Below are 57,671 nucleotides of genomic sequence, written 5' to 3'. Positions count from 1 at the left end.
GGACCCCGGCTCGGGCGCGGCCGTCGCCGGCACCCGCCGCGAGTGGCTCAAGCACGGCAACACCTCCACGCCGCCGGACTCGCGCGGCACCCGCAGCCACGAGATCCTCGCCGACGCCGTCGTCACCGTCCACGGCCCGAACGGCACCCGGTACGTCTCCGGCACGGTCAGCCTGCGCCCCCTGGAGCGCGACCTCCTGGGCCACGGCGTCACCCCCGGCACCACCGACCCGGGCGTCTACGACATCGCGTCCCTGATCCGCGAGGCGGCCGACGCACAGGCCCCGACCGACACCGCGCCCGAGGCCCTCCGCGACTGGCGCAGGCTCTCCTTCCGCGACCTCCCGCCCCTGCTGGCCGACGGCATCCGCGCACACCCGGCCCCGGCCGCCGACACCATGCTCCAGCTCTGGCTGGCCACCGACGACAGCCCGACCCAGACGGCCCGCGCCCTGTACACCGCGTCGAGCACGGCCGCGCTGCTACGGCGGCCCGTCGAACTCGCCCTGCGGGACAGCGAGGGCGTGCGGTTCCGGCGGTTCGACGCGAACGGGGAACCGGAGGGGACGCCGGGGGCGGACGAGCGGGGCGACGAGGAGCTGGACGGCGGGGGTCCGAGCAGTGCGGGCCCGAGCAGTGCCGTGGAGCGTGGCTCGGGCCCCAACGACGCGGTCGACGAAGCCGGTTGGAGGGCCGTACGGAATCAGATGCGCACGCTGGAGGAGGCCGCGCGGGCGGAACACGCCGCGCATACGCGGGAGGGACGGCTCCGGGGCAGGATGACCGCTGCCGAACGCGTGTTGAACGAGGCCGAGCCGCCGGTACGACAGGCCGAGCGGGACCGGGACGACGCCCACGCCGCCGCCGACACCGCGGCCGCCGAACTCGCCGCCGCCGCGCGGGCCGTGACGCTCGCCGAACGCAACGACGAGGAACGGCGCGCCCGGGTAACGCAGTTGACCACGGAGGCCCAGGACCAGGACGAGCGCGTGACGGACGCGACCCGGACGGCGGGGGAGTACCGCGACGCCGTCCGTACGGCGGAGGAGGAGCTGGCGGCGGCGGAGGCGGCCGTACGGGAGGCGGAGGGGGCCGCGCGGCAGCGGCCCGCCAACTCCCGCTCGGACGACGCCGGTTCACCCGCCCGGCCTGAGGCACGCTGGAACCGCGCCCGTACCACGCTGGACCAGGCACGGATCGAGGCCGCGGCGGCCGACCGTACCGTCGACACCGCCCGGCACGCGGCCAACGACACCAGGCGCCGGCTCGGCCTGGCCCAGGACGTGGCACGCCACGCCGCCGGCGTCCTGACCGGCGCCCGGGACAGGGCCGCGACGGCGACCACGGCGCACGACGCGGCCCGGGTGGCACTCGGCGCGGCCACCGCGCACCACGACCAGATGGTCGCCGCGCGGAACGAGGCCCAGGCGGCGGTCGACACCCTCGAACGGCAGATCATCAACTCCCTTGCCGTACAGGCCAGGCAGGCGTCCCGGCAGCGCAACGCGGAACGGGACCTCGCCGATGTCGTCACCGTCCTGGAGACACAGCGAGCGGCGGAGGGCGACGGCACGGCCCTCCTGACGACCGGCTCGGTGGCCGCCACCCCGGCCACGTGGCCGCGCCGCATCCCTCGCCCGGCACCGGCACCCCCCGAACCGGCGGCGGACCCACAGGAGCAACCCGAGGGTGAGCCTCAAGTGGCTCCCCAGGAACCGGAGTTCCGGCCGGTCGATGCCGGGAACGGCACGGATGAGGAGCCCGAGGGCGATCAGGACGACCCGGCCGTTCGCCACGATCAGGGCGGTCAACGTGGCCTGCACGGGCAGGAGTTGGGCGGCGAGGGCGGGTCCGGCGAAGGCGCGCCCGGCGACGAGGACGGCGACGGCCAAGACAGCGGCGGCGCGAACGGCCTGCGGGGTGAGGGCTCCGGCGGTGCCCGCTACCGCCCCGTCGTCTCGCGGGCCCAGCGCCCCGAGACGTTCGCCCGTTCACTGGCCCGGCTGCTCGCCGACTCCGACTCCGACGCCGCCCCCGCGTGGACCCGGGACCCGGACCCGCACGGCGCGCTGTTCGCCTGGGTCCAGGCCGATGTGGCGGCGAACGGCGCTCCCGACGACCCGAGGTTCCCGGCGTCGGGCAGCGAGGTGTCGACCGACGCGCTGGCCCATATCGGCGCCCTCACCGAGGAGTTGCGTGCCCAGGCGATCCTCCAGAACGGCATGGTGACCGTCGCGGAGGCCGGTCTCGACGACTCCGCCCGCCTCGCCCTGGTGCTGGCCGACCCCGACAACCCCTTCTATGTGGCCACCCTCGCCGCACTGGTCGTACGCGACACCGGGCGCCCGGTCCGGGTGATCAGCCCCGGCGACCGCGCCCACCGCTTCGGCCCGGCCGACGGCACCCCGCTGACCTTGTACTTTGACGGCAACCGGTTCTCGGTCAAACCGCCCGCCCCGGACGACGACTGACCGGTCGTCACCCGATCAACTTTCTGGAAGGACCAGCATGTCCGGCAACAACAGCCCGCAGCACCAGGCAGCGACGGGCGGGGCGGAGCCCACTCCGGCCCCGGACACCACCGCGGGCGCCCGCGAGACCGAGGCGGCGGCGCTCCCGCCGACCAGCGGCGAGACCACGGCCGCCGGCACCGGCGCCCCGGAGACCGCGGCGCGGGCGGAAGCGGCGCTCACGCCTCCCGCGCGGCCCGCCGCGAAGGCCCAACTCCCCACCGCGGAAGCCGCCGTAGGCACCGACGAGGGCGCGACCCCCGAAGCCGCGCCCGACGCTCACACCCACGCCGACCCGGACCCGGGCCCCGAGGCCCTGGCCGCGACCGCGACAACCGAAGCCGCGGGCGGATCCGGCTCGGACACCGGCGAGGGCACCGCCGTAGCGGCCCCCGCCTTCGGCCGCCCCTCCCGAGGCCTGCTCGCCGGAGCCGCGATAGCCGGCGCGCTGCTGATCGGCGTACCGTTCCTGGTGTCGGGCTTGCTCGGCAAGTCCAGCTCGGACTCGAAGCCGTCGGACCAAGTGGCCGACGCGGGAACGGTGTTGAACGGCGCGACGACGGACAGCGGCGCCGGCGCCTACGGTTCGGCCAGCCCGGACCCGACCTCGCCGAAGCCGTCCCCCTCGCACACGACCGGCGGCAAGAACAACACGGTGAAGAACGGCGCGGGAGCGGCGGCGGCCGGGGCGGGTTCCGGTGCGGGAGTGATCGCGGGCAGTTCCGCCGAGGCGCCCAAGAAGGCGTCCTCCGGCGGGAGTTCGAAGAAGAAGACCACCACCAAGGTCACGGCCACCAAGACGGTGACCGTCGCCCCCGGCACCACCATCTACAGCCACGCCTCCAACAAGTGCATCGAGATGGTGGGTCACAAGGGCGCCGACGGTTCGCCGCTGCAGATCAACAGCTGCACCGGCAAGAACTGGCAGAAGTGGGACTTCCGTTCGGACGGCACGATCCGCTCCATGGGCCTGTGCATGGACGTCGCCTGGGGCTCGTCGGCGAACGGCGCGGTGATCCAGATCGCGGTGTGCAGCGGCAACCCGGCCCAGCAGTTCCGCCTCAACTCCAGCAACGACCTGGTCAATCCGCAGGCCAACAAGTGCGTGGACGTCAAGGACCAGGGAACCGCCAACGGCACCCGGCTCCAACTCTGGGACTGCAACGGCCAGGACAACCAGAAGTGGAGCACCCGCTGACACGCCGGTGCCGCCTGAACACGCCGGTGCCGCCGCACCGTAGAAGCACGGCGGCACCCCAGACATCCACAACTTGCCCTAGATGTCCCGGAACTGATCTACGACGTCTCTGACCTGCGCAAATGAACCATCGAGTACGTGAAGGCCGCGCCCGACGGCATCGCGACGCTCGACCCCGGGACGCGCGTCGGCGGACCGAACTGGCGGCGGTACGACGTGTGGGACCCCGCCGACCGGATCGTCGCCGTCGGCGGCGTCTTCCTCAACGACGACTGCGCGGACCTGTTCGGCGGCGCGACCCTCCCCGGAGCCCGGAGCCCGGAGCCCGGAGCCCGGAGCCCGGAGCCCGGAGCCCGGTCGGCACTGCTCGCGGCTCGGGCCAGGGGCGCCCGGGCCGCCGGCTGCCGATGGCTCGTGGTGGAGACCGGAGCGAAAGCCCCCGGCCGAACACAACACCTTCCTCCGCAACATGCTGCGCGCCGGCTTCGAGCCCCTGTACGACCGGCTCACCTGGCTCTGGCATCGGTGCCCCGGTCCTCGGGCGGCGGTCGCGAGGGGCGTAGAACACCGCGCGATCTCCAGTTCGAAAGCGTCCATTGGAATGCCCGAGTCACGCAGTTGAACGTCAGCGCCAACCTCGCCCGGCCGATCACCGAACGGGGTGCCGGCCGGATAACTTCCCCTCTCGGACAGACCATTTCGCCACTCTCGGAGATACCGGCCTTGTTCTTCGTCTCCTCCCCGCTCGACACGACGTTCTTCTCGCTCCTGAACGGCAGTCATGAACGACTCCTCGGCCGGCCTCTGACATCCGGAGCGCCGATCGGAGTCGAACTCCCGTACTGGCTCTACCACGACGCGCCGTACGCGGTCCTCGCCCAGGACGCGGCCGACGATCCCGCGTTCGTCTACGCGAACACCGCGGCCCAGCAGTGTTTCGGCTACTCGTGGGAAGAGTTCTCCGGTCTGCCGTCGCGCCTGTCCGCCCCAGTCGCGGACCGTTCGGCACGGGACCGCCTCATGGCGGACGTCCGGCGCCGCGGATTTGCGGAGGGCTACCGCGGATTGCGGGAGTCACGGACAGGCCGGCGGTTCTGGATAGCGGACGTCACGATCTGGAATCTCCACGACACGGACGGCACCGTCCGGGGACAGGCCGCACTCATTCCCTCCTGGTCCGCTGCCTGACCCCGTCCTTCCTTCCTTCCTGTTTCAGCCCACACGCATGTTTTCGGCGCGCACGAATGAGAAAGCAGGTCAACGACCTTGGAAAGCCTGGACTTCGACACCACCGTCTTCGACAAGGAGTACGTGACCCTCGGCGGGCGACGCGAAGCGATCGTGCGCGGCGGCCGGCACCTGTTCGACCGACTGCCCGCCGCCTTCGATGGAGTGAACCGGATCGGGGTGATCGGCTGGGGCTCGCAGGGTCCTGCCCAGGCTCAGAACCTGCGGGACTCCCTGGGCGACACCGTGAAGGTGGTCGTCGGGCTGCGGAGTGGATCCCACTCCTTCGATGCCGCCCGCGCCGCGGGTTTCAGCGAATCCGACGGCACCCTCGGCGAGATGTTCGAGGTCATCGCGGCCTCCGACATGGTGCTGCTGCTCATATCGGACGCCGCACTCGCCGAGCACCACCAGGAGATCCTCGCGGCGCTGCGCCCGGGGACCACACTGGGCCTCTCCCACGGATTCCTGCTGGGCCACCTCGCGGACACCGGCGGGTCGTTCCCCGCGGGCGTCGACGTGATCGCGGTGTGCCCCAAGGGCATGGGGCCGTCGGTGCGTGCCCTGTATGTGCAGGGCGCCACGGTCAACGGTGCCGGGATCAACGCGAGTTTCGCGGTCGAGCAGGACGTCACCGGGCGAGCCGTAGAGCGCGCGCTCGGCTGGTCGGTGGCGCTCGGTGCGCCCTTCACCTTCCAGACCACGTTGCGCTCGGAGTACCTGTCGGACCTGTCGGGCGAACGCGCCATGCTGCTGGCCGGCGTTCACGGTGTGGTGGAGAGCCTGTACCGGCGCTTCCGCGACCACGAAGGAATGAGCGACCACGACGCGTTCCGCCACTCCGTGGAGTCCGTCACCGGCCCCATCTCGCGGACCATCTCCAAGGACGGTCTGATCGGCGTCTACCGGCGCCTCGACGACGACCAGAAGGCCGTGTTCGCGCACGCCTACTCCGCGGCCCATCCCGTCGGCCTGGAACTGACCGCGGAGATCTACGACGAGGTGAGCTCCGGGAACGAGATCCGCAGCGTCATCCTGGCGGGCAAGCGCCTGGACCGCTTTCCCATGGGCCGCATCGACCAGGCGGACATGTGGCGTGTCGGCGAGCGCGTGCGCGCCCGGCGTGACACCGACGGCGAGGCCCCCCTCGACCCGTTCACCGCCGGTGTGTTCTGCGGGATCATGATGGCGCAGGTCGACCTGCTGCTGGAACGGGGCCACCCCTACTCGGAGATCGCCAACGAGTCGGTCATCGAGGCGGTCGACTCGCTCAACCCCTACATGCATGCCCGCGGCGTCGCCTACATGGTGGACAACTGCTCCACCACCGCACGGCTCGGCGCCCGCAAGTGGGCTCCGCGCTTCGACTATCTCCTCACGCAGCAGACGTACCCCGCGGTCGACGACAAGGCCGTGGATCCCGCTCCCTTCGCGGCGTTCGAGGGCCACGTCATCCACCAGGTGCTGGACGTCTGCTCCCGGATGCGGCCGTCGGTGGACATCTTCGTCGAGTGACCGACCCCGCGCCGATCCGCACGAGCGGTGGAGACGGACGTCGACCGGAGCTGTCGTCGACAACTCCGCCGTACAGCAACGAAGTTCGGCCTCCGGGCCCCCGACACCTTACGGAGAACCAGTGAGTGAACCCATGACCCGACGCAGACCGGGGCCCCTCGGCCGGGCCTGGTACATGGTCTGGTCGGCGGCCACGGGAAGCCTGGTGGCCCTCGCCACATCACTTCTCGTCGTGCAGGCCGCGTTACGTCTCGTGATCGCGCACAGCGACAAGTACTTCGACGTCCTCGTCGCCCGCGCTCTCGCCCCCGGCCTGGGGGGAACGGGGACCGCGCTGGCCGCGGGCGGCGGGGTGCCCGTCGGGTGGCGCATGCCCCCGTTCGCCGGGCACATATCGGCGGCCTGGGTGATCGGCCAGCGGTCGGAGCTGCTGCTGATCGGAGCCGGTCCCGTGGCCGGCTCCGTCGTGCTCGGGCTCTGCGTCGTCCTCGCGGCCCGCAGGCTCGCCCTGCCCAGATGGCCGCTGCTGCTGTCCTCCGTCGCCTGCTACACGGTGCTGAGCGGCATGGTGCAGGGGATCGCGGTCGAATGGACCACGGCGCAGCCCGAGTTCAGGATCACGATGTCGTCGCCAGCGGCGGTCGTCGCGGCGGCCGGCTGGACGCTCGTCGTCGGCGGTACCGTCGTGGCGCTGCGGGGGCGCCCGGCCGGGCACCTGTCCGCCGCCGTCCGGGGTGCCCGCCGACGCAGTGCCGGACGTCTCGCCACGGTCACCGCGACCGCACTGGTCGCGTCCCTGGTGTCGGCGGGTGCGGCCACGGCCGCGCCCGCCGGTCACGACACGTCCGGTGGGCACAAGTGGCGGTTGCCCGGAGTCGACGCCGCGGTCGCGGCTCTGCCCCGGGTACCGGGCGTCAAGAACTCCGACGCGGAGAACGGCGCGACAGGCACCCCGTCCATGCTCGTCGGACTGCGCAGCGAACTGCGCGGCGACGACGTGCCCGAGTGGCTCCAGAAGCACGCCCATGCCTTCGGCGTCTCGAACACCCGGGGCATCCTCAGGAACGACGACCAGCGTCGGCGGGTGAAGGATCCGAGCGGTGCCCGGCACGTCTGGTACGACCAGGTCGTCGACGGGGTGCCGGTGTACGACGCGCGTGTCGGCGTACACCTGGACAAGACCGGCACCACCGTCACGGCCGTCACCAACGGCCTGCGCCCCGACCTGATCGCGCCGGCCTCCACCACGCCCAGGATCAGCGCCAAGGCCGCGATCGCCGTCGCCGCGAAGGCGGTGCCGGGCGGGCGCAGCCAGAACGCCCCCGTGCTGACGATCTACGCCGGCCGGCCACAGGCAGGGGTCCGCACCCCGGCGTACCTCACCTGGCAGGTGGACATCGGCAACGGCGGCGAGGAGAACGAGCGCGTCTTCGTCGACGCCCTGGGCGGCGACCGGTTCGTCGGCGTCGAGCCGTTGACCGAGTCGGCGCTGAACCGGTACGTCTACGACCAGCAGCACCTGACGGATCCGCCGAACCAGCTGCTGTACGGCAAGCTGGTGCGGACCGAGGGAACCACCCCGAGCGGTGACCGTGACTCCGACCGCGCCTACGACCAGACCGGGGTGGTCTACAACTACTACCGGACCACGTTCGGCCTGGACAGCGTCGACAATCGTGGCTACCCGCTGAAGTCCCGCGTCCACTACGGAAAGAACTTCGTCAACGCGAACTGGAACGGCACGTTGATGACGTACGGCGACGGCATGCTGTCGCAGGACGTCACGGGGCATGAGATCACCCACGCGGTGACCGAGAACACCGCGGGTCTCGTCTACTCCTTCCAGTCCGGGGCGCTCAACGAGAGCATCTCCGATTTCTTCGGCGAGATGACGGAGCGCTATGCCACCGGCAGGAACGACTGGCTCCTCGGCTCGAACCTGGACGTGTACGCCCCGTTCCGCAGCATGGCGGACCCGCGGGCGCACGGACAGCCGCAGGACATGTCCGAGTACGTCCTGACGTGCGAGGACAACGGCGGAGTGCACACCGACAGCGGCATACCCAACTACGCCTTCTACCGCATGGTGTACAAGCTCGGCTACAGCACGGCCGTGCCCCTCGTCTACGAAGCGCTGACCGATTACATCTCCCCGACCTCGACCTTCGCGGACATGTACACCGCGCTCATGCAGGTGTCCACGTCGATCTACGGCCCGGGCGACTACATCACGTCCGTCATCAACGAGATATGGACGGTCGATGTGGGGGTGACGGCGACGACGGACGACCCGCGGCCGGCCGGGTGCAGCGGTGATTCCGGCACCGTGACGTGTTCCACGCTGTCCGCCCTGTACGACGACGCCTCGGCGCTGAGCGCCGACGGCGCCTCGCTGGCCGAGGTCGCCGGTTCGCTGGTGCACATGTACAACCTGGGTACGATCGCCGAGGATCCCGCGGTCGTCTACTACGAGCACCTCTTCCTCACCAACCGTGACGACTTCGACGAGACGATCGCCCTACAGGGAACTCTTCTCGACGAGTTCACCAAAGCGATCCAGCTCTGGCAGCCCGTTCTGGAGGCAGTCGGAACCGATCAGGCGACGAGCGTCGTTCTGACGCAGCAGCAGATCGACAGCGCCAACGCCTTCGCGGACGACGTGGTGGCGCAGGCCAAGGCACAGGGCGACACGCATCTGGCGGACGTCATCACCACCGAACGTACCCGCGTCGACGCCCAGCACGCCGTCGGGATGTCCGTGCAGCAGGGCGAGGACTATCTCGACTCCGTCGTCGCGACGATCCCGCCGGCCGACCCCGGGACCCCCGCGTCCTCCCTCGCGGCCACCTTCGACAACAAGGCTGTCTCCCAGGACACGAACACCGCGACGGCCGACCTGGACGGCCACGGTCTGAGCATGTCCGCGCAGGCACTCGCCACGGCGGGCGTGACGCCGGGCAGCACCGTCATCCACGGCGGCGTGGTCTTCCACTGGCCGACCCAGTCGGGTACGGGGGCGGCCGACAACACGGTCGCCGACGGCCAGAACATCGCGGTCGGCGGGAGCGGCGACACCCTCGGATTCCTGGTCGCCTCCAGTTTCCGCACGGCCGCGGCCGACTCGCTCACGGGCACCGGCACGATTCACTACTCCGACGGCACCAGCCAGCGGTTCCTTCTGGACGCCCCGGACTGGCACGGCACGGACGGCGATCCCGCCTTCACCGCCGCCTACACCAACGCTCCCGGCAACACCAGGCAGAACACCCGCGTGGGCGTCTGGTACCGCGGGATCTCCCTGCTGCCCGGCAAGACGCTGGTCAGTGTCGAACTCCCGGGCGCCCATGCGACGGATGCGAACGGCACACCGGAACTGCACGTGTTCGCCATGGCTGTCGGGACGGCGGCTCCCGAACTGACCGACACCTTCGGGAACGTCAGCGTCACCCAGGACACCGCCACGGGCTACGGAGACATGGACGGCTGGGGCAGCAGCATGTCGGCGCAGGCGCTCAAGGCGGCCGGTGTCGGTCCGGGCAGCACCGTCACCCAGGAGGGCCTGTCGTTCACCTGGCCCACCACCGCGGGCGTCGACGACGCCGACGGGGTGACCGGGGCAATTTACGGTGAGCCCGACAACACACTCGCTGCCGGGCAGACGGTCGCCGTAGACGGAACCCACGGCGGCACGCTCGGCTTCCTCGTCGCGGGAGCCAACGGCGCGGCCTCGGGCACGGCCACGGTCACCTACTCCGACGGCACCACCCAGCAGTTCACCCTGACCGCCCCCGACTGGTTCAAGACCAGCAGCGCCGTGGCGATCACCGCGGCGTACCAGAACCGGCTGGACAACGCGCAGTACCAGCACGTCGCCTACGTGCACTACGTGGGCGTGACACTCCAGAGCGGACGGACACCGGTCAGCGTGACTCTGCCCGACGTCACGTCCACGCCGGTGCAGAACAGCCCGGTCCTGCACGTCTACGCGATGGCGCGCGGCTGACCCGTCGGACACGGGGTGGGTGGTGGCGCCGACCGAAGGCCGGCGCCACCACCCACTTTCCCCTTTCGGCCAGAGACACCGAGGAAGTACATGTCTGCACGGACATCCCGCTGGGGCGGGCTCGGCCACACCGGCCTCAGGAGGAGCATCGAGGCCAGGCTCCGGGAGGTCGACCTCCTCCTGCGTGACTCCGTCAAGAGCCACCTGCCCGAACTGGAGGCGCCGGCGCAGCACCTCGTCGCCGCCGGCGGCAAGAGATTCCGGCCCGTCATGACGCTCCTGGCCGCGCACTTCGGCGACCCCGAGGAGCCGGCGGTCGTCCAGGCGGCCACGGCCGTGGAACTCCTGCATCTCGCGTCCCTCCACCACGACGACGTCATCGACGAGGCCGTGCTGCGCCGCGGTGTGCCGAGCGTCAACGCCCGGTGGGGCAACCTGACGGCGATCAGATCCGGCAACTTCCTCCTCGCCCGATCCGCCCGGATCATCGCCGGGCTGGGGGAGGAGGTGATCCACGCCCACCGGGACCTGCTGCTGCGCCTCATCAGGGGGCAGGCTCTGGAAGCGGCAGGCCCCGGCGCCCACCGCGACCCGGTGGAGCACTACTTCGACGTCATTGCCGACAAGACCGGTGTGCTCATCGCCGGTGCCGGGCGGATCGGAGCCGTTGTCGCGGGTGCGGACCGGGCGACGGCCGATGCCGTCGGGGCGTTCGGTGAGAGGATCGGCGTCGCCTTCCAGATCGCCGACGACATCCTCGACATCACCGGCGCCGAGGAATTCGGGAAGACGCCGGGCACCGACCTGCGCCAGGGGGTGCCGACGCTGCCCGTGCTCATCCTGCGCGCGAGCGATCCCGACACCACCGATCCCGCGGACACGCGGCTGCGCGCGCTGCTCGCGGCCGGACCGGAGAACGACGACCGGGTCGAGGAGGCCCTGGCCCTGCTGCGCGGTCACCCGGCTGTCACCGAAGCGCGGGCTCGGCTCGCCCACCTGGTGAGGGAGGCCGAGGGGCAGTTGACCGCCCTTCCTCGCAGCCCGGCCCGTAAGGCCATGGACGAGCTGTGCCGTTCCTTGCTGGCCAGGACCGGGTCTGTACGGTGAGCGGTGTAACTCCCGAGCTGGGAGCGACAGTTGATGACTGACGTGAGGGCGGCCTCAAGTGCGTCCACCTGGCCGTCATGAGCACCGACCGAGTTCCACCGTTCACCACGTGGACCCGGCGACGCGGCACAGGGGCCCGGACCTCTTGGTCCGGGCCCCTGTGCCGTTATGGGGACGGGCGTCAGCGAGTGGTGTCTGCCAGCGCCTTCGCGATCACAGCCGTCACCGCGTCGGGGTGGGATATGAGCGTGAGGTGGGAGCCGCCGTGGAAGACGGTCACGTGTGAGTGTGCCCGGCGGGCCATCGCGAGTTCGGACTCCGGGGTGATGATCTTGTCTCCGGTGGAGATGAAGTACCAGGACGGCAGGGTCTTCCACGCCGCGTAGCGCGAAGGCGTGTCGATGGCGGGAGTCGCGGTCATGGTCTGGGCGGCCCACAACTGTCGTGCCTGGGCCTTCGGCAGGTCGTCGCCGAAGTAGTTCACGAACGCGTTCTCCGTGAGCAGCAGGTTCGTGTTCCCGTCCGGAGTTCCGGGGACCTGCTCGAAGAGTTCGGAGGCGGGCTTGGTGGCGATCACCGAGGTGCTGCCGTCGAGCGCGCTCAAGGGCTCGCCCACAGCGGGTGCCGCGGCGTCGACGTAGACGAGGCCCACGACGTTGTCCGCCTCGGCCGCGGCGTTGCTGATCACCGCGCCACCGTAGGAGTGTCCGACCAGCAGCACGGGGCCGGGGATGGCGCGTACGAAGGCGGCAACCTTCTCGGAGTCGGTGGTGAGGTTCTCGACGGGGTTGTCGGCGGCGCGCACCGCGCACCCGGCGCGCTGCAGTTCGTCGATCTCGCCGTTCCAGCTGGACGAGTCGGCCCACGCTCCGTGGACGAGGACCACGGTGATCGGCTGGTGACCCGGTGTCGTGCAGTGAAGGGGGCCCGGGTCCTGGGCGTGTGCGGCGGTGGGCAGACCGGCGTGGCCGGTGCCGACGAGGGCGAGTGAAGCCGTGAGGGCCACCGCTGCCGCGATCGCGCGAGGACGGCGGAGGCGAGACAGTCTGAGCATCAGTTTCTTTCTCTTCCTTGGGTCGGAACTATCGTGGCGGAACTCCGGTGTCAGAACCCCTGTGCCGGAGCTCCTGTGTCGGGACTGCCGGTGTCGTGCGTCAGGCGCCGTCGTATCCGCGGCCGACCATCGAAAGCGGGTCGACGAGGGAGTCGAAGGTCTGCTCGTCGACGTGGCCGCTCGCCAGGGCCGCCTCTCTCAATGTCTGGCCGTTGGCGAGTGCGGATTCGGCGATGTGCGCGGCGTTCTGGTAGCCGATGACCGGACTCAGCGCCGTGACCAGCATCAGGCTCTCGTTCACGTACTGGTCGATCCTGCTCCGGTTGAGCCGGGTGCCGCTGACGGAGAAGGTCCGGAACTTCTCCATGCCGTCCGCGAGGATCCGCGCGGAGTGCAGGAAGTTGTTGATGACGACCGGGCGCATCGCGTTGAGTTCGAAATTTCCCTGGCTGCCGGCGAAGGCCACCGCGGAGTCGTTGCCGAGGACCTGGATGGCGACCATGACGATCGCCTCGCACTGGGTCGGATTGACCTTGCCGGGCATGATCGAGGAGCCGGGCTCGTTCTGCGGCAGCAGCAGTTCGGCGAATCCGGTGCGCGGGCCCGAGGCCAGCCATCGCATGTCGTTGGCGATCTTGATCAGGGCGACGGCCAGCCCGCGCAGCGCCGCGTGCGCACGCACCATCGGGTCGAGCGACCCCAGAGCCATGAACTTGTTGTCGGCCGTGACGAACGGCTTACCGGTCAACTCGGCGATCATGGCCGCGATTTCGCGGCTGAAGCCGTTCGGGGCGTTCAGTCCCGTCCCGACGGCGGTGCCGCCGACCGCCAGGGCGAGCAGTCCTTCCCGGGCGTGCTCGATCTCCTCGACGCAGGCCCGCAGTTGTGCGGCGTAACCGGACCACTCCTGTCCGACCGTCAGGGGCACCGCGTCCTCAAGGTGTGTGCGCCCGATCTTGACGACGGTGGCCCACTCCTGCGCCTTGGCCGTGATGCAGGCGGCCAACTCCCTTGCCTGGGGCAGGAGATGGTCGTCGATCTCCTGCACCGAGGCGATGTGCATGGCGGTCGGGAAGGTGTCGTTGCTCGACTGCCCCATGTTGACGTCGTCGTTCGGGCCGACCGGCTGCTGGGTGCCCAGCGTGCCGCCGAGCAACTGTGAGGCACGGTTGGCGAGGACCTCGTTGACGTTCATGTTGCTCTGGGTGCCGGATCCCGTCTGCCAGACGAAGAGCGGAAAGTGTTCGTCGAGGTCTCCTGCGATGGTTTCCTCCGCGGCCCGGACGATGGCCGCTGTCTTCCACTCGGGCAGCCGTCCGGCGGCGGCGTTGACCAGCGCCGCCGCCTTCTTCACATAGCCGTAGGCGTGGTAGACCCGCTTGGGCATTCGGTCGCCGCCGATGGAGAAGTGAGTGAGCGACCGTTGCGTCTGCGCACCCCAGTAGCGGTTCGCCGGCACCTCGACGGTGCCCATGCTGTCGAATTCCCTCCGTGTTCCGCTCGCCCGGACCCCGATCGGTACGTCCCTCATCGCCGGCGCCGGCCGGGTGTCACGGCTCATGGCCGCTCCTCGTCGACGCCGGTCGGATACACCGGCTGCCACATGGCGTCCTGGACGGCCTGCACCAGGTTGTCGTGGGACTTCGTCGCGACTCCGTCAGCGGCGGCGGCCTCGGCGACGGCGATCGCGACGGTGGCCGACGACGCCCTCAGGTTCTCGATGGGCGGCAGCAGCGCGGCGCCCGGCCGCGACACGTCGACCTGGCCGGCGACGGCCTCGGCCGCGGCGAGCAGCATGTTGTCGGTCACGTGACGGGCGCCGGAGACGATCGAGCCGAGACCGAGTCCGGGGTACAGGAGCGCGTTGTTGGCCTGCCCGATCGTGTAGGTGACGCCCTTGTACTCGACCGGCGGCACGGGAACGCCGACGGCGATCAGCGCCCTGCCTTCGGACCAGTGCACGGCGTCGGACGGCATGACCTCGATGCGGCTGGTGGGGTTGGACAGCGGCAGCAGGATCGGCCGTTCCACCCCGCGTGCCAGGGCGCGGACGACGTCCTCGGCGAACGCGTTGTGGGCGGTGGAGGTGCCGATGAGGATGGTGGGCCCGACGTGCTCGACCGTGGCGAGCAGGCCGGTGTCGCCGTCGGCCCAGGAGTCCACCTCGGCCGCGGACCGAGCGTAGGCCCGCTGGTAGTCGGGCAGGTCGCGCATGTCGTCGGTCACCAGGCCGTGGACGTCGACGAGCCAGATGTTGTCCCTCGCCTGCTCGGGCGTCGCACCGTCGCGCAGCATCGCCGCGTGGATCTGGTCGGCCATGCCGGTTCCCGCGGTGCCGGCGCCGAAGACCACGAGCCGCTGGTCGGCCCAGCGTTGGCCGGTCACCTTCAGGGCGGAGAACACCGAGGCCATGACGATGGCGCCGGTGCCCTGCATGTCGTCGTTGAAGATCCGATACGTGTCGGCGTTCTCGACCAGGATCCGCCGCGCGTTCGACGGTCCGAAGTCCTCGAAGTGCAGCAGGGCGTCGGGAAAGAGTTCCGCGGCCGTCCTCAGGTAGAGGCCGATGAACTCGTCGTAGCGTTCGCCGGTCACCCGCGCATGACGGTTTCCGAGGTAGCGCGGGTCGTTGAGGAGTTGTTCGTTGTCCGTGCCGACGTCCAGGTTGACGGCGATGACGCGGTTGGGGTCGATGCCGGCGGCGGCCGTGTAGACGGCGAGCTTCCCGATGGAGATGTCGGTACCGTTCACGCCCCAGTCGCCGATGCCGAGAATCGCCTGCGCGTCGGACACCACGATCAGATCCACGTCGTCGGCGCCCATCCCGAGCGACGCGAAGGAGGCCCGTACCTCCTCCGGCCGGTCGATCGACAGGTAGACCGCCCGTGAGTCGCGGAAATCGGTGGACCACTGCTCGATGGCATCGCCCACGGTCGGGTCGTAGACCACCGGCAGCAGTTCGGCGAGATGGTCACCCAGGAGCTTGTAGTAGAGAACCTGGTTCTGGTTGAGGACCCGGTTGAGGTAGACGTACTTGTGCAAGTCGGAGGGCTGGTCGCGGAGTTGGGCGTACGCACGGGCAGCCTGCTCGTCCAGTGTCTCCACCGTCGACGGCAGTCGGCCGACGATCCCGAGTTCCGCGCGCTCCTCCAGTGAGAAGGCTGTGCCGCGGTTGCGATAAGGGTCCTGCAGAACGGTTGGCTTGATAGGCATGGCGTTCCTCCGAAATGGTGGGGGGAGGGCTCAGCCCGATACCGGCGTCTCCGGTTCCATGTCGTACGATCGCTGGATGGCCTGATGCCGTGTGCCCAGGCCGTCGGTGACCTTGCGCACCCACGGAACCTCCTGGAGGTTTCTCGTCTCCTCGATCATCGACTTCGGTTCCAGGTTGCGGAAGCTGTCGACTTCTCCGGCGGCGACGGCCGTCAGCGTCGCGTAGACGGCTTCCGGATCGAACTGCGCCCGGGGAAAAGCGAGTTCGGAGTAGTCGAAGAGACGCTCGGACGCGTCGTCCTGCCAGCTCACCCACGTCTGGAACATGCGGTCGTTGAAGCCGGTCAGGAACGGTCCCGGATTGACCGTCGCGACTTCGACGCCGTACTCCTGCAGTTCGTAGGCCATGGTTTCGGCGATCGCCTCGACCGCGTGCTTGGACGCGGCGTAGATCCCGGTGAAGGGATTGACGTTCAGGCCCTCTCGCGAGGAGACCCAGACGATACGGCCGGCGCGCCGCCCGGCCATCTGCTTCGCGATGCCCTGGGTGAGCACGAGCGGTCCCGTTACGTTGACCTCGAACTGGTTCCGGATGTTCGACTCGGGTATGTCGACCGTCGAACCGCCCTCGCCGATACCGGCGTTGTTCACCAGGATGTCCACGCCCCAGCCGAGTGCTTTCCGGCGGTCGCCCGCATCGGTCACGTCGAGCTTCTCGACCCGCAGCTTGACCCCCCGCTCGGCCGCACGCCATTTGAGGGTCTGCACCTGGGCCCAGATCTCGACGGCGGCGATGACGTCGAAACCCTTCTCCGCCAGGCGCATCGCGACCTCGTAGCCGAATCCGGTACCGGCTCCCGTGACAAGGACGTTCCGCAGGTTCGAATTCCCCATGGGGACATGGCTCCTTCCGTGTGGAAATGCTGGGCTGGGTGTGGGACCACTGGAGGGATCAGGACCGGATGAACGCCAGCAGGTCCTTGTTGACGACTTCCGCGTGGGTCGTCGGCATGCCGTGCGGCAGACCGGCGTACGTCTTCAGTTCGCCGTTCTCGACGAGTTCCACCGCGCGTGGGCCCGACGTGGCGTAGGGGACGATCTGGTCGGCGTCACCGTTCATGATCAGGACCGGGACGGTGATCTTCTTCAGGTCCTCGGTGTAGTCCTCGTGGATGAACGCGTCGACGCAGTCGTACTGGCCCTTGGCGCCGCCCGTCATGCCCTGGCGCCACCAGTTGGCGATGACCGCTTCGGACGGCTCGACGCCCGGTTGGTCGAAGTTGTAGAACGGCCCCGACGGCACCGCCCGGTAGAACTCGGAGCGGTTCGAGGCCAGTTGGGCCTGGAGTCCTTCGAAGGCGGCCTTCGGGACACCGGCCGGGTTGTCGGCCGTCTGCACGACGGACGGGGTCACCGCCGCGATCAACGCGACCTTGGCGACTCGGCTCTCGCCGTGCCGGCCGATGTAGCGCGCCACCTCTCCGCCGCCTGCGGAGTGGCCCACGTGCACGGCGTCGCGCAGGTCCAGGTGCTCGACGAGGGCCGCCAGGTCGTCGGCGTAGTGGTTCATGTCGTTGCCGTGGTCCACCTGGGCGGAACGGCCGTGGCCGCGCCGGTCATGGGCGATCACCCGGAACCCCTGACGGAGGAAGAAGAGCAGTTGGGGGTCCCAGTCGTCGGACGACAACGGCCAGCCATGGCTGAAGACGATCGGCCGGCCGGACCCCCAGTCCTTGAAGAAGATCCGCACACCGTCCGCTGTCGTGAATTCGGTCATCTCTGTATCTCGCCTTAAGGTGTGGTCAGTTCGGAATGTGCCGACGGCTTTCGGCCCTCAGACGTCGAGGGCCACGAATTCCAGCTGAATGTTGTCCGGGTCCCGGAAGACAATGGTCGAGAAGACGAACGGCTCCTTCTTGCTCTGGATGCCGGAGTGTGCGACGCCGAGAGCGTCCAGCCAGTCCGCCCACGCCTCCAGTCCCTCGCGTCCTTCCACGCGCAGCGCGATGTGGTCGAGCCCGGTACGGATCTCGTCGAACTCCTCGCCCTGGTTCTTCTCGTTGTGGTGCAGGCCGATGGCCAGTCCGGTGCGCGGCTCGATCACCAGCCGCGCGAACCCCGTCCACTCGCGGCCGTAGTGCGGCAGGTCCCCGTCCACCAATTCGGCCTGGAAAACGTTCTGATACCAGGCGATACTGGCCTGGAGATCCCGGACGGTAAAAGCGAAGTGATGCAGCCCGTTGGTGGCCGGTGCGGCCGACTCGGTCATTCCTGGCTCCATTCGCGGAAAGGTGAGATCCCACGGATGCGATTTACGATGATCCGTGTTCGTATTCTCCGGTCGAGAGTACGGAGAATCGATTGACGGACAGTGGACGCTTTGTGGATGCCGGGTCGGTGGAGAATAGGTAAGTTCCTGGGCGGACGGCAGGCGCGACACGCGTCAACGATCCGTGGAGCGGAAGTAAACGTGCCGTGGACACCTGGCCGGTTGTCTTGGTCGCGCAGCGCCCCCACCGCCCCTGTCCGGTAGGTACGCCATCACACCTCTGAGTACCGGGCCTGCATCGAATCCGTATGAGTACATCGGGAGTTGCAGGCGTGGCGGTACCGACTCGTTCCATCCCGTCCGACTACGGCCGGCCGACCGATGAGGCTTCCCTGCGGCTGCAGATCCTCGGTCCGCCGAGGCTCTGGCACGACGGTGTCGAACTGGACCCCGGCCCGCGGCAGCAGACCCGCCTGCTCGCGCTGCTTCTCGCACGAGAGGGCAAGCCGGTCAGTGTCCCCGAACTCATCGACCTGATGTGGGACGACGACGTACCGGCCAGTGCCCTGAACGTCATCCACAAGTACGTCGGCGTCCTGCGACGCCTGCTGGAACCCGGACTCCCCGTCCGGGGCGTCGGCTCGTACATCCTTCGCCGCGGCAACGGCTATCTGTTCACCGTCGCCTCCGGCAGGCTCGACCTGGTCGTCTTCCGCGAGCACGTGGCGAGAGCCGAAGAGGCCCGCGCGCAGCGGCGTCACGAAGCCGCACTCGACCACTACACGCAGGCGCTGGGGCTCTGGAACGGTCCGGCAGGCGACGGCTTGACCCACGGGCGCACCATGACACCGGTCTTCGCCGCCCTCGACGCCGAGTTGTACGAGGCGTGTGTGGCGGCGGCCGACCTCGCGGTGTCGTTGCCCCGGCCCGAGCGGGTGCTTCCCGCGTTGCGCCTGGCCGCGTCGATGGCGCCCCTGCACGAACCCGTCCAGGCCGGTCTCGTCCGCGTCCTCGCCGCTGCCGGCCGGCAGGCGGAGGCGCTGTCCGTGTTCGGCGCGGTCCGTGCCCGCCTTGTCGAAGACCTCGGGGTCGACCCCGGTCCGACGCTGCTGGAGGCGCACCGGAACGTGCTGACGCAACCCCCGGCCCCGGCGACCGCGACGGATACGGACAGCGACAGCGACGGCTCGCGGGCGAGTACGGTCGGCGGTCTGGTCGGCCGGACCAACGAACTCGCGGTGCTGCGGCGAACCATGGAACCGGCGTTCACCGGTGGCACGGCCGTCGGCATCGTCCAGGGCGAGCCGGGCGTGGGCAAGACCCACCTGCTGGAGGAGGCCGCCGCCGAGGCCGGCCGGCGCGGGGCACTCGTCGTCCGGGCCCGCTGCCTGAACGGCGAAGGGACACCCCCGATGTGGCCGTGGGCACAGGCGATCGGCACGGTCGTCGGCGGCCTGCCGTCCGTCGCCCGGGAGAAGTGGCTCCAGGACGACCTCGGCCGGCTCGTCGAGGCGCGCTGTGACGACCTGGTCGCATCGGTGTTACCCGACAACGGCTTCCGCTTCCACCTGTTCGAGCGCGTCGTCGCCGTCTTGGGCGAGGCCGCGGCCGAGCGGCCGGTGATTCTGGTCATCGACGACCTCCAGTGGGCGGACAGTGCCTCACTGGAGTTGTTCGGGCATGTGGCGGTCCGGCTGCCGGGCGGCACGGTGCTCCTCGGGGCGCTGCGCGACCGGGCACCCGTACCCGGCCCACGGCTGTGCCGGACACTCGCCGCGGTCAGCCGGGCATCCGGCCACCGCCGCTTCCGGCTCGGCCCGATCACGCCGGACGCCGTGGCCGAACTGGTTCGCCACGAGACGGGCCGGGCCACCGGCGCCGACGCCGCCCGCACGCTCCACGCACGCACGGCCGGCAACCCGTTCCTCGTACGGGAACTGACCCGGCTGCTCGCCGACGGCGGTGCGCTCACGGACGCCGCCGCGGCCCGGGTCGGGGTGCCGACCACCGTGCGGGACGTCGTACTGGACCGGATGGCCGGCCTCGACAGCGACATCAGGGACCTGGTCCAGGCCGCCGCTTTGATCGGGCCGGACGTCGAACTCGGCCTGCTCGCCCGGGTGGCAGGGCTAGACGTCGAGAGCTGTCTCGAACGCCTGGAGCCGCTGACCGCCCTCGGCATCCTGGAGCCGGGGCCGGACGACCCGTTCTCGTTCCGGTTCGCGCACGACCTGGTCCGTGAGACGGTCCGCGTCACCATGCCGCCGTCGCGGGCGAACCGACTGCGCCTGTGCGTCTCCAACGCCCTGGACGACACCAACCCCGAGCGGGAGTTCGTCGCCGGGCGTCAACCGCGGTCGGCCTTACGGGAGGTGACGGGCCGGGCCCCGCCGAACCGGCACTGATGGCCCCGTCCACAAGGTGTCCACTCGTCATCAAGCGGGGCTCCCTACCGTGGCATGCGCCGTGGCCGCTCGGCATGGGACCCCCCGATGTGCCTCCCGCTCGCGTTCGGCATCTCTGTGTGCCGGACCACCACAGTGCGGTCTCCCGGGCGTTCTCGCCCTTCATCACGTGTACGAACAACAAGGGATAAGTAATGACGCGTTCCTACGCATCTTTCGGCATGGTCGCCGCGCTCAGCGGCGTCCTGCTGCTCTCCGGATGCGGCGGCTCCGGCAGTCCGGCGGCGGTCTCGGCAGCCTCCGTGCCGCCCGCCGCCGCATCCAGCGGCGGCGCGAGCGGGGCGCCGGCCGCGCAGGCCTCACAGTCCGCCCAGCCCTCGCAGTCGACGAATCCGTCGGGGGGCTACTGGCCCGCCACCGTGCAGCTCGGCCACAACGACAAGCTCGGCGCGACCGTCGTGGACGGCGAGGGCTTCACGCTCTACCGGTTCGACCCGGACTCGCCCGACCCGTCCAAGGCGACCTGTGTGGGCACCTGCGCGGTGACCTGGCCGCCGGTCCTCGCCAACGACAAGATCGTCTTCCAGGGGTTGGACCGGGACAAGATCTCCACGGTCCAACGGCCCGACGGCACCAACCAGGTGACCATCGGCGGCTGGCCCGTCTACCGGTTCTCCAAGGACACCGCGGCCGGCGAGACCAGCGGCGAGGGCGTCGGCGGCACCTGGTTCGCCGTGGCGCCGGACGGCCAGAAGGCCAAGGACAGCGACTACTGACCAGCCCGGCCGGGCCCGGGACTCAGGCGTACGCCGGGTCCCGGGCCCGCACCCCATGGGGGAGACATCCATGACGACGAAGCTGATCACCGTGACCGTGCACGCCGACGACCCGCTGTCGCGGGCCGGCGTCACCAGTTGCCTGCGGGGCCACCCGGACATCGAGGTCCTGGAACGGTCCGTGCGGGCCGTCGGCCGCCGCTCCGTGGCGGTCGTGCTCGCCGACCGGGTCGACACGGCGGCCACCGCGGCGCTGCGCAGACTGATCCGCGGCGAGTCCCGCCAGGTCGTCCTCGTCGTCGACGGCCTGCGCGAGCGGGAGTTGCTGACCGCGGTCGCCTGTGGAGTGCACACCTTCGTGTGGCGGCACCAGGCCACCGCCGAACGGCTGGAGCAGGCCGTACGGTCCGCCGCGCGCGGCGACAGCGAGGTCCCGCCCGACCTGCTCAACCGGTTGCTCGTCCAGCTCGGGCGGCACGGCTCGGGCAGCTCCGTGGTGACCTCGGTCACCGGGCTCGCCGACCGGGAGGTGGAGGTACTGCGGTTCGTGGCCGAGGGGCTGGAGAACCGGCAGATCGCGGGCAAGCTTGCCTACTCGGAGCGGACCGTGAAGAACATCCTGCACGGCCTGATGACCCGGATGCAGTTGCGCAACCGGGCCCACGCGGTGGCTTTCGCGCTGCGGGAGGGATACCTGTGAGGCCGCTCGTGCGCTCGCGGAACGACGAACCGGAGAACCATCGGTGATCCACGAGATCGACGAGGCCCTGCGGCGGCTGCTGCGCGCCCGGGCGCTGCCCGGAGGCGTGGCGGAGGTCGTCTTCGACGCACCCACCCGCGACTGGGCGGCCCGCCGCAACGCGCCCACTGTGGACGCGTATCTGTACGACATCCGTGAGGAGGTGGCCCGTCGGGAGCGTGGTGCGATGGCGCTGCGCGACGCGGCCGGAACGGTGACGGAGCGCCGCCAGCCGCCGCGCTGGTTCCGGCTGTCGTACCTGGTCACGGCCTGGACCAAGCGTGCGGAGGACGAACACCGGCTGCTGTCCGCCGTGCTCGCCGGACTGCTGCCGTACGAGGTGCTGCCCGCCGAGCACCTGGCGGGCGGCACCTTGCTCGCCCTGGGCGCGGCGATTCCGCTCACGGTCGGGGTGCCGCCGGCCGAGTCCCGCTCCATCGCCGACATCTGGTCGGCGCTCGGCGGCGAACTCAAGCCCTCGCTGGACGTCGTGGTGATCGCGCCGGTGCCGGTCTCGCCGGACTACAAGGTGGCACCGCCGGTGCTGGAACCGGCCGTCGCCCAGCTGCACGACCTCGCCGACGGCAGCCTGTCCGGCGACGGTTCGACCCCACCGGCACGGCGACGGGAGCCGCGGTGAGCGACGCCCTGCTGAAGCGGCTCGGGCTGCTGAGGGAGCGGGTGAGCGCCCTGGCCGAGGCCCGCAGTGCCCAGGACACGTCGGCGGGCGATCCGCTGCGCGGGCTGTATGTGACGCCCGAGCGGGTGGAGCAACTCTTGCAGGGCCACGAGCGGGCACCCGTACGGCTCGACGACGCGTACGGGGGAGCCGAAGCGGACGATGCTCTGGGGGAGTTGGCCACCCGGTTCGGGCTCACGTCCCTGGACACGCACATCCTCCTCGCCGCCCTGGCACCCGACGTGGACCGGGACTTCGAGCCCTTGTACGGCTACCTCAACGACGACGTCGGACGCCGGCGGGCCAGTGTGGCGCTCGCCCTCGAACTGGCCGGGCTCGCACCGCACGACGGGGCGGCGCGGGCGCGCTTCCATCCCGGGGCACCGCTGTCGGCCTCCGGTCTGCTGACCCTGGAGGACGCCGAACGGCCGTTGCCGGGGCGGGGGTTGCGGGTACCGGAGCGGGTGATCGCGCATCTGCTGGGGGACACCTGCCTCGACGGCGAACTACTGGGCGTGGTCGAGCTGCTGACGGAGGTGACCGCCGCGGGACCCTTCGCGTCCCGGCTCGGCGCCCTCCTCGCCGCCCGCCCCGCCGTCGTCTACCTCAAGGGGCGCGGGACGGAGTCCGGGACGGCGGCCGAGACGCTCGGGGCGGCGGGCCTTCCGGCGCTGCGGTACGACCCGGCGTACGGGGACGAGCACGTGGCGCGTGTCCTGCTGCGGGAGGCGCGGCTGCGCGGGGCGGGTGTCGTGGTCGGTCCGTTGCCGGAGAAGACGGAGAAGGCGGGCGCACTGGTACGGGCACTGGAGTCGTCCGGAGCCGTACCGGTGGTGATGTTCGGCAGCGAGCCCTTCGATCCCCGCTGGTCCGCCGACGGTGACGTGCTCTGCCTCGACGCACCCCCCGGCGCCGTCGACACCGGACTGCTCTGGGCGGCCCAACTGGGCGCGGACGCCGAGGGGTTCGATCTTCTCGCGGCCGTGTCGCCGTACCGTCTCGCCCCTGAACAGATCCGCCGCGCGGCCCGGTCCGCGCGGACGCTCGCCGTACTGGAGGGCGGGCCGCTGACCGCCGCCCATGTGCAGCGGGGCGCCCGGCAGCAGTCGGCACCCGCGCTGGACCGGCACGCGCGGCGGGTGACACCCGCGGTCGGCTGGGCGGACCTGGTGCTGCCGGCCGAACCGCGCGCACTGCTGGAGGAGTTGGTCGTCCGTGCCCGGCAGCGCGAGCGCGTGCTGGGCCGGTGGGGGCTGCGGGCCGGTGGCGGACGCGGTCATGGAGTGGTCGCCCTGTTCGCCGGCGAGTCCGGGACCGGGAAGACACTCGCGGCCGAGGTCCTCGCCGGGGAACTGGGCGTGGACCTGTACGTGGTGGACCTGTCCGCCGTCGTCGACAAGTACGTCGGCGAGACCGAGAAGAACCTCGAACGGATCTTCGCCGATGCGGACCGCACCGACGCTGTGCTCCTCTTCGACGAGGCCGACGCGGTCTTCGGCAAGCGCTCCGAGGTGAAGGAGGCGAGCGACCGCTACGCCAACCTGGAGAGCGCCTACCTGTTGCAGCGCCTGGAGTCCTTCGACGGAATCGCCGTCCTCACCACCAACCTCCGCGCCAACATCGACGACGCCTTCACCCGCCGTCTCGACCTGGTGGTCGACTTCCCCTTCCCCGACGCCGACCAGCGCCTCGCCCTGTGGTGGCAGAGCCTTGCCCGGGTGCCCTGCGCCGACGGTGTCGACCCCGGCCCGTGCGCCAGGGACTTCGCGCTGGCCGGCGGCTCGATCCGCGGCGCGGTGGTCACCGCCGCCTACGCCGCGGCCGGCCGGAGCGGTCGCGTCACGACCGACGACCTGCTGACCGGCGCGGTCCGGGAGTACCGGAAGGCCGGGCGGCTGGTGCTCGGACAGGACGACCTCTAGGCCTGGGAACCGGCTCCGCGTCGGCGGCCGGCCGGTTCCCGGGACCCCGAGGTCACTGACTCCCGCGACGTGCCGGACTCCCGCGACGTGCCGGCCGGGGGCGCGCCAGCAGGATCTCTGCCTCCAGGTGCAGGTTCTCCGCCAGCTGCTTCTGGTGGGCCGGATCGACGGCCGCGGCCTTGGTCGGCGCCAGCGGGGTCCTGCCGTCCCAGTGTTCCGTGGGCTCCCAGGTGGTCCGCCGGCCGACCGGCTCCACCGTTCCGTCGGCTCCCTGCTGTGTGACGGCCCCCAATCGCTCCCGGCTGCTTGGCGAAGCGGTCTGAAGGGCGGCCGCGATCAGGGCCTGCGCGGCATGCTGCCAGGAGTACTGGCGCAGCGTTTCGTGCAGGTTCCCGGCGGTTTCGCGCCGCGTGGGCAGTTCGTTCGCCAGCTGCTCGATGGCGTCGGCCCAGTTCTGGGCCCGGGCATCGCGGCTGTCGTCCCTCTCTCCGCCCGTGCCCGCGTCGATCACGACGGGCGCGTTCACCACACTGGGCACGCCGAGTTTGCCGAGGCGCTCCAGGAACTGGGCCGCGCCGCTCTCACCGTTGACGAGCACGGGAATGCCACGGCCCGCGCCCTCGGTGGCGACCAGTCCGAAACCTTCGTGCAGGGAGGGCATGATCAGCGCGTCGGCGTCCGTGCGGTCCTTGTCCAGCTCCTCGGCGCTGGTCGTGAAGGGCAGCAGGGTGACACCGCCCTCGCCGTACCGACGGATGACGTTCTGCCAGTGCTGGTACTCCGTGGGCTTCTTCTCCGGGTGTGGACCGCCTCGGACCGTGAGGTGCACATCGAGGCCTCTGCCACCCTGGTCGACCGGTCTGCGGAGGATACCGATCGCCCGGACCGCCGCCTCGACGCCCTTGATCTCGTCCTCGGCCCGGCCCGGCAGCAGCAGCTTGAGCGCTGCCGGCCCCTGCGCCGCCCCGCGCCGGCCGCGCGCTTCCGAACCGACGGCTGGCCCGATCACCGTCCCGGGAACGAACTCGTGCACGGCCGGGACGCGGAGGACCTGCTGCGACAACCGCTCGGCCTCCTTCGTGAGCAGCGGACCGACACCGACCACGAGGTCGGCGTCGCGCATGACCTTACGTTCGGCCCTGGACTTCTCGCCGGCCGATTGCGGTTTCCTCTTGATCACATCGAGCCGTACGGGGCTGGTGTGCAGGAAGTGCACGAGCCGGGCCTGCGGGTACCACTTCCGCCGGATCGCCTCCGCGCCGGGGCCGGAGAACCGGGAATGCCCGATGATCACGTCGAAGGCGTTCGGGTCCGCGGGCAGGCCGTGCTGGTCGGCGCTGCCTTCGGTCAGCGGCACCAGCGTGTCGCGGGGCTCCACGGTCTTCGGCGCCGGGATGTTGACGATACGGGGACGGCCGCCCTCCGGGCCGCTGTGCTCCGCCATCTTCGCGTCCGCGTCGTAGGGAGTAGCGGGGTCGACGGTCAGCATGGTCACGTCGTACTGCGGGGCGAGGCCCTTCACCAGTTCCATGTTGAACACGGGCACCCCGCCCAGCCCCAGCCCGCTGACGTCGGACACCACCAGGACCCGCGTCCGGCGCCCGTCGGCGGCCTGCTGCTCGTCGCCCTGGGTCCGCTGGACGTGGGCGGTGGCCGACGCCGTCGAGGACCGGGTGGCGGGCCGCTCCGGTTCCCTCGCGGTGACGGGAACGGGACCGGCCAGGGCACGGGTCGCGCCCGCCTCCGCGGCCCGTTCGAACCGGTCGGACGGGTCGGACACCCGCAGCCCGGTGCCGTCGTCCGTGCCCGCGACGGGGCCGGAGCGCTGCTGGATCACATGGGTCAGTTCATGGGCGAGGGTGTGCCGGTCGGTGCCGCCCGCGCCGAGGACGACATGGCTGCCTGAGGTGTAGGCGCGGGCACCGATCTCCGCCGCGGAACGCCGGGCGGTGGGGCCGGTGTGCAGCCGTACGTCGGAGAAGTCGGCGCCGAGGCGGGCCTCCATCTCGGTGCGGACCGGGGCGTCCAGGGGGCGGCCGGGAGCGCGGAGCACTTCGGGGACGGAGGAACGCTGGACGGAGGAGGCGTGACCGCACCCGGCCCCGTGCACATGCCGGGCCTCTTCGACCGCGCGCAGGACGGCCGCGTTCCCGGCGGCCCGTTGCAGCTCCGCTACCTGCGCGGGGGAGAGCACACCAGGTGAACCGCCTTGTTCCGTACGGGAATCGGGAACCCGGGACGTCGGCCGGGGCTCGGCCTTCTCGGGCCGCTGGGGCTGGACGCGGGGGCGCACGGCGACCCGCCTTTCTGTCGGGCGGCGGTTCTCAGGAGTCCCCGAGCCGCCACTGCTGGAGGGAGGCGAAGCGGTCGTCGCAGGCCAGGGCCTGGACCTGGGTGTCGTCGCCGGTGTTGGTCAGGCACTCGCCGGTCTGCGCGTTGACGATCGTCACCACGCCGTCCGACACCGGCTGCAGCCGCCAGCGCTGGAGCGCGGGTACCTGGCCCTGGCGTACGGCCGCGTCGCCGCCCTGGACGGTGCGGATCTGTACCTGCGGCTGACCGTCGGCCTTGTCGAGCACACTGTCCGGCGAGTTGCCGGGGGTGAGGGCCACCGTGCCGTCGGAGAAAGGGAGTTGGGCCCAGAACTGGTTCAGTCCCTGCTGCTTGTCCGTCCAGTCGGAGACCACCACCGGAGTGCCGTCGCCGGTGCCGCCGTCCTGGACGGTGAGGTCCTTGCCGTTCTGGACGCTGCGGATGGTGACCACCTTGTCGCCGGCCTGGTCCGTGGCCTGCTGCCCGCTGTTCTGGTCCTGGTCGCTGCCCTGCTGCTGTTTCTCGGACTGCGAGGCCGACGGGGAGGGTGCGGGTGAGGACGAGGTAGCGGCGGCCGACGGGCTCGGCGCGGGCGGTGGCGCCTGGGAGGCCGGTGCGGCCGGCAGCGCGGCGGTGGCCGGTGCGGCGGCCGACTGCTGCCGGACCACCGCGTTCGAGACGAGCGACGGCCGCGGAATGAACCAGAGCGCGGCGAACACCCCCGCCGCAGCCAGCAGCAGCCCCAGCAGCACGAGCAGCCACTTCGGGAACAGCGCCACCCGTATGAAGGTGCCGCGCAGTTGGGCGGGCGGGACCGCCCCGGAAGCGCCCGGGAACGCGGTGGGCTCGGCGGGGGTGCTCCCCTCCGCCGTGGGTGTCACGGTCAGCGCGAACGGATACCGCTCCGGTCGGCCGAACAGCTTCACCCCGCTCGGCCGGATACGGACCCGGGCCAGCCGGGTCCGCCCCTGCGCGACCCGCACCAACTCGGGGACGGGCCGGAACGTCAGCACGTCCTCGTCGTCCTTCCCCGAAATGCCGGTCGACAGCGCCGAGTTGCCGAGGTTGTCGACGGCCACCCGGGGGCGCCCGGACAGCCGTCCGCGCACGGTGACGGGCAGCAGCTCGGCCCGCATCTCACCGAACGCCGAGACGGTGAGGACGCCTTCGGCCACGTTCGACAGCTCCGGGTTCTCGCGCGGATGCACGAGGACCCCGAACCGGACCGTGCCGGCCGTCGTGCCCGCCGAGCGCGGCGGGGTGAACAGCACCTCCGCCGAGCCCTCGTCGCCGGGGTAGAGCCGCAGGGTGTCGGGGGCGACCCGGGTCCACTCGGCGGGGTCGCCGACGACGGAGAGCCGGTACTCCTCGACGGTGTCGCCGTCGTTGCGCAGCCGCAGGGTCGCGGTCGCGCTCGATCCGGGATCGACTGCGGCTGAGGCGGGTTCGAGCAAGGCGAAGGTGGTCACGCGGCCACCGTAGAAAGCGGCCTGTGCGCACGTCAGAAGCGGCCGGGCAGGGTTGGGTGGCCGTGCGAGAGGCCGTACGGCCACCGGTCGGCCCGCCGGTCGCGGCCCCCGGGCGTCCTACGGGCCAGGTCCGCTCCGATGTCCCGTGCGGCACTGGCCGTACGGCCATCGCGGTCGGCCCCAAGAGCCTGTCGGGTGGCCGTTTCCCGCCGGGCCCGCCCACGCCAGCCTGGACCCACGCAATCACCCAGCTGTCGTACGAGTGTCATACGAGGAGAAGCCACCATGCCCACCTATCTCTCCCCCGGCGTCTACGTCGAGGAGGTGGCCAGTGGATCCCGCCCCATCGAGGGGGCGGGCACCTCGGTGGCCGCCTTCGTGGGCCTGGCTCCGATCGGACCGCTGAACGAGCCGATGCTGGTGACCAACTGGTCCCAGTACACCGCCGCCTTCGGCGACTTCACCGAGGGCCTCCTGCTGGCCCACGCGGTCTACGGCTACTTCAACAACGGCGGTACGGCCGCGTACGTCGTACGGGTCGGCGGCGCGTCCGGGACCGGCCCCGGCAGCCGCCCGGCGATCGAGGCGTCGGCCCGGGAGGCCGCCCTCGGCACCTTCCAGGTCTCGGCGCTGGACGGAGCGAGCCTCGGGAACGCACCCGTGGTCGAGGTCTCCGACACCTCCGGCGAGGGACCCGACGACCGGTTCACGCTCACCGTCAAGGACGGCGACAAGGTGCTGGAGACCTTCGACGTCTCGGCGAAGAAGAGCAACCGCAACTACGTCGTCACCCAGGTCAAGCAGCGCTCCAAGCTGATCGCCGTCGAAGAGGCCGCGCCCGCCGGTCAGTTGGCGCGGCCCGCGAACGGGACGGTGCGACTGGCCGCCGTGGCCGCGCCCGTATCGGCCACGGCACCGGAGGCCCTCACCAGCGGCCAGTTCCTCGGCGACCCCGCCGACCGGACCGGTTTTGGCGGCCTTGAGGCGCTGGACGCGATCACCATGGTCGCCGTCCCCGACCTGATGGCCGCCTACGAGCGCGGAGCCATCGACCTGGATGCCGTCAAGGCGGTCCAGCTGGGGATGATCGCGCACTGCGAGCTGATGGGCGACCGGATGGCGATCCTGGACCCGCCCCCGGGCATGAACGCCCAGCAGATCCGCGACTGGCGCCAGGACACGGCCGGCTACGACTCCGCACACGCCGCCCTCTACTACCCCTGGATCAAGGTCTTCGACCCGTCCGGCGGCCGGCAGCGCCTGGTCCCGCCGAGCGGTCACATGGCGGGCATCTGGTCCCGCAACGACTCCGAACGCGGGGTGCACAAGGCGCCCGCGAACGAGGTCGTACGCGGCGCGGTGGACCTGGAGCTGCAGATCACCCGCGGCGAGCAGGACCTGCTCAACCCGATCGGCGTCAACTGCATCCGTGCCTTCCCCGGCCGCGGCATCCGCGTGTGGGGCGCCCGTACGGTCGCCTCCGACCCGGCCTGGCGCTACCTGAACGTACGCCGCTACTTCAACTACCTGGAGGAGTCGATCCTCGCGGGCACCCAGTGGGTGGTCTTCGAGCCCAACGACGAGGCGCTGTGGGCCCGTATCCGCCGCAACGTATCGGCCTTCCTCGTCAACGAGTGGCGGGCCGGGGCACTGTTCGGCTCCCGACCCGAAGAGGCGTTCTACGTCAAGTGCGACGCGGAGACGAACCCGCCGGAGTCGGTGGACGTCGGGCGGGTGGTGTGCGAGGTCGGCATCGCGCCGGTCAAGCCCGCCGAGTTCGTGGTGTTCCGGCTGGCCCAGTTCTCGGACGGCACGGGCGAGTTGGCCGAGTGACCCCGGGGATCACCGCCCCCTGACCGGTTTCCCCGATCCCCCTACTTCGGAAAGAGAAGCGAACACGCATGTCCCTTCAGCCCGGTGACGCCCTCACCTCACACAACTTCGGCCTGCAGATCGACGGCGTCATGGTCGAGTACCTCCAGGAGGTCAGCGGCCTCTCCGTCGAGCAGGACGTCATCGAGTACCAGCAGGTCTCGGCGGACGGCAAGCCCGTCACGAAGAAGATGCCCGGCGTCAAGAAGGCCGGCGAGTGCACGGTCACCCGCGGGATGACCGAGTCGGCGGCGTTCACGTCGTGGATCAACGACTCCATCGCGGGCAACATGGGCGCCGCGCGCAAGAACGCGACGATCATGATGATGGACTACCAGAACAGCCCGGTGAAGCGCTACAACATGCGCAACGCCTGGTGCAGCAAGGTGGAGACCAGCGGGGTCAAGGCCGGGGACACCTCCGCGCTGACCGAGCAGGTGACCATCGTCTTCGAAGAGCTGGTCATCGAGTGATCAGGCGAACGGCCGTGCGGGCGGGGGGCGTTGCCACGGCGGAGCCACCCGCCGCCGACCCGCCGCCTCCCCGGTCGCCCGCGCCTCCCACCTCTACCGCCGCGGAGCTGCGGACGGAGTTCTCCTTCGAACTGCCGCGCGGCTACGTCGACGAGTCGGGGACGGTCCACCGCTCCGGCACGATGCGGCTGTCCACCGCCAGGGACGAACTCGTCCCCCTGCGGGACATGCGTGTCCAGGAGAACCCCGCCTATCTGTCGGTGGTCCTGCTGGGCCGCGTCATCACCCGCCTCGGCACGCTTCCCTCGGTGCACGACGGGGTGGTGGAGAACATGTTCGCCTCCGACCTCGCGTTCCTCCAGGACTTCTACCGGCAGATCAACGCGGAGGGCCACACCCGGGCGGCGGTGTCCTGCCCGCACTGCTCGGAGCCGTTCGAAGTGGAACTGGCCGGGAGCCGCCTGGGGGAATCGTGACGTACGCGACCGACCGCCTGCACGAGGAGGTCGCGTACCTCGGCTTCCATCTCGGCTGGGGGCTGGGGGAGTTGCTGGATCTGGAACACGCGGACCGCAGGAGATACGTCGAGCGGACCGCGGCACTGCTGAACCACGAGGAGAGGTGAACCGACATGGCGGGATTCCTGGCCGGGGTCCGGGGGTGGATGCGGGGCACCGCGCCGGATCCCGACCCGAACGTGCCGCGCACGTCATCGGGTGAGCCGGGTCCGTCCCGTTCCTCCGGCGCGGAATGGCGGTCGACGGCTCCGGTCCAGCGGGTGCTCGGGGCGCTGTCCCCCGTGATGACGCCGGACTTCGCCAGCAGGCTGGCCACCCACGGGAATCCGGCGTTCACCGGAGGCATCGTGGCCGCCGGCGGCGGAATACGGGTCCTGGATGACGCAGGGCGCGGAACCGGCACTGGCACCGGCGGCGGCTCGGCCCACGGGTGGGGTACCGGGGATCGAGCCGCGGTGGCGACGCGAACGGTGGTTCGGCGTGCGCCCGAGCCGATGAGGACGGGCGGATCGGGTGGGATGCGGCACGCGGTCGGAGGAGGACCTGTTGGCGGTTCCGCCCCTGCGACACCGGCCGGATCGTTCGTTCCGTACAACGATCCCTTCAACGATCCGTCCAACGAGACGGGTGGTCTCTCGGCTCCCGACTCCGGGCGCTCCGAGCAGTCCGGCACCTCGGGTTCGCCCGGTACCCCCGGCGGGGCATCCGGCTCCCGAGGGCCATCGGCCCAGCGTGCAGTGCGAACCACCTTCTCGCGGTCCGCGCGACCGCGGTTGCTCTCGGCGCCGTCGACCACCCCGCTCCGGCGGTTGGTGACCACGGGCGGGAGCCCGGCGGACTCCCGCCGGGACGGTGTGGCATCAACCTTGACCCGATCCCCTGAAGCTGCGACGGCACCGCACGCCGTTGGGCCAAGTGCCTTGGGGCGCACGGCCGTTGAAGGGGCAGGGCGCTCGGCAACGGTTCAGCGGGCGGTGCGGCCGGGGTCCATGGAGGCTCCGACCGAACCAGGCGGCAGAACCGGGATCCGCTCGGCCGCCCCCCGAGAGTCCGGCATCGCCACACAACGCCCTGCGCCGGGCGGGCCTGCGACTTCGGGACCTAAGACTTCGGTACGTGCCGCTGACGGACCGTCGGCTCCAGGGTCCGCCGACGGGGCGCTCAGCGCGACCGGAACCGCTCGACCCCGAGCCGGACTCGGCGTACCGCTGACCTCGGCAGCAGCGGAATCCGGCGCGGTCCCCGCACTGCCTGACCCTGCCACGACGGCCCAGGACCAGGGCCACGGCCAGTCGGGAGACGCTCCTCCCATCTCCCGCCGTACCGGGCTGGGCGCACCCCTGCGGCCGACACCGTCATCCGCTCCCGCGGTCACCGTGTCGCGGTCAGCCGCGCCAAGTACGGCTCGTACGACCGCTGTTCCATCCTCGGCCCGCGAAGCGGCGAACTCCGGCGACGATCCGATCTCCTCGGGTGGGAGCGGCATCCCTGTTCCCACCCTCGATGCGGATCGGCTGACCAGGTCCGCATCCTCCGAACTCGGCGCGGCGGGCCCACCCCCTGGTCCGCCGCGTCGGCCCACTGTCCCGCCGCCCGTGCGTGCGGGCACCTCGGAGCCGGGGACGCCGAAGGAAGCGTCACGGACCTCCGCTCTCGCTGCACAGCTCTCCGCCGAGCCCGAGCCCGAGACAGAGCCCGCGCGTTCCGCGCGACGACCGGGCGTCGGCCGTGTGCCCGCGACCGTTCAGCGATGGGCCGACGCCACGGCTACGGCTGGGCCGTCCGCGCACGACGGAGGTCGCAGTACCCCTCAGCCGGGCTTCGCCGCCGCCAACGGGAACAGGGTTTCCGCGGCCACGCCCACGGCGCCCGTCACGTCAACGACGCCGACCGGGTCCGTCATGGCTACAGCGTCAGCCGGGAGTGTCACGTCCACGGCGTCCGCTGGGACCGTCACGGGTGTGGTGATCGCCCGGTCCGTCACACCTACGGTGGTGGCTGAGCCGGTCACGGCTGAGGTGTCTGGCGGGCTTGTCGCATCCACGGCGTCCGCTGGGCCCGCCACGCCTGCGCCGCTCGCCGGCTCCGCCACGCCTACGCCGCCCGCCGGCCTCACCCGGCCCCGCGGTCCCGGCACCGAGGCCACGCTCTCCGACGCTGCGCGTACCCCAGCACCCACCCATGCCGCCACGCCGACCGTGGCCCGCGCACTCGCCGAGCCGACCGATCTACCTGACGTCATGAGTCCCAACACGCCTGCGTCTCCCGCCCGTTCCGGGGCATCCGCTCGCACTGCTTCTGCCCCGCCCACGACACCCGTCGCGCCCGCGCCGTCCACCGCCCCGACCGGGTCCACCACGACGAGACCACCTGCCGTGCCCGCCGACATGCCCACTCCCCGAGCGGCGGCCGGTCCCACCGTGCCGAGCGTGACACTGTCCTCGCCCGGCCCGCGCTCCCCACGAACCATCCGCCCCTTGGCGGCCACCCGCATGACGACGATCCTGTCCCCGGCGGTGCAACGCTCACCGGAAAGCACGTCGCATACTCAAACTCCCGCGCCCGCACGGCTGTTCGCGGTTCCGGCGGCGCGCAATGGTTCCGCACGCTCCTCGGAGGAGCCTGAAGACTCCGGCATCGAACCCGTCGGCGCTTACCGTGTGACGGAGCCTGCCGCATCGGCCGCATCATCGGTCACCTCCCGCGCCACTCCCGTAGCCGGTGCCGCGCCGTCCGTCCAGCGGCGGCCGACGACCGGGCCGTCCGCGAACCAGGCCGCCCAGCAGGGCGGGACAGCCCAGGCCGCAGTTCCCCTTCCCCGGACCACCGCCGACGGCCCGGAGGCAGCGACCCCGCAGGCGACGCGCACCATGCCCGCCGTCCGGCGCCGCCCGTTGTCCGACAGCGAGCCGTCTCCATCCTCCCCAGGGCTTCTCACCGCAGCGCCGGAGCCGAACGAGAAGGCGTACGGCTCCGGCGGCACACCGCTGACGAAAGCCGACGGGGCAACCTCAGGGGCTCCCTTCAGCCCTGCCGGAGCCCCTTCCGGCCCGGCACCGGCCACCGGCGCGACGGCGTCGCCGTACGCACTCGTGCCAGGACCGGGCCGCCCGCCGCTCCAGCGGACGCACCGCCTGACGGCCGCCCCACGAAGCGCCGTCCGGGTCCCCAGGCCGCCCCTGGTACCCCTCGCACGCCGGGCGGACCGGTCGGTGATTCCGGCACCGGCCGCCCCGGCCTTCCGCGCCGCAACCACCCGATCCGCCCCGACCGCCGACCATCGTGCCCTCGGCACCCGGGCTTTCACGCCTGCGACCGGCCCGTCCACGCCGGGGATCACCCAGCCCGGGTTCGTGAACGCACCCACGGTCCAGCGGGCCCACGACACTCGCGCCGCCACGCCTACGACCGGCCCGTCCACACCGGGGACCAGCCAGCCCGGGCGGACGAACGCACCTGCGAACCATCGTGCCCAGACACCGCCTACACGCCCACCAACCCCGGCACCTCCCGTGCAACGCCAGACCCCCGCACCCCCCGCGCCACACGCCCCCCGGGCTTCCGCGTCGGCCGCCCCCGCCCTCGACGGCCTGTCTCCCGAAGCCCTCGACTCTCTCGCGCACTCCCTCCTAGGACCCCTCTCGCGCCTCCTGCGTTCCGAACTCCGCAGCGATCGTGAGCGCCTGGGCCTTCTCCGCGACGCCCTCTGACCACCCCTGCCCCCGCCGACGACGCATCGCAACGACCCCCGAGGACCGGACCCATGCCAACCGCTCTAGATCCCGCCTCCACCGTTTTCTTCCGACTCTCCATCGACGGTCTGGACCTCGGTCTCTTCAACAGCTGCGAGGGGCTCGCCTCCGAGGTGCAGGTGGAGCAGCGGGAAGAAGGGGGCAACAACGGGTTCGTGTGGCAGTTGCCGACGCGGGTGACGTACTCCACCATCCGGCTCACCCGGCCGCTGACCCCGGACACGGGGAAGGCCGCCGCGTGGATCTCGTCCATCGCGACCGGGATCACCCGGCCGACCGGCCAGATCGCCGCGTTGCGCGCGGACGGATCGGTTGTCGCGCAGTGGGGACTCATCGAGGTGCTGCCCGTGCGGTGGCAGGGGCCGAGCATGGACCCGGCCAACCCCGGCGTCGCCACCGAGACGCTGGAGATCGCCCACCACGGCTTCACCGATGCCAGGGGCACCTGATGGCCCCCGCGAGTGCCAACAGCAGCCTCGTACGGGCGCGGTTGGCCATCCACCATCCGCCGAGCGGGGCGAGCCGCACCATGGGCGGGCGGATCGGCGAGGTCGAGTTCCAGTTCAATCCAGGCCAGTTGGAGCTGTCGCGCTCGGCCTCCTGGTACGCGCAGCGGGCCGTCGGCTTCGACCGCGGGGCGCAGCAGGAGTTCTCCGGGGCCGACCCGGCCTCGCTGTCCGTCGAGGTCTTCCTCGACGCCTCCGCCGGCCCCACCAGCCCCCAAGTCCGCAAGAAGGTCGAGCAGTTGCTGTCCTGCTGCGAGGTGGATCCGCAGAGCCTGCCGACCAACCGGCCGTCCCCGCCGTGGGTCCGTTTCTCGTGGGGCGGCTTCAGCACCGTCCAGTTCACCGCGTACGTGGAGAGCGTCAGCGCCGCCTACTCGCTGTTCAGCCCCACCGGGGAGCCACTGCGGGCCACGTGCCGACTGTCGCTCAAGGAGATCCCGACACCGGTCAAGGGCCAGAACCCCACGTCCGGTGCGCTGAGCGCGCGGCGGGTCCACCAGGTGGTCGTGGGCGACACGCTGCCCGCCCTGGCCTGGCGGGAGTACGGCAACGCCACCCGCTGGCGTGTCATCGCCGTGGCGAACGACATCGACGACCCCATGCGGCTGCGGCCCGGCAGTGAACTCCTGCTGCCGTCCGCCGACGACGTACGACGAGGACGAGAACCAGAGGGAACACCGTGACGACGAAGTCCTACACGACTGTGCTCAAAGTGCGGGTCCAGGGGGTCCCACTGCCCGACGCGGTGGCCGGACGGCTCGTCTCGGCCTGGATCGACGCGAGCGTGAACGTGCCGGCCGCCTTCCGGCTCGTGTTCAGCGACCCGGCCCGCGATCTGCTGAGCACCTTCCCGGCACTCGTCGTCGGTGCGAAGGCGGAGCTGATCCCGTACACGGACGGCACCCAGGGCCGTCCGCTGCTCACCGGCGAGGTCACCGCGCTGGAGGCCGATGTCGACGGGACGGGCAAGTCGCTGATCGTCCGCGGCTACGACCCCGGCCACCGGCTGCTGCGCAACCGCCGGGTCGCCGGGTACCCGAACATGACGGCCGCCGACATCGTGCGCCGGCTCGCCACCGAGAACGGGCTCAGGGCCGGGACGATCGACGCGACTCCGACCGTCTACGAGCTGGCCACCCAACCGAACCTCACCGACTGGGACTTCCTGGCCCGCCTGGCCCGCGAGAACGACGTCCGGCTGTACTTCGACGAGGAGGGCCTCCTCCAGTTCACCGCCCTGCGCACGGCCTCCGGCGCTCCCGCCGACACCACCCCGGCCGCGCAGAGCCCCTACGTCCTGGAGTTCGGTGTCAACGCCGGCGACAGCCGGGTGTCCGTCACCGCCGCGGGACAGGTCCCCTCGGTCTCGGTGCGCGGCTGGGACGTACAGACCAAACGGCCGCTGACCGCCGACGCGCGCGCCACCGCGAGCACGGAGATCCTGACCGGGACCACACCCGCCGAGGTCGCCGCCCCGTTCGGCGCCGCCTCGCTGACCGCCACGGCGGTCCCGCACACCACCCAGGCCCAGGTGCGGCACGCCGCCGAGGCGCTCGCCGACGACGTGACGGGCTCCTTCGCCGAGCTGGAGATCGCCGTCGACGGCAATCCCGAACTGCGACCCGGTGTACCGGTTGCGCTCAACGGCGCGGGCTCGCCGTTCGAGGGCAAGTACACGGTCACCGGCGTACGGCACGTCTTCGCGTCACGGCAGCGGTACACGACGTGGGTGCAGGTCAGCGGACGTCAGTTCCGCTCGCTGTACGGGCTGGCGGCCGGTCCCCGGGAAGCGCCCGCGCTGCCCGGTGTCGTCGTCGCCGTCGTCAGCAACATCAAGGACCCGCTGAAGATGGGCCGGGTCAAACTGCGGTTCCCCTGGCTGTCCGACAGCTACGAGAGCGACTGGTGCCGGGTGGCGCAGTTCGGCGGGGTGCGCGGCGGCGGGCTGATCCTGCCCGAGGTCAACGACGAGGTGCTGGCCGCCTTCGACCGGGGCTCGCTGGAGCACCCGTACGTCCTGGCCGGTCTCTACAACGGTGTCGACAAGCTGCCCCGCATCAAGGAGGGCAGCCCGCCCGTGGACGCCACCAGCGGCACGGTCAACTGGCGGAGCCTGGCCTCGCGCGGCGGCCAGGCCGTGGAACTGCTCGACGACGGGCGCAGGGCGCGGGGGGTACGGCTGCGGACCGGCGACGGAGCGCTCACCGTGCACCTCGACCAGAACCGTACGACCGTGACCGTCCGCAGCGACGGCAGCGTCACCATCCAGGGGGTACGCGGCGTCGAGGTGAAGGCGGGCGGCGACCTGAACCTCACCGCGGGGCGGGCCGTGAACATCACGGCCGGGGCCGCGCTGAACCTCAAGGCCGGCGGCAAGGTCGAAGTCGCCGCGGGCGGCGCGGTGAGCCTCGACGCGGTCGGCACCGCCAGCATCAAGGCGGTCGGGCCGGTGGCACTGACCTCGGCCGCCAACGCCTCCGTCACCGCGGCGACCGTGACGCTGTCCGGTCTCACCCTGGCCAACGGGGTGCCGTTCTGATGGGCGAGCAGTTCATCGGCGCGGGCTGGGCGTTCCCGCTGCACACCGACGCCTCCGGCGGGATCGCCCTGGTCCGCCGCGAGCGCGAGATCGAGGAGTCCATCCGGCTCGTGCTCGCCACCGCGCCCGGAGAGCGGCCCATGCGTCCCGAATTCGGCTGCGCCGTCCACGACTTGGTGTTCGCGCCGGTCAACGAGGCGACCGCCGGCCGCATCGGCTACGAGGTGCGGACCAGCCTGGAGCGCTGGGAACCCCGGATCGAGGTGGCCGAGGTGGCCGTCACCGCCTCCCCGGACGACCCGGCGGTGCTGCTGATCGACGTCCGTTACGCGATCGGAGGCACCAGCAACCCACGCAGCCTGGTCTTCCCCTTCTACGTCATCCCGTCCAGCGAAGGCGATGTGTGACCCCCCATGGCCCTGCCCGCCCCCAACCTCGACGACCGGCACTTCCAGCAGTTCGTCGACGACGCGAAGCGCTACATCCAGCGACGCGCCCCGGAGTGGACCGACCACAACGTCTCCGACCCCGGGATCACCCTCGTCGAGGCCGTCGCCTACATGACCGACCAGCTCGTCTACCGGCTCAACCGGGTCCCGGACAAGAACTACCTGTCCTTCCTGGACCTGTTGGGGGTGACGCTCTTCCCGCCGTCGGCGGCCCGCGCGGACGTCACCTTCTGGCTGTCGGCCGCACAGCCGGAGCCCGTCCTGCTGCCCGCCGGGACCGAGGTGTCCACCCAGCGCACCGAGACGCAGGAAGCCGTCGTCTTCACCACCGAACGTGACCTGGCCGTGCCGTCGTGCTCGCTCCGGCGCGTGTTGCGCCAGGAGAACAAGGGCAGCCCCCAGGACCGTACGAGCGCCGTCCTCGGAGCGACCGACGTGCCCGCCTTCGCCGCGAAACCGCAGCCCGGGGACGTCCTTCTCTTCGGCCTGTCCGAGGCCGTCCCCGACTGCGCGGTGGTGCTGGCCCTGGACAGCCGGGTCGACGGCGTCGGAGTGGACCCCCGCCAGCCGCCGCTCGCCTGGGAGGCGCGGACGGCGTCGGGCTGGGAGGCGTGCGAGGTGGACGAGGACACCACGGGCGGCCTCAACCGGGCCGGCGAGGTGATCCTGCACGTGCCGGGCGGGCACACGCTCTCCCCACTCGGTCAGCACGAGGCGGGCTGGCTGCGCTGCCGGGTCCTGAAGCCCGCCGACAACCAGCCCTTCTACTCCGCCACCCCCACCATCCGGTCCGCCGCCGCCTACACCATCGGCGGCACCGTCCGCGCCGTGCACGCGGTCGAGATCCGCGACGAACGGCTCGGCGAGTCCTCCGGCGCGTCCGGGCAGCGGATGCGGCTCGGGCAGGCGCCGATCGTCGCGGACGATCCGCCGCTGGAGGTCGAGGTGGCGGAGGGCGACGACGGCTGGCGGGCCTGGCGGATCGTCCCCGACTTCGCGGCCTCGGGACCGGCCGACCGGCATCTGACGGTCGACGCGACGACGGGTGAGATCGCCTTCGGCCCGTCCGTGCGGCAACCGGACGGCACCCTGCGGCAGTTCGGAGCCGTGCCCGCCAAGGGCGCGGTGGTCCGCGCGGCGCGCTACCGGGCCGGGGGCGGTCGCGGCGGCAATGTCTCGCGTCGCGGCTTGCGGGTGCTGCGCAGCTCCATCCCGTACATCGCCCGGGTCGAGAACCGGGAGGCCGCCCGCGGCGGGGTCGACGGAGAGACCGTCGAGGAGGCCAAGGTCCGCGCGCCGATCGCGCTGCGGGCCCAGGAGCGGGCCGTCACCGCCCGGGACTACGAGGAACTGGCCCGGCAGGCCGCGCCCGAGACCGCACGGATCGTGTGTCTGGGCGCCGAGTCGGACCGGGACGGGGAGGGAGCCGTCCGCGTCCTCGTCGTGCCCCGGGCCGTGCCCGACCCCGGCGGCCGGCTCCGGTTCGAGCAACTCGTCCCCGAGGACGAGCTGTTGGCGCGGGTGACCCGCCATCTCGACGAACGCCGTCCGCTGGGCACCCGGCTGGCCGTCGGCCCGCCCTACTACCAGGGCGTCTCGGTCACGGCGACCCTGCACGCCTATCGGAGCGTCTCCGCACAGGAGGTACGGGCCGCCGCGCTCGACTCCCTGTACGCCTACCTGGATCCACTGAGCGGCGGAGCGGACGGTGGGGGATGGCCGTTCGGCCGCCCGCTCCGCTCGGGGGAGATCTTCGCCGCGCTCCAGCGCGTACCGGGCGTGGAGCTGGTCGACGAGGTGGAGCTGTGCTCCGTCGACCCGCTGACGGGCCGCCGCGGCGAGCCGACCGACCGCGTCGAACTGACCGCGTCCGCCCTGCTGTTCCCGTACGACCACCGTGTCCGAGTGGTGGGGGAGCGATGAACACTCCTGTCGTCTCGCCCCGCCCGCTGCGGGACCAACTGCCGGGCGTGTACGCCGAGGACGCCTTCGCCGGGGCGTTCGCGGACGGGCTGGACACGATGCAGGCCCCGGTGCTGAACACGCTGGACTGTCTGGACGCGTACTTCCGCCCAGGGCTGGCGCCCGTCCACTTCCTGGACTGGATCGGGAGCTGGGTCGGAGCCGAACTGGACGGTCTGGCAGCGGAGTCCGTCCGGCGCGAGGCCGTCGGGATGGCGATGGCGCTGCACCGTCGGCGCGGCACGGCGTACGGGCTCGCGACCGCGATCCGCCTCGCCTTCGGCGTCATCGCCGAGATCACGGAGAGCGGCGGCGCGGCCTGGTCGGCCCGGCCACGCGGTCCGTTCCCGGGCGACCCGCGGCCGGGGCTGCGGGTCGTCGTACGGGTCCCCGACCCCACGACCTTCGACGCCCGGCGCCTGGAGAACCTGGTCGCCGCGGCCCGACCAGCACATCTGCCCTTCACCGTCGAGGTGTTGGCTGAGAGGACTGAGAAGAGATGAGCGAGAAGCCTACGGCCGACGGGCTGTGCCCGGTGTGCGGAACCCCGGGCCCCGGGAGCGGGGAGTCGTTCTGCGAGGTGTGCGGGACGCTGGTGGACTGGGACGCGGCGCAGGCTCCGGCCGCCGTGCCGGAGTCCGCCGTTTCGGGTTCCACGTCGGGCGGATCGGGGCCCGTGTCCGCCTCCGCGTCCGGGCCCGTGTCCGTGTCCGGGGAGGAGCGGCCGGGTCGGCAACGGCCCGAGTCGGACGGGACCTTGCCGACAACCTTCGCTTCGCGCGCGGAACGCACCGGTGGCACCGAGCGTCCGCCGGCGGGTGGTTCGGTACGGCGTCCCGACGGCGGGACGTCCGGCGCGGGAGCGGTATCGGTCCCGACGCCGGAGGCGACGACGTCCGGAGCGGCGGTTTCCGCGTCTCCCGGTGAGCCGGAGCCCACCCGGCCGGCGAGCGGGGACGGGACGCCACGCGGCGCGGCCGAGCCCCGGTCGGGGCCGGGCGGCGAGACCCGGGCCAGGGCACTCCTCGTACCGGTGCCCGAGGCGGGGGCCCCTGCCCCGGACGTGGCCCCCGTACTGCCCGGCCGTCCCGAGCCCGAGCGGCCGAGCGTGCGCGCGGCGACGCCGGAGGAGGAGAGCGGCATCACCTGCTGGCGTTGCGGGGTGCAGAACCGTCCGGACCGTACGTTCTGCCGGAACGACGGCGCTCCGCTGGACCGGGGCGGACAGCGGACGACCACGGTGGGCCGTCGGCGGGGCGAACGATTCGCGGGCTGGCGGCCCCGCGTGTCCCGGGCCCGGGTGCTGATCGCCGTCGGGGTCGTGGCCGCGCTGGTGGGTGCGGCGTTGCTGACCCCCGCCGCGGTCGGCGCGATACGCGACCACTTCACCGACCCCGCCCCGCTCCCGCCCGCCGCGGTGAGCGCGTCCAACTCCGACGCAGCGCACCCCGCGCGGTCCGCGTTCGACGGGGTCAGCAACACCTGGTGGGGGCCCGGCTTCTCCGGCGACTCCGCGGGCCAGTACCTCCAGGCGAACTACAGCCGACCGGTCGACCTGAAGAAGATGATCATCACGCCCGGTGTGTCGACACGCTCCGCGGACCTCGGTGCCGAGGCCCGCCCCCAGCGCTTCGATCTGCTCATCACCGACTCCTCGGGCCGCACCTCGCTGACGCACTACCAACTCGCCGACGGCGGTCCCCAGCTCGTCGACGCCTCGATGCACGACGCCGTACAGGTCGACATGATCCTGCGCAGCGCGTACGGCACGGCCTCGAACAAGCAGGTGGCGATCGCCGAGGTGGAACTGCTGGGCCGCGCGGCGAGCTGAACAACCCCGCCGCGCCTCACGAAGGCCGCGCCGGACACAGAGAACAAGCCGAGGGAGCCCCCGACTCGTCGAGGCCCCGCAGCTTGGTGCGGAAGGATTCCGCGTCGGTGTGGCCGAGCCGCTCCGCGACATCCAGTCCTTTCAACCACGCGGTGCGGGCCTCGTCCCCTCGTCCGAGGCTGAGGTACGCGTCCCCGAGGCCCATGAGGGTGTCCGCGGTCAGCCAGGAGGCGTCGATGGTCTCCCGCCAGATCGCGAGGGCGCTGCGGAAGCTGGTGACGGCTTCGTCGTACTGCCCGAGGTGGTACTGGGCGTGGCCGATGCTGTCGTGGATGTGCGCCGCAGTCAGGTCGTCTCCGAGCCTTCGATACAGGTCCAGCGCTTCTCGGCAGTGGTCGAGAGCCCGCTGGTACTGGCCGAGGAGGATGAGGCTCCAGCCGACCCCGTTGAGCCCGGCCGCGATCCTGAGCTGCCCCCGGCTGTCGTCGGCCCCCCGGCAGACGGACCGGTACAGCGCGAGTGATCGCTGCGCGGCGGCGAGCGCGCCCTCAAGATCTCCCTGCAACTCCACGATCCAGGCGAGCGTCCGATAGGCATCGGCGCAGGCACCCATGTCGCCGGCACGGGTGAACAGTTCGACGGCACGCTCGACATGACCGCGCCGGTCGGCCAGGTCGCCCAGCCCCGGGGCGGCGGCACCGAGCCCCCGATGCGCGTGGCCCCGCGCGACCGGGTCGTCCAGCCGGAGCGCCGCGTCCAGCGCCGCGCGGTGCACGGCCTCCTGCTCCCGCCACAGCCCGCAGATGTGCAGATGGCTGGCCATGGCCCAGGCGAGTTGCCAGGTATGGACGTCGAAGTGATGGGCGGCGGCCTGTTCGACCAGCGCGAGGAGTACCGCCTGCTCCGCGGCGAACCAGGCGTTCGCCTTCGCGGCGTCCCCGGCGAAGTCCTCGGCGCGCACCCCGTCGACGGCCGGGGCCAAGGAGATCAGTACGCGTGCGGTGCCGGTCAGCGCGACCGCGTTGTGGCCGGTGTGGAGGTAGTGGTCGAACATGCGGTGGCGGGCCGCCGTCACCTGCTGGGGCGGTTCGAGGGTCTCGGCGAGTTCGGCGGCGTAGGCGCGCAGCAGGTCGTGGGAGGCGTAGCGGCCGGGGGCGGTCTCGTCGGCGAGGTGGGCCTGGATGAGTTCGGACAGCAGTTGCTGGGTGTGTACGGCGCTCAGGCCGGCCAGACTGGCCGCCGCGGGCAGGGTGATGTCGGGTCCGGGGTGCAGCCCCAGCAGCCGGAACAGGCGGGCGGCATCGGTGGTGAGGGCGTGGTAGGACCAGGAGAAGACGGCGCGTACGTCGGCCGTGGCGTCCTGGTCGCGCAGGGCGTCCAGGCCGGTGACGCTCTCCCGCAGTTCCTTCGCCACGGCCGCCATGGAGATGGCGGACCGGGTCGCCACGCGGGCGGCGACGACCGCCAGGGCCAGCGGCAGCCGTGCGCACCGGGCGATGATCTCCTCGACCGCCTGTGCCTCGGCCTCGACCCGGTGGTGCCCGAGCCGCCGGGCGAGCAGCGCACGGGCCTGCGGCAGCGTGAGCACGTCGAGGTGGAGGGGATGAGCACCGTCCATGGCGACCAGCCCGGCGAGCCGGTTGCGGCTGGTGACGATCACCAGGCAGCCGGGAGTACCGGGCAGCAGGGGGCGCACCTGCGCGGCGTCACGGGCGTTGTCCAACAGCAGGAGCACGCGTCTGCCGCTGAGCAGGGTGCGGTACCGGGCCGCGAGCGAGTCCACGTCCTGCGGCAGCCCGTTCACATCGGCGCCCAGGGACTCCAGCAGCGAACGCAGGGCCTGCCCCGGCGCGACCGGCAGACCGACCGGGTCGAAGCCCCGCAGGTCCAGATACAGCTGCCCGTCCGGGAAGCGGTCGGCGACCTGCCGCGCCCAGTGCACCGCGAACGCGGTCTTGCCCACACCCGCCATCCCCGCGACGGCACTCACCACCACGGTGGAGCCCAACGGCAGCGCGGCCACCTCCGCCAGCTCCGCCTCCCGGCCCACGAAGACCGTCAGAGCGGCGGGCAGTTGAGCCGGGATCGCGGCGGGGGCCGCAGGGGGAGCGACAGGCAGGGCCGGTCCAGCGGGTTCGGCGGGCGCGACGGGTTCGGGAGGTGTGGCCGGTTCGACGGGTGCGGGTCGGGCCGGGGCCGGTGGGGCGAGGAGGTCGACGTCGGCCCGCAACACGCGCTGATACAGCGACTGCAATGCCGGACCGGGGTCCACCCCTAACTCCTCCGCGAGCAGCGACTGCGTCTCACGGTAGGTGGCCAGGGCCGCGGCCTGCCGCCCCGAGCGGTACAGGGCGAGCATCAGCAGCTCCCGGAACCGCTCGTCCAGCCGATGCTCCGCGACCAGACCCGTCAGCTCCGCCACTGCCTGTCCATGCGCGCCCAGACCGAGTTCGGCCGTAATACGGGCCGCCTCCGCGGACAGCCGCAGTTCCTCCAGCCGCCGCCGCTGAGCTAGCGCGTACTCACCCCGCACGCCCGCCAGTGCCACCCCCCGCCACAGACCAAGGGCGTCCCGCAGATGTGTCACCGAGCCTTCGATGTCACCCGCACCCCGCGCACGCGCGGCCCGTGCCGTCAGGTCCCGGAAGACATCCAGATCCAACTCTGCGGAGCCCAGGCACAGTTGATAGCCGTTGCCGGTGGAGCGGATCACCGAGGACGCGGGGGCGCCGTCCGGCTCCAGGACTTTCCGCAGCCGGTGGACGTAGGTCCGGAGGATGCCGGCCGCCGAGGACGGCGCGCTGACTCCCCACACCGCATCGATCAGCCCGCCGGCCAGCACTTGCGCGCCCTCCGCCAACAGCAACACCACCAGCACGGCCCGCTGTTGAGGCGGACCGAGTTCGATCTCGCCCCCGCCGCGCCACGCCCTGACCGGACCCAGCACCGAGAACCGCAGCTCCTCCTCCAACTGGTGTCCTTTCCGGGCGTTCCACGGCCGAAGCCGACCGTCGATCCGATCACACGGATCAATGTGTATGAGTACTTGTCACGTTGGTTGATGCAATGCGCCGGGGCCGCCGCACGGTCACGAGGCGGGTGGTGCGCGCGCCCCCACGCGGACCGGTGTCGATCAGGCGGCCGTGGGGACGACGGAGTGCGCCCGGACGGCTGTCACGGACGGGTTGACGAGCGTGGGCGCGGCTTCAACCGTGACGTCATCGGCCGGTTCGAAGCCGGCAGCGGCGAGGGGAACAGGCCTGCTGCCGAGGGGCTGTACGGGGGTGGAGGCCGGCGAGGGCTTTGCTCACGCCGGCCTCGGCGAACGACGACACCTCCACCATGTCACGGAGTCGCAGGTCTTCCGTACGTCGCTGACATCGGTGCACGACGCGGCGAGCGGCCGACGGTCTCCTGGGTGCTGCGCCTGCCGGTCGTCACGGTTCCCTCCACCTGCTGGAGTCAGACTCTATTCACTGGATGGTATCTCTACTTACGGAGCCGCGGATCTGCTCGCTAGCATCCCGGTATGGATCGCACCGCAGTCCGCCCCCGCCGCGCCGAGTACCCCGACATGACCAGGGCCGCCGTGGTCGACGCGGCGCGTCGGCTGTTCGCGGAGAAAGGCTTCTTCCAGACGACGGTTCAGGAGATCGCGAAGCTGAGTCGGGTATCGCCGGCGACGGTGTACGCGCAGTGCGGCGGCAAGCAGGGGCTGCTGCGAGCGCTCATGGACAACTGGACGCGGGCCTCGATGGCCGAACGGGTCCAGCTCACCGGTGATGACGCCGCCCTCGTGCTGCGGGCCCTGGCCGCCGCCTACCTCCACATCACCGAGGAGTGGGGCGACGTCATCCAGGTGGTCATCGACGTCGCGCCGCACGACGACGAGTCCAGGTCGGTGCTCGCCACCGCGCACAGGCGGCACCGTCACAGCCTCGCCGTGATCTGCCGTCACCTTGAGGACATCGGTGCCCTGCGTGACGACGTGGACGCACGGTCGGCGACCCGGATCATCACCTACTACTACGGCCTCGACGGCCTGCTCCGAACCCGTGAGGTGTTCGGCTGGTCGCTGGAGCGTTCGAACGAGTGGCTCCTCGCTCAGGTGACAGCCGCCGTCCTGCGATCGCCGTCCACTTGAACCGAGGCGCCGATGTCCTTGATCGAGGCACTGTCGTTCTATTCACCCTGGTGCTCTGTGCCGAAGTATCAGAGTTCCTGATCTCCGGAACGAGTGCCGAAGGAAGAACGATGAAAACCAGGAAGACACTGTCCGTGGTGGCCGGAATCGGAGCCATGGCCGCCGGTATCACCCTTGCTTTTCCGGGATCTGCCGGCGCGGCCACAGCCGTGACCATCTGTAAGGACATCAACTACGGCAGTTGCACGAGTTTCCCCACCACGGCGTCGAATCTGAAGACGAGCGTCATCGGCGCGGGCTCCTGGAACGACGCGATCTCCTCGATCCAACCGGTCCCCGTCAAGATGTGCTTCTACGAGAACACCGACTACGGAGGCTCCTACGTGGTGTTCCCGGCGGGGGATTCCTCCGGGGATCTCAGGAAGGTGACGTTCATCGAGGGTGGCAGCGTACTGAACTGGAACGACCGGATCTCCTCGTTCAAGCCCTGCTGAGATCCTGCCTTCTGCGTCGGCTCTCCTTCTCGATGAACGCCGTCGGAGTGGAGCCGTAGGCCGCCTTGAAGTGGCGGATGAAATGACTGGTGTCCGAGAATCTCCAACGCGCGGCGACGCCGGCGACGCGTGCGCCGGGGGTCAGCAGTTCAACGCGGGCCCGCCGCAGGCGTTGACGTCGCACGTACACCATGACGGAGTCGTCCGTGTCCTCGAATGCCCGGTGCAGGCTGCGCAGCGAGATGTGCAGCTCTTGAGCGATCAGGGCCGGGGCGAGGTTCGGGTCGGCGAGATGCTCGTCGACGAACCGGCGGGCCGCGGCCAGCACCACGTTCGTGTGCTCGCCGGCTTCGGCGGTCCGGGCCGCGCCCATGGCGGCGGCCAGCAACTGGATACCGACGTCCTGGCTGACGCTCCGCCCGAGAGGGGAGAGGGCGTCGTCCGCGAAGCGCCGTGCCAGATCCAGGAATCCGGTGAGGAGCCTGACCTCGGCCAGGCCGGTGTCCGTCACGACGATCTGCGGCAGTTTCCCCGGCACCACCGCGTGGCGGACGAGTTGGTCCCGCGGCACGACCACGGTTCGTGATCTGGTCGCGGGACCGAACCAGAACCGCCAGGGCTTCGTGGTGTCCCGGAAGACCACTTGTCCGGGTAGGAGGGTGACGGATGTCGTCTCGTTCTCGAATCGGGCCCAGCCGGAGCGGATGAAGTGCGCGACCACGGAATCACTGTCCGGGACACCGCCCGAGACACCGGAGAATTCGTCGGAGTAATGGACGCCGTGGAGCAAGCTGCCGACCTGTCCGCCGCGCGCATGGCAGCGGAAACCGTCGCGTTCCGCTGCGGGACCCAACCGCAGGCTGCGGATGTAGGAGAACGGCCCGAAATCCCACTCCCTCGCCGAGCCCGGGCGATTCCCGTGATTCCCACCGCTCCGTGCAGGCAGGTACAACTGGGCCAGGATCGGTCCGTGCTCGGGTCGTACGAGATATCTCGCACGGGTTTCGCGCGGGGCGGATACCGGTGTGGAAGCCTGGTCGGTATCAGCGGCAGGACGTGGCTGTTGGTCGGACGCGGTTCCCATGGACTTCCCGTTCTCGCGGTGTGCACGCGCTCGACATCGCTCCGCTGCGCTGCGTATCCCCCGGCTCGCACAGTCCGCGACCGTAGTGCGACCGACTTCCCGTCGAGTGGACGCTTTGTGGACGGCCCCGCAGAGCCGACGGCACGTCACCCCGGTGCGGCAACAAGACCTCCTCACCGATGGCTGACAATCCTATGACATCGGCCCGGGACCGTTGGGTCATGCTCACGATCACAGACAGAGAAGAGCCGACGGACCGGGACCGGCATCAGGACCGGGCGTCGGTGTCCGGGGGAGGTTCCCCGCTCTCCCGGTTCACGGGTCACGGACGTCGCGTTCCGGCGGTGGTGCTCGTGACGGTGGTGGCCGTCGGCGCGGCCGGCACGGTAGCCGTGGCACGGCACTCGTCCGGCGCCCCCGACCCGCATGCCACCGCCGCGCCTTCCGTGCACACGGCCAAGGTGACCCGCCGTGATCTGAGCAACAGCCAGACCGTGCAGGGCCACCTGGGATTCGGGCCGGCGAAGGAGCTCAAGGGCGCCGGTACGGGCACGTTGACGAAGCTCCCCTCGAACGGGACGACGACCGGGCGCGGCAAGGCGCTCTACCGGGTCGACGACAGGCCCGTACCGGTCTTCTACGGGGACACCCCGTTCTTCCGGGATCTGAAGAAGGTCGGGGCGGTCGGAAACGACGTGACCGTGCTGCGGAAGAACCTCGCGGCCCTGGGCTACGACGTGGGTCACGAGGGGACCGCGCAGCGCTCGGCGAATCAGCCGCGGGCGCAGGGCTCGGCGTTCACGGCGTCCCTCGTGTCGGCGCTGAAGAAGTGGCAGCAGGACATGGGCCTCCAGCCGACCGGCGAGCTGAAGGTGGGCGATGTGCTCGTGCTTCCCGGGCCCGTACGCGTGAGCAGTGTGAAGGCGCAGGTCGGCGACCCGGTGGCCGAGGACATCCTCGGCTATGTCGCGCCGAGGAAGGTGATCACCGTGCCCGTCGACGCCCAGCAGGTGTCCGCGATCGCGCCCGGTGACCCGGTGACCGTCGTGCTGCCCGGAGGGGACGTCCCCGGCACGGTGTCGGCGGTCGGCGACACCGGGCAGAACGACTCCTCGCAACCGGACGCGGGAGACGGCTCCACTCCCAAGACCGACGTGACGGTCCTGCCGAAGCGGTCGTCCGACGTGGCGCACCTCGCTGACGCCGACGTCCAGGTCGAGTTCGTCTCCGAGACCCACAAGAACGTGCTCACGGTGCCGATCGGCGCCCTGCTCGCCCTCAGCGGCGGTGGTTTCGCCGTGCAACGACCCGGCGGTGAACTGGTGAGGGTGCGGACCGGCATGTTCGCCACCGGGCTGGTCGAGATCAGCGGCAAGGGCCTCACCGCGGGACTCGACGTGGTGGTCGCCTCGTGAGCCTCGCGAACCACGGGACCTCCCCACCGTTGGACGACGACGTACCCCGTCCCGTCCTTCTCGTGGACCGCGTCAGTCGGAGCTTCCCGGGCGGTGTCACCGCGCTGCACGAGGTGTCCTTGTCGATCGACGAGGGCGAACTCCTCGCCATCGTAGGACCGTCGGGGTCCGGGAAGTCCACACTCCTCAACCTCATGGGAACGCTGGACCGGCCCAGCAGTGGCCGGGTGGAGATCGGCGGCACCGACGTCACGTCGCTCGACGACCGGCAACTCTCCACCGTGCGGGGCCGCATGCTCGGCTTCGTCTTCCAGCAGTTCCATCTCACCGACGGGCTGACCGCGCTGGAGAACGTGTCAACAGGGCTGCTCTACGCCGGTGTTGCGCGCCGCGACCGACATGGCCTGGCCGCGGAAGCGCTCCGCCGGGTCGGGCTCGCGCACCGCACCGGTCATCTGTCGGCACAGCTTTCCGGCGGCGAGAGACAGCGTGTCGCCATCGCGCGCGCACTCGTCCACGACCCGGCCCTGATCCTCGCCGACGAACCGACCGGCGCGCTCGACACCGCCAACGGAGCGTCGGTCATGGAACTTCTGGCCGATCTCCACCAGGAGGGCACGACCATCGCCGTCATCACCCACGACCGCGACATCGCCGCCGGGTTCCCGCGACGCGTGGAGATCCGCGACGGACGTCTGACCAGCGACACGCGAAACGGAGCGACCAGTGCCCTCGGATAGCCAAGTGGAGCCCCTCCGGCGAGCGACCGCCCGGAACAACGGTGCGAGAAGCGCCCAGGTGGTCCGCCTCGGGCCCGTCGACCTGATCAGGGTCGGCATCATGGGACTTCGCATGCGCAAGGTCCGGGCCCTGCTCTCGGCTCTCGGTATCTCGGTGGGCGTGGCCACGCTGATCCTCGTCACTGCCGTCCCCGCCTCCAGCCAGCAGGCCCTGCTGAACAGGCTGACCGCGCTGGGCACCGACCGGCTCAAAGCGCAGCCGGTGGTGCCCGAGGGGCAGCAGCCGATCGAACTGCCGTCACAGGCCGCCGAGATGGCCGCCAGGATCGGACCCGTGACGGCCACCAGCGAGGTCGCCAACACCCACCGGTCCGTACGGCGCACCGAGGCCGACAACCCCGACGACACCGCCGCGCTGACCGTTCTGGCGACCCGGCCCAATCTGCTCGACCTGGTCGGAGGCTCGGTCCACACCGGACACTTCATCGACGCGAGGACCGCGGTACTTCCGACGGCGGTCCTCGGGTACCAGGCGGCCGGCACGCTCGGCTTCAGCCGTCTCACGGTCGGCGAGGACGCCCCGCTGCTGCGGCTGGGAGACCGGTGGTTCACCGTGACCGGCATCCTCGACCCGATGCCGCTCGATCCCGACCTGGAACTGTCCGTGTTCGTCGGGTGGGGCGCGGCCCAGCGCTACCTGGGCTTCGACGGACATCCCACCGTGGTCTACGCGAAGGCTCCGGACAGCGCGATCGACTCCGTCAAGTCCGTGCTCGCCGCCACGGTCTACCCTCCGCTCCCGAGCTTCGTGAGCGTCACCAATCCCTCCGACGCGCTCAAGGCCCAGCGCGCCGCCCGGAGTACCTACTCGACGCTGTACGTCGCGCTGGCCGGCATCGCGCTCGCGGTCGGCGGCATCGGAGTGGCCAACACCATGTACATCTCGGTCCTCGAACGCCGCCGTGAGATCGGCCTGCGACGAGCCCTGGGGGCGGGCCGGGGACACATCCGAGGTCAGTTCCTCACCGAGTCGGTGGTTCTGACGCTGCTGGGCGCGTGCGGGGGCGCGGCCATCGGGACGGCCTGTGCCACTGCCTACGCGGTGCTCCAGGGCTGGCCCGTCCTCATCCCCCTCGGCATGTTCGCCGGCGGGGTCGGCGCCTCCCTGGCGGTCGGTGTGCTGGCCGGCGTGTATCCGGCCGTCAGCGCGTCGCGGCTCACCCCGACCGAGGCCCTCGCCACCACCTGAACTCTGCTCAATTCTCCATGGAAAAGGACCAGCACATGCCTGTGCACCAGAGCCGATCCGGGCTCGCTCTGCCGCCTCTCGCCGCCGCCGTGATCGTCGGGGGGCTGCTGGTGAGCGGCTGCTCCAGCCATGACCGGCAGACCGCGAAAACGGCCGTGGCCTCGTTGCCGCCGGCCACCGGTTCGCCGGGTTCCCCGTCGGCGGCCGGCGACGGAAGGTCCACCTCGCAGGAGGACTCGCCGGACGCTTCCCCGGGCGTACAGCTCCGGCTCGACGACACCACGGAGAAGCGGCAACAGATCCGGAAGATCTACGCGAGTTGTCTCGCCGAGAACGGCATGGGGCAGAAGAGCCACGTCAGCGACACGGTACGCACGAAGGCGGAGGCGGCTTGCAAGGACAAGGCTCCGATTCAGCCGCCCGAGCTGGATCCCGCCAGGAATCCGCATTACAACCAGGACGTGGTGGCCGTGGTGAAGTGCCTCAACGGCCACGGCATTGCGGCGGTGATCGTGCCGGCCACCGCCGGCCAGCCGATGAACTGGACGCTGACCTCCGCCGACGTCCCCGGTGACTACGCACAGGTCAACACCGCGTGCCTGGTCAAGTCCTTCGGGTCCGCGTCCTGATGGCGATGGTCCACGGCAGACTCGGCCGTCCTATCGCCTATATTGTCCAGCAGCTTTCCACTGCCGAGTGCAGGGTAAATATCGGCCTTTCTTCGATGTTCCGTTCCATACGAGTCGATACGAGATCGACCGATACCGGACGGAATTCCCCTACGACCGACATCGCGAGATGTCTTCTGGAAAAGCTCGTATGTGCGCAGACATAGTGGTGGCGGAGGACGACGCCGATCAGGCTGAACTGATTCGCCGTTACCTCGAACACGAGGGGCACACCGTCACAGTGGCAGGCGACGGCCGTCTGGCTCTCGACCTGCTGCGCCGTCGGCTCCCGGACCTCATGGTGCTCGACGTGATGATGCCGTGGATCGACGGGCTCGACGTGTGCCGCATCGTCCGCGCGGATCCGCGTCTCGCGCATCTGCCGGTGCTGTTGCTGACCGCCAGGTCGTCGGAGGACGACCTGCTGGCCGGTCTCGATCTCGGCGCCGACGACTACATGACCAAGCCGTTCAGTCCGCGTGAACTGGTGGCTCGCGTGCGTTCGCTGCTGAGGCGCAGCGAACGGACCACGCCCACCGTCCCGGAGACGGCGGAACCCGACTCCGTCATGCGGGCGGGTCCCGTGTCGCTCGACGTCGCACGACACGAGGTACACGCGTACGGGCGGCACATCACCTGTACGCCCGGTGAGTTCAAGCTGCTGGAAATGCTCGCCGAACATCCGGGCCACGTGTTGTCGAGAAGTCAGATACTCGAACGTCTGCACGGCTCCGATCCCTTCATCACGCCCAGGACGGTCGACGTGCATGTCATGAATCTGCGCCGCAAGCTGCGAGTGGCCGGAGGCGACAGCCGGCCGCCCATGCCGCTGGTGACGGTGTACGGGGTGGGCTACAAGCTCGTGGACGAGCATCCGACGCGACCCCGTGGATGACCACGCCATGGACGAGGCCGGTCCGGGCTTCGTGGTGCGGCTCCGCGGTGTGCTGCGGTCCGGGCCGGTGCGATCGAGGACGGCCGATCCCCGCTTCTCCGCGGTCCCGCTGCGGCGCAGCCTGCTGATACGTCTGCTCGCGGTGTCGGCCCTCGTCTCGGTCTGTTCGATCACCGTGACGGCATGGGTGGTCCTGCACACCACCGCCGTCGCACTCGGCGGGGAGCGGGGACAGGCGCTCGCCGACGAGGACCGCGTGTACGACAGCCTGATGGGCTACGCGGCGACCCATACCAGCTGGAGCGGGGTGCGGAGCACGGTGCAGCGACTCGGCCGGCAGGCGGGTCACCGAGTGGTTCTGACAGCGGAGGACGGACGGGTCCTGGCGGACTCCGCACCTGAGCACGGCCATGTCTTCCGGCCGCCCGCGAAGGCGACCGCCGTCGTGAACCCGCTGTCCGTCGACGCGCAACTGGGCACCACGGCCCCGGGCGCGGACGGCGTCCAGTTCTCCGGGACCGTGGGGTCGGCGACACCAGCGATCGATCCCAGGGCGGTCGGCCCTTTCAGACTCTCCGCCCAGGACGCCGGGCGGCTGCGTACGGTGGCGAGCCGCGTGGCGAAATGCGTGGACGAGAACACGGGTGTGCAGGCACGCGTCCAACTCCTGCCGAGCGGGCGTCCGCGCGTGATCGTGCCCGGCATCGACGACGACGGCTTCGTCCTCACCAGGTCGTGCGCGCGAGGAACTCTCAACGCGCCTGTCGCGTCGGAGGCGAAGCCGCTGAAGACGCTCGACTCACTCGTCAACGCCTGTTTGCGACGCCTGGGTTCCGAGACGGTGATCCTGAACATCGCGGGAGGCTGGTCGTCCTCCGGCACTCCGGCTCCCTCGGGCGAGGCCGTCTCCTCGTGCCTGACGACGAGCCGCGCGCAACAACTCGCGCCGTACGTGGCACCGGAGGCGTTGTTGTACGTCGACAGCGACAGCCGTACCGCGACGACGTTCTTCGACCTGTCCGCGGCGAACAGGTCGAAGATCGCGGGCTGGGCGGCCGTCGTCGTCCTGGTCACCGTGATCGTCACAAGCCTGGCGGGTATCCGGCTGGTGCGCCCGCTGCGCATGGTCACCATGGCGGCCACGCGTATGGAGGACGGAGATCTGACCGCCCGGGTCCCCGTACGAGGTCGCGACGAGGTCGCTCGGTTGTCTGCGGCTTTCAACGCGATGTCCGAGCGTCGCGAGAAACTGGAGGTCCTGCGCCGTGACATGACCAATGACATCGCGCATGAACTGCGCACACCGGTGAGCAATCTCCGCGGCTGGCTCGAAGCGGTGGAGGACGGTCTCGCCCGCCCTGATTCCGACCTCGTGACGTCACTGCTGGGGCAGGCACTCCAGTTGCAGCACATCATCGACGACCTCCGGGACCTATCGGCGGCGGAAGCCGGCGAACTCCGCCTGTCGCCGGCTCCGGTGCGGGTCGCCGAACTCCTGCTGAGCGTGGTGACGGCCGGCCAGGCAGCGGCCGCCCCGGCCGGTGTCCGTCTGCGCAGCGAGGCGGACCCGTCGATCACGGTCGGCGCCGACCCCGTCCGGCTCCGGCAGATGGTGGACAACCTGGTGTCGAACGCGATCAGACACACACCGGCAGGCGGAACGGTCACGCTTCGCGCCCGCGTCGAAGACCGAGACGAGCTCGGCAGCCACGAAACGGAGCACCGGGGACCGGGGAGGAACGCCGTCGTCATCGACGTCTCCGACACGGGATGCGGAATCGCCCCCGCCGAACTCCCGCACGTCTTCGACCGTTTCTGGCGTGCCGAGAAGTCACGCAACCGGCGCAGCGGCGGCAGCGGCCTCGGGTTGGCCATCGTGCGACGCCTGGCCGAGGCACACGGAGGCTCGGTCACCGTCAGCAGCACGGCCGGCACCGGGTCGGTCTTCACCCTCCACTTGCCGTTGTGAGCGATGCCAGCAGGGGCTCGGAGAAATGGGGCGCGGTACCGACGTGTCCGGATGACGGGGGCAACTGCGAACGGGTCGTAGAGGGAGACCTGGGCTGGGACGGGTGGCCGGAACAGGGTGATTCGCGCGCCAGTGGCACCGTCGGTGCGGACAATGCGAGGCCCCTTGGGGGAGCACTCTCCGTGAAGACTGACGGCCACTCAGGGATCTCTGATGCATCGTCACCAATTCAAGATCATCTTGCACGCACGTTGCACAAGGTGATGAAAGACAGTGATGATCAATGGAGGGTCCTGCAAGTGTGTAACAGCAGTTCAGCAGGCATTTAGAAGTGTCGTGCCCCTCATCTCCCAGGGGCACGACACCCCCGCCGATCAGATGTCCCGGAAGATCTCGATCTGCGCCCCGACCGAGTTGAGCCGCTCCGCCAGATCCTCGTAACCGCGGTTGATGACATACACGTTCCGCAGCACGGACGTGCCCTCCGCCGCCATCATCGCGAGCAGGACGACCACGGCGGGCCGCAGCGCCGGCGGGCACATCATCTCGGCGGCGCGCCAGCGGGTCGGGCCCTCGACCAACACCCGGTGCGGGTCGAGGAGTTGGAGCCGGCCGCCGAGGCGGTTGAGGTCCGTGAGGTAGATCGCGCGGTTGTCGTAGACCCAGTCGTGGATGAGGGTCTGACCCTGCGCGACCGCCGCGATGGCCGCGAAGAACGGCACGTTGTCGATGTTCAGGCCCGGGAACGGCATCGGGTGGATCTTGTCGATCGGCGCCTCCAGCTTGGAGGGCCGGACCGTCAGGTCCACCAGGCGCGTACGGCCGTTGTCCGCGACGTACTCGGGCGTGCGGTCGTGGTCGAGGCCCATCTCCTCCAGGACCGCGAGCTCGATCTCCAGGAACTCGATGGGCACCCGGCGGACCGTCAGCTCCGACTCGGTGACGACGGCGGCGGCCAGCAGGCTCATCGCCTCGACCGGGTCCTCGGAGGGGGAGTAGTCCACGTCGACGTCGATGGTCGGCACGCCGTGCACGGTGAGGGTGGTGGTGCCGATGCCCTCGACCTTGACGCCGAGCGCCTCCAGGAAGAAGCACAGGTCCTGGACCATGTAGTTGGAGGACGCGTTGCGGATGACCGTGACACCGGCGTGCCGGGCGGCGGCGAGCAGCGCGTTCTCCGTGACGGTGTCGCCGCGCTCGGTCAGCACGATCGGGCGGTCGGGTGAGACGGCCCGGTCGACCTGCGCGTGGTACAGCCCCTCGGTCGCGGCGATGTCGAGGCCGAACCGCCGTAGCGCGATCATGTGCGGCTCGATCGTGCGCGTACCGAGGTCGCAACCGCCCGCGTACGGCAGTTTGAAGCTGTCCATGCGGTGCAGCAGCGGGCCGAGGAACATGATGATCGAGCGGGTCCGGCGGGCCGCCTCCGCGTCGATCGAGTCCATCTCCAGCTCGGCCGGCGGCACGATCTCCAGGTCGACGCCGTCGTTGATCCAGCGGGTGCGGACGCCGATCGAGCCGAGTACCTCCAGAAGGCGGTACACCTCCTCGATCCGCGCGACCCGGCGCAGCACTGTGCGCCCCTTGTTGAGGAGCGAGGCGCACAGCAGTGCCACGCACGCGTTCTTGCTGGTCTTCACATCGATCGCGCCGGACAGCCGGCGCCCGCCGACCACCCTCAGATGCATCGGACCGGCGTAGCCCAGAGAGACGATCTCGCTGTCCAGGGCCTCACCGATTCGAGCGATCATCTCAAGGCTGATGTTTTGGTTGCCGCGCTCGATGCGATTGACGGCGCTCTGACTGGTGCCGAGCGCCTCGGCAAGCTGCGTCTGTGTCCAGCCCCGATGTTGCCGGGCGTCACGGATGAGCTTGCCGATACGTACGAGGTAGTCGTCTGCCATGAGGCCGAGGTTATCTCAGATATGAGATGGCGCCTCCTGGGGGGTCCATTCGGGTGACGGCCGGTCAGCGGCGCTGCCGGTTGCCGTCAGTCGTCCTTCTTCGTGCGCGTCTTGCGCCATCCGAACGGCCCGGGCAGGTTCATCGATGTCGTACGGCGCCCCGAGGTGCTGCGCGTGTAACGCGGGCCGTTCTTGCCACCTGTCGTGAACGACAAGGACCCCTTGTTGATGTTCAGCCGAAGCCAGGGAAGGACCCGGAAGCTCTTACGGAACGTGAGCGGCATACCCGCCCCCTTTCGTCTGGCACCGGGTACCCCGAAGTCGGCCAATCATCCGAGGAAGAACGGGAGTTGCTCACGTCTCCCCGTTGTCGTCGAGCTGGAGGTGCCAGACGACCGCGACCGGCGAGTCGTCCAGTGCGGCGGCGGACGCTTCGGGATCCCAGTGCAGGAGGTCCCAGGACATCCACGTGGGCAGCGGGTCCGGGGCGGCGCCGGGATCGAGGGAGTGGCGCGGTCGGCGGGGTTCCTCGCAGTGCCGGACCCGGAACCCGAGGGGGAGGGCGGCCGTGAGGTACGCGCTGAGCGGGCGGTGGTACTCGGTGAGCAGGGTCGGGCGGCCGTCCGGGCCGGGGCGCCGGGGGAGGGTGGGCCGGAGATAGGACGACATGATGTGCGCGTCCGAGATCACGAGATGCCCGCCGGGCCGCAGCACCCGCGCGAACTCGGCCAGTACGACGGCCAGTTCGGGCACGTGCGTCAGAGCGAGCGCGCAGACGACGGTGTCACGGCGTTGTCGGGAAGCGGCAG

Annotated in this window: 42 protein-coding genes and 1 pseudogene (2 of these 43 only partly in view); 30 read left to right on the top strand and 13 right to left on the bottom strand. The window is 70.8% G+C overall.

Going from position 1 to position 57,671, the window contains the following annotated elements; translation table 11 throughout:
* The 6 genes from ACIBK4_RS22940 to ACIBK4_RS22915 all read left to right on the top strand — a co-directional run.
* Positions 1-2,470, top strand: the final stretch of a protein-coding gene (locus tag ACIBK4_RS22940; protein WP_398996941.1) for a hypothetical protein. Its footprint begins 33,953 nt before the window's first position; 2,470 of the gene's 36,423 nt are visible here — the last part of the coding sequence; the start codon falls outside the window, past its left edge; it ends in the stop codon at positions 2,468-2,470.
* A 37-nt stretch (positions 2,471-2,507) separates the two neighbouring features.
* Positions 2,508-3,707 (top strand): ricin-type beta-trefoil lectin domain protein, encoded by a 1,200-nt coding sequence (locus ACIBK4_RS22935; RefSeq protein WP_398996939.1) that lies wholly within the window; start codon positions 2,508-2,510, stop codon positions 3,705-3,707.
* 723 nt (positions 3,708-4,430) lie between these two features.
* On the top strand, positions 4,431-4,895 hold the full coding sequence (locus ACIBK4_RS22930; RefSeq protein ID WP_398996938.1) for an MEKHLA domain-containing protein: 465 nt from the start codon (positions 4,431-4,433) through the stop codon (positions 4,893-4,895).
* Between the two features lie 78 nt (positions 4,896-4,973).
* On the top strand, positions 4,974-6,449 hold the full coding sequence (locus tag ACIBK4_RS22925) for a ketol-acid reductoisomerase (protein ID WP_398996936.1): 1,476 nt from the start codon (positions 4,974-4,976) through the stop codon (positions 6,447-6,449).
* A 133-nt stretch (positions 6,450-6,582) separates the two neighbouring features.
* Positions 6,583-10,452, top strand: coding sequence for a M4 family metallopeptidase (locus ACIBK4_RS22920; RefSeq protein WP_398996933.1), 3,870 nt, complete (start codon positions 6,583-6,585; stop codon positions 10,450-10,452).
* Positions 10,453-10,542: 90 nt separating this feature from the next.
* Positions 10,543-11,559: a polyprenyl synthetase family protein gene (locus ACIBK4_RS22915; RefSeq protein ID WP_398996931.1), complete on the top strand. Its 1,017-nt coding sequence runs from the start codon at positions 10,543-10,545 to the stop codon at positions 11,557-11,559.
* A gap of 181 nt (positions 11,560-11,740) precedes the next feature.
* Here the strand turns inward: ACIBK4_RS22915 and ACIBK4_RS22910 are convergent, their stop codons facing one another.
* The 6 genes from ACIBK4_RS22910 to ACIBK4_RS22885 all read right to left on the bottom strand — a co-directional run bounded on the left by ACIBK4_RS22910 (position 11,741) and on the right by ACIBK4_RS22885 (position 18,095).
* Complete coding sequence (locus ACIBK4_RS22910) at positions 11,741-12,613, bottom strand: alpha/beta fold hydrolase (RefSeq protein WP_398996929.1); 873 nt, start codon at positions 12,611-12,613, stop codon at positions 11,741-11,743.
* Between the two features lie 100 nt (positions 12,614-12,713).
* Entirely contained in the window at positions 12,714-14,174 is a 1,461-nt protein-coding gene (gene fumC / locus ACIBK4_RS22905; RefSeq protein WP_398996927.1) for a class II fumarate hydratase, read from the bottom strand.
* Complete coding sequence (locus ACIBK4_RS22900) at positions 14,171-15,826, bottom strand: NAD-dependent malic enzyme (protein ID WP_398996925.1); 1,656 nt, start codon at positions 15,824-15,826, stop codon at positions 14,171-14,173. Before ACIBK4_RS22900 ends, fumC begins: the two co-directional genes overlap by 4 nt.
* A gap of 30 nt (positions 15,827-15,856) precedes the next feature.
* Complete coding sequence (locus tag ACIBK4_RS22895; protein WP_398996923.1) at positions 15,857-16,720, bottom strand: SDR family oxidoreductase; 864 nt, start codon at positions 16,718-16,720, stop codon at positions 15,857-15,859.
* Between the two features lie 58 nt (positions 16,721-16,778).
* Complete coding sequence (locus tag ACIBK4_RS22890) at positions 16,779-17,603, bottom strand: alpha/beta fold hydrolase (protein ID WP_398996921.1); 825 nt, start codon at positions 17,601-17,603, stop codon at positions 16,779-16,781.
* A gap of 57 nt (positions 17,604-17,660) precedes the next feature.
* On the bottom strand, positions 17,661-18,095 hold the full coding sequence (locus ACIBK4_RS22885) for a VOC family protein (protein ID WP_398996920.1): 435 nt from the start codon (positions 18,093-18,095) through the stop codon (positions 17,661-17,663).
* Between the two features lie 332 nt (positions 18,096-18,427).
* Between ACIBK4_RS22885 and ACIBK4_RS22880 the strand changes: the two genes are divergently transcribed.
* From ACIBK4_RS22880 to ACIBK4_RS22860, 5 genes are all read left to right on the top strand, one after another.
* Positions 18,428-20,500, top strand: coding sequence for a BTAD domain-containing putative transcriptional regulator (locus ACIBK4_RS22880; RefSeq protein ID WP_398996918.1), 2,073 nt, complete (start codon positions 18,428-18,430; stop codon positions 20,498-20,500).
* A gap of 194 nt (positions 20,501-20,694) precedes the next feature.
* A complete protein-coding gene (locus ACIBK4_RS22875) occupies positions 20,695-21,276 on the top strand; it encodes a hypothetical protein (protein WP_398996916.1) in 582 nt (193 codons plus the stop codon).
* A 70-nt stretch (positions 21,277-21,346) separates the two neighbouring features.
* The gene (locus tag ACIBK4_RS22870; protein ID WP_398996913.1) at positions 21,347-21,976 is read left to right on the top strand and encodes a LuxR C-terminal-related transcriptional regulator; all 630 of its coding nucleotides are present in this window, start codon (positions 21,347-21,349) and stop codon (positions 21,974-21,976) included.
* Positions 21,977-22,019: 43 nt separating this feature from the next.
* Positions 22,020-22,655, top strand: a complete 636-nt coding sequence (locus ACIBK4_RS22865) for a DUF4255 domain-containing protein (protein ID WP_398996911.1) — start codon at positions 22,020-22,022, stop codon at positions 22,653-22,655.
* Positions 22,652-24,616 carry an ATP-binding protein gene (locus ACIBK4_RS22860; protein WP_398996909.1) on the top strand — a complete coding sequence of 655 codons (1,965 nt, stop codon included), beginning with the start codon at positions 22,652-22,654 and terminating at the stop codon, positions 24,614-24,616. Before ACIBK4_RS22865 ends, ACIBK4_RS22860 begins: the two co-directional genes overlap by 4 nt.
* Before the next feature lie 52 nt (positions 24,617-24,668).
* Here the strand turns inward: ACIBK4_RS22860 and ACIBK4_RS22855 are convergent, their stop codons facing one another.
* Together ACIBK4_RS22855 and ACIBK4_RS22850 are read right to left on the bottom strand one after the other, a co-directional pair.
* Entirely contained in the window at positions 24,669-26,810 is a 2,142-nt protein-coding gene (locus ACIBK4_RS22855; RefSeq protein WP_398996907.1) for a DUF4157 domain-containing protein, read from the bottom strand.
* A gap of 130 nt (positions 26,811-26,940) precedes the next feature.
* A complete protein-coding gene (locus ACIBK4_RS22850) occupies positions 26,941-28,398 on the bottom strand; it encodes an RICIN domain-containing protein (RefSeq protein ID WP_398996905.1) in 1,458 nt (485 codons plus the stop codon).
* Between the two features lie 285 nt (positions 28,399-28,683).
* Here ACIBK4_RS22850 and ACIBK4_RS22845 point away from each other — a divergent pair, with 285 nt between their 5' ends.
* The 11 genes from ACIBK4_RS22845 to ACIBK4_RS22795 all read left to right on the top strand — a co-directional run bounded on the left by ACIBK4_RS22845 (position 28,684) and on the right by ACIBK4_RS22795 (position 42,300).
* Entirely contained in the window at positions 28,684-30,231 is a 1,548-nt protein-coding gene (locus ACIBK4_RS22845; protein ID WP_398996903.1) for a phage tail sheath subtilisin-like domain-containing protein, read from the top strand.
* A 68-nt stretch (positions 30,232-30,299) separates the two neighbouring features.
* On the top strand, positions 30,300-30,743 hold the full coding sequence (locus ACIBK4_RS22840) for a phage tail protein (RefSeq protein ID WP_352345023.1): 444 nt from the start codon (positions 30,300-30,302) through the stop codon (positions 30,741-30,743).
* The gene (locus ACIBK4_RS22835) at positions 30,743-31,219 is read left to right on the top strand and encodes a hypothetical protein (RefSeq protein ID WP_398997301.1); all 477 of its coding nucleotides are present in this window, start codon (positions 30,743-30,745) and stop codon (positions 31,217-31,219) included. Before ACIBK4_RS22840 ends, ACIBK4_RS22835 begins: the two co-directional genes overlap by 1 nt.
* Positions 31,216-31,368, top strand: a complete 153-nt coding sequence (locus tag ACIBK4_RS22830; RefSeq protein WP_398996901.1) for a DUF6760 family protein — start codon at positions 31,216-31,218, stop codon at positions 31,366-31,368. The genes ACIBK4_RS22835 and ACIBK4_RS22830 overlap by 4 nt, the downstream gene beginning before the upstream one ends.
* A 3,656-nt stretch (positions 31,369-35,024) precedes the next feature.
* Entirely contained in the window at positions 35,025-35,462 is a 438-nt protein-coding gene (locus ACIBK4_RS22825; protein ID WP_398996899.1) for a phage tail protein, read from the top strand.
* Complete coding sequence (locus tag ACIBK4_RS22820; RefSeq protein ID WP_398996897.1) at positions 35,462-36,202, top strand: peptidase M23; 741 nt, start codon at positions 35,462-35,464, stop codon at positions 36,200-36,202. The genes ACIBK4_RS22825 and ACIBK4_RS22820 overlap by 1 nt, the downstream gene beginning before the upstream one ends.
* Positions 36,199-38,058 carry a VgrG-related protein gene (locus ACIBK4_RS22815; protein WP_398996895.1) on the top strand — a complete coding sequence of 620 codons (1,860 nt, stop codon included), beginning with the start codon at positions 36,199-36,201 and terminating at the stop codon, positions 38,056-38,058. The genes ACIBK4_RS22820 and ACIBK4_RS22815 overlap by 4 nt, the downstream gene beginning before the upstream one ends.
* Positions 38,058-38,465, top strand: coding sequence for a GPW/gp25 family protein (locus ACIBK4_RS22810; RefSeq protein WP_398996893.1), 408 nt, complete (start codon positions 38,058-38,060; stop codon positions 38,463-38,465). Before ACIBK4_RS22815 ends, ACIBK4_RS22810 begins: the two co-directional genes overlap by 1 nt.
* A gap of 6 nt (positions 38,466-38,471) precedes the next feature.
* The gene (locus tag ACIBK4_RS22805; RefSeq protein ID WP_398996891.1) at positions 38,472-40,430 is read left to right on the top strand and encodes a putative baseplate assembly protein; all 1,959 of its coding nucleotides are present in this window, start codon (positions 38,472-38,474) and stop codon (positions 40,428-40,430) included.
* A complete protein-coding gene (locus ACIBK4_RS22800) occupies positions 40,427-40,972 on the top strand; it encodes a phage tail protein (RefSeq protein WP_398996889.1) in 546 nt (181 codons plus the stop codon). Before ACIBK4_RS22805 ends, ACIBK4_RS22800 begins: the two co-directional genes overlap by 4 nt.
* Positions 40,969-42,300 carry an NADase-type glycan-binding domain-containing protein gene (locus tag ACIBK4_RS22795; protein WP_398996887.1) on the top strand — a complete coding sequence of 444 codons (1,332 nt, stop codon included), beginning with the start codon at positions 40,969-40,971 and terminating at the stop codon, positions 42,298-42,300. The genes ACIBK4_RS22800 and ACIBK4_RS22795 overlap by 4 nt, the downstream gene beginning before the upstream one ends.
* A gap of 16 nt (positions 42,301-42,316) precedes the next feature.
* Here ACIBK4_RS22795 and ACIBK4_RS22790 read toward each other — a convergent pair whose 3' ends face one another.
* Positions 42,317-45,271, bottom strand: coding sequence for an AfsR/SARP family transcriptional regulator (locus tag ACIBK4_RS22790; protein WP_398996885.1), 2,955 nt, complete (start codon positions 45,269-45,271; stop codon positions 42,317-42,319).
* A 558-nt stretch (positions 45,272-45,829) separates the two neighbouring features.
* Here ACIBK4_RS22790 and ACIBK4_RS22785 point away from each other — a divergent pair.
* Together ACIBK4_RS22785 and ACIBK4_RS22780 are read left to right on the top strand one after the other, a co-directional pair.
* A complete protein-coding gene (locus ACIBK4_RS22785) occupies positions 45,830-46,444 on the top strand; it encodes a TetR/AcrR family transcriptional regulator (protein WP_398996883.1) in 615 nt (204 codons plus the stop codon).
* A gap of 110 nt (positions 46,445-46,554) precedes the next feature.
* Positions 46,555-46,938, top strand: a complete 384-nt coding sequence (locus ACIBK4_RS22780) for a peptidase inhibitor family I36 protein (RefSeq protein WP_398996881.1) — start codon at positions 46,555-46,557, stop codon at positions 46,936-46,938.
* On the opposite strand, the gene ACIBK4_RS22775 is transcribed toward ACIBK4_RS22780, so the two are convergent.
* On the bottom strand, positions 46,925-47,659 hold the full coding sequence (locus ACIBK4_RS22775) for a helix-turn-helix domain-containing protein (protein WP_398996879.1): 735 nt from the start codon (positions 47,657-47,659) through the stop codon (positions 46,925-46,927). The two genes, ACIBK4_RS22780 and ACIBK4_RS22775, sit on opposite strands and share 14 nt — an antisense overlap.
* A 584-nt stretch (positions 47,660-48,243) precedes the next feature.
* On the opposite strand from ACIBK4_RS22775, the gene ACIBK4_RS22770 reads away from it, so the two are divergent.
* The 6 genes from ACIBK4_RS22770 (at position 48,244) to ACIBK4_RS22745 (ending at position 54,958) form a co-directional block, all read left to right on the top strand.
* Entirely contained in the window at positions 48,244-49,437 is a 1,194-nt protein-coding gene (locus tag ACIBK4_RS22770) for a peptidoglycan-binding protein (protein ID WP_398996877.1), read from the top strand.
* 62 nt (positions 49,438-49,499) lie between these two features.
* Positions 49,500-50,177 (top strand): ABC transporter ATP-binding protein, encoded by a 678-nt coding sequence (locus ACIBK4_RS22765; RefSeq protein WP_398997299.1) that lies wholly within the window; start codon positions 49,500-49,502, stop codon positions 50,175-50,177.
* A 100-nt stretch (positions 50,178-50,277) separates the two neighbouring features.
* On the top strand, positions 50,278-51,426 hold the full coding sequence (locus ACIBK4_RS22760) for an ABC transporter permease (RefSeq protein WP_398996875.1): 1,149 nt from the start codon (positions 50,278-50,280) through the stop codon (positions 51,424-51,426).
* Positions 51,427-51,461: 35 nt separating this feature from the next.
* A complete protein-coding gene (locus ACIBK4_RS22755; protein WP_398996873.1) occupies positions 51,462-52,055 on the top strand; it encodes a hypothetical protein in 594 nt (197 codons plus the stop codon).
* Positions 52,056-52,245: 190 nt separating this feature from the next.
* The gene (locus tag ACIBK4_RS22750; protein WP_398997297.1) at positions 52,246-52,989 is read left to right on the top strand and encodes a response regulator transcription factor; all 744 of its coding nucleotides are present in this window, start codon (positions 52,246-52,248) and stop codon (positions 52,987-52,989) included.
* A gap of 7 nt (positions 52,990-52,996) precedes the next feature.
* Positions 52,997-54,958: a sensor histidine kinase gene (locus ACIBK4_RS22745; RefSeq protein WP_398996871.1), complete on the top strand. Its 1,962-nt coding sequence runs from the start codon at positions 52,997-52,999 to the stop codon at positions 54,956-54,958.
* Positions 54,959-55,332: 374 nt separating this feature from the next.
* Here ACIBK4_RS22745 and ACIBK4_RS22740 read toward each other — a convergent pair whose 3' ends face one another.
* From ACIBK4_RS22740 to ACIBK4_RS22730, 3 genes and pseudogenes are all read right to left on the bottom strand, one after another.
* Positions 55,333-56,862, bottom strand: coding sequence for a helix-turn-helix domain-containing protein (locus tag ACIBK4_RS22740; RefSeq protein WP_398996869.1), 1,530 nt, complete (start codon positions 56,860-56,862; stop codon positions 55,333-55,335).
* Between the two features lie 86 nt (positions 56,863-56,948).
* A complete protein-coding gene (locus ACIBK4_RS22735; RefSeq protein ID WP_398996867.1) occupies positions 56,949-57,146 on the bottom strand; it encodes a DUF4236 domain-containing protein in 198 nt (65 codons plus the stop codon).
* Between the two features lie 70 nt (positions 57,147-57,216).
* Positions 57,217-57,671 (bottom strand): annotated as a pseudogene (locus ACIBK4_RS22730) (class I SAM-dependent methyltransferase) (it continues 213 nt past the right edge of the window).

Origin of the sequence: Streptomyces sp. NPDC050528 (assembly GCF_044457795.1) — a bacterium.
Classification (GTDB): Bacteria; Actinomycetota; Actinomycetes; order Streptomycetales; family Streptomycetaceae; genus Streptomyces.
This window is presented reverse-complemented; position numbering and strand designations above follow the sequence as displayed.

Excerpts from the sequence above, each read along its gene's own strand:
- ACIBK4_RS22935 (WP_398996939.1), top strand. The coding sequence starts at position 2,508 with ATGTCCGGCAACAACAGCCCGCAGCACCAGGCAGCGACGGGCGGGGCG.
- ACIBK4_RS22920 (WP_398996933.1), top strand. The coding sequence starts at position 6,583 with ATGACCCGACGCAGACCGGGGCCCCTCGGCCGGGCCTGGTACATGGTC.
- ACIBK4_RS22915 (WP_398996931.1), top strand. The coding sequence starts at position 10,543 with ATGTCTGCACGGACATCCCGCTGGGGCGGGCTCGGCCACACCGGCCTC.
- ACIBK4_RS22910 (WP_398996929.1), bottom strand. The coding sequence starts at position 12,613 with ATGCTCAGACTGTCTCGCCTCCGCCGTCCTCGCGCGATCGCGGCAGCG.
- fumC (WP_398996927.1), bottom strand. The coding sequence starts at position 14,174 with ATGAGCCGTGACACCCGGCCGGCGCCGGCGATGAGGGACGTACCGATC.
- ACIBK4_RS22900 (WP_398996925.1), bottom strand. The coding sequence starts at position 15,826 with ATGCCTATCAAGCCAACCGTTCTGCAGGACCCTTATCGCAACCGCGGC.
- ACIBK4_RS22895 (WP_398996923.1), bottom strand. The coding sequence starts at position 16,720 with ATGGGGAATTCGAACCTGCGGAACGTCCTTGTCACGGGAGCCGGTACC.
- ACIBK4_RS22890 (WP_398996921.1), bottom strand. The coding sequence starts at position 17,603 with ATGACCGAATTCACGACAGCGGACGGTGTGCGGATCTTCTTCAAGGAC.
- ACIBK4_RS22885 (WP_398996920.1), bottom strand. The coding sequence starts at position 18,095 with ATGACCGAGTCGGCCGCACCGGCCACCAACGGGCTGCATCACTTCGCT.
- ACIBK4_RS22875 (WP_398996916.1), top strand. The coding sequence starts at position 20,695 with ATGACGCGTTCCTACGCATCTTTCGGCATGGTCGCCGCGCTCAGCGGC.
- ACIBK4_RS22870 (WP_398996913.1), top strand. The coding sequence starts at position 21,347 with ATGACGACGAAGCTGATCACCGTGACCGTGCACGCCGACGACCCGCTG.
- ACIBK4_RS22845 (WP_398996903.1), top strand. The coding sequence starts at position 28,684 with ATGCCCACCTATCTCTCCCCCGGCGTCTACGTCGAGGAGGTGGCCAGT.
- ACIBK4_RS22840 (WP_352345023.1), top strand. The coding sequence starts at position 30,300 with ATGTCCCTTCAGCCCGGTGACGCCCTCACCTCACACAACTTCGGCCTG.
- ACIBK4_RS22825 (WP_398996899.1), top strand. The coding sequence starts at position 35,025 with ATGCCAACCGCTCTAGATCCCGCCTCCACCGTTTTCTTCCGACTCTCC.
- ACIBK4_RS22820 (WP_398996897.1), top strand. The coding sequence starts at position 35,462 with ATGGCCCCCGCGAGTGCCAACAGCAGCCTCGTACGGGCGCGGTTGGCC.
- ACIBK4_RS22810 (WP_398996893.1), top strand. The coding sequence starts at position 38,058 with ATGGGCGAGCAGTTCATCGGCGCGGGCTGGGCGTTCCCGCTGCACACC.
- ACIBK4_RS22805 (WP_398996891.1), top strand. The coding sequence starts at position 38,472 with ATGGCCCTGCCCGCCCCCAACCTCGACGACCGGCACTTCCAGCAGTTC.
- ACIBK4_RS22800 (WP_398996889.1), top strand. The coding sequence starts at position 40,427 with ATGAACACTCCTGTCGTCTCGCCCCGCCCGCTGCGGGACCAACTGCCG.
- ACIBK4_RS22795 (WP_398996887.1), top strand. The coding sequence starts at position 40,969 with ATGAGCGAGAAGCCTACGGCCGACGGGCTGTGCCCGGTGTGCGGAACC.
- ACIBK4_RS22785 (WP_398996883.1), top strand. The coding sequence starts at position 45,830 with ATGGATCGCACCGCAGTCCGCCCCCGCCGCGCCGAGTACCCCGACATG.
- ACIBK4_RS22780 (WP_398996881.1), top strand. The coding sequence starts at position 46,555 with ATGAAAACCAGGAAGACACTGTCCGTGGTGGCCGGAATCGGAGCCATG.
- ACIBK4_RS22770 (WP_398996877.1), top strand. The coding sequence starts at position 48,244 with ATGCTCACGATCACAGACAGAGAAGAGCCGACGGACCGGGACCGGCAT.
- ACIBK4_RS22760 (WP_398996875.1), top strand. The coding sequence starts at position 50,278 with ATGGGACTTCGCATGCGCAAGGTCCGGGCCCTGCTCTCGGCTCTCGGT.
- ACIBK4_RS22755 (WP_398996873.1), top strand. The coding sequence starts at position 51,462 with ATGCCTGTGCACCAGAGCCGATCCGGGCTCGCTCTGCCGCCTCTCGCC.
- ACIBK4_RS22750 (WP_398997297.1), top strand. The coding sequence starts at position 52,246 with ATGTGCGCAGACATAGTGGTGGCGGAGGACGACGCCGATCAGGCTGAA.
- ACIBK4_RS22745 (WP_398996871.1), top strand. The coding sequence starts at position 52,997 with ATGGACGAGGCCGGTCCGGGCTTCGTGGTGCGGCTCCGCGGTGTGCTG.
- ACIBK4_RS22740 (WP_398996869.1), bottom strand. The coding sequence starts at position 56,862 with ATGGCAGACGACTACCTCGTACGTATCGGCAAGCTCATCCGTGACGCC.
- ACIBK4_RS22735 (WP_398996867.1), bottom strand. The coding sequence starts at position 57,146 with ATGCCGCTCACGTTCCGTAAGAGCTTCCGGGTCCTTCCCTGGCTTCGG.